A 57671-nucleotide genomic window follows, 5' to 3' on the forward strand; every position below is an offset into this window, starting at 1 on the left:
TTGAAGATAACTGGGAATCGCCTACTTTAGGGGCTTGGGGTCTGGGTTGGGAAGTCTGGCTAAACGGTATGGAAGTGACCCAGTTCACGTATTTCCAGCAAGTCGGTGGACTCGAATGTCGTCCAGTTGCCGGTGAAATCACCTACGGTCTAGAGCGGCTCGCGATGTATATCCAAGGGGTCGAATCGATTTACGATCTGGTTTGGGCCGATGGCCCTCGCGGCACAATTTATTATCGTGATGTGTTCCATCAAAACGAAGTCGAACAGTCGACCTACAACTTTGAATACGCTGATGTGCCCGTACTATTCGAACGTTTTGAAGCCTGTGAACGCGAATGTCAGCGCTTACTCGAAGCAAATCTGCCACTGCCTGCATATGAGCAAGTCATGCGTGCATCGCACGCCTTTAACTTACTCGATGCGCGCCATGCGATTTCAGTGACTGAACGGCAGCGTTATATTCTGCGCGTCAGAACGATGGCAAAAGGCTGTGCAGAAGCCTATTACGCGGCGCGTGAAGCGCTAGGGTTCCCTTTAGTTGAGCAAGGAGCATAACGGTGCGCTACGAAACCTTATTGGTCGAAATCGGAACCGAAGAACTTCCTCCAAAAGCCCTATTAAGCTTAAGCGAAGCCTTTACGGCAGCCATTGAAACTCAGCTTAGTGAGGGTGGCTTTGAGTTTGCTCAAGTTCGCAGTTTTGCCTCGCCACGACGCTTAGCAGTGCAAGTTTCCAAACTGAGTTCTGCCCAGCCTGATAAGATAGTTGAGAAACGTGGACCTGCGGTAAATGTTGCCTTTGACGACCAAGGTCAACCGACCAAAGCGGCACTTGGTTGGGCACGCGGTAACGGCATCGAAATCGAGCAAGCAGAGCGTTTGGTGACCGATAAAGGCGAGTGGTTGCTGTTCAAAGCTGAGCAAAAGGGTCAAACCCTCGCTGAGGTTCTACCTGAGTATGTGGCGCAAGCTTTGAAGCGCCTGCCGATCCCAAAACCTATGCGCTGGGGCAATAGCGACGCCCAATTTATTCGCCCTGTACATACCCTTACCATGCTTTATGGCGCAGAACTTATCGCGGGTTCGGTGCTGGAAGTGGAGTCCGGGAATCACTTGTTGGGCCATCGCTTCCACTCTCCTGAAGGTGTGGAACTAAATCATGCTGACGATTACGAAGCCGCTCTTAACCAAGCTTATGTTATTGCAGACTTCAGTAAACGTCGCGCAGCGATTGTGCAACAAATTGAAGCCTTAGCACATAAACTCGGTGGTGAAGTTCTTGCAGATGATGATTTACTCGATGAAGTCACCGCCCTAGTTGAATGGCCAGTGGCGCTCTTTGCAAGTTTTGATGAAGCCTTCTTGAGCGTGCCAAAGGAGCCTCTGATCGTCACCATGAAAGATGATCAGCGCTACTTCCCGTTGCATAAAGCAGATGGCAGCCTACTGCCGCAGTTTATCTTCATCTCAAATATTGAGAGTAAAGACCCGAGCCAAGTGATCACTGGCAACGAACGGGTGGTACGCCCACGCCTCGCGGATGCGCAGTTCTTCTTTGAAACCGATAAAAAGACCCCCCTCGCAGAACGTGTTGCGGGGCTTGAAAATGTCTTATTCCAAAAAGACCTCGGTTCGATTAAAGCGAAATCTGATCGCATTGCCAGCATGGCAGCGCAAATCGCCACCCTTATCGGTGCCGATGCGAGCGCAGCAGAGCGCGCAGGACTCCTGTGTAAAGCCGACTTGTCGAGCCAAATGGTACTCGAGTTCCCCGAAACACAAGGGGTGATGGGTATGCATTATGCGCGGCATGATGGCGAAGGTGAGGCCGTTGCGACCGCTATTTACGAACATTACCTGCCGCGTTTTGCTGGGGATGACTTACCTCAGTCAACCGAGGGTGCAGCGGTAGCGATTGCAGATAAGCTTGATACCTTGGTCGGGATTTTCGGTATCGGTATGATTCCGAAAGGCGATCGTGACCCATTTGCGTTGCGTCGTGCCGCGATCGGTCTGCTGCGAATCATTATTGATTTGCGTTTACCACTCGATCTGGTTGAGTTGGTGAAGATTGCACAATCAACCTTCGGTTCAGTTCTGACCTCAGCTTCAGTGGCTGACGATGTATTGGACTTCCTGCTCGGCCGATTCCGTGCAACCTATCAAGAACAAGGCATCGCCGTCGATACGATACAAGCGGTACTGGCTCGGCGCCCGACTCGCCCGGTTGATTTTGATCTACGGGTCCGCGCAGTACAAAGTTTCCGCTCGTTGCCAGCTGCCGATGCGCTCGCTGCAGCGAATAAGCGCGTATCAAATATCCTCGCTAAAGTCGAAGGTGATGTCGCTCGTGAGATTGACACTTCGCTACTTACGGATCCGGCAGAGGTCGCACTCCATGATGCACTGCAGGGAGCACAGCAAAAAGCTAAGGCCTCACTCGCTGAAGACGATTATGAAGCAGCACTTAGTTCGCTCGCGGCCCTACAGGAGCCGATTGATAGCTTCTTTGAGAATGTGATGGTGAACGCCGATGATGACGCCGTTCGTCGTAACCGTCAGGCACTACTTGGTCAATTACGAGAGGCCTTTCTTGCTATCGCAGACATCTCGTTATTAAACAATTAAGTTATTGATTGGTAAATAAAAAGGAGCCGTTCGGCTCCTTTTTTGTGGCTTTGAAAAGCACTCCTAACTAGACGTCGAGGTTTGCCACTTTAAGTGCGTTGGTTTCAATAAACGCACGGCGTGGTTCAACATCATCTCCCATTAAGGTGGTAAAGAGCTGATCTGCGGCAATCGCATCCTCAATCGTTACCCGCATCATCCGACGCGTTTCGGGATCCATCGTAGTTTCCCACAGCTGATCTGGGTTCATCTCACCGAGACCTTTGTAACGTTGGATATAGATACCACGCTTCGATTCACTGATGAGCCAATCCACAGCTTCAACAAAATCAGAGACTGGACGTTCCTTCTCGCCGCGGCGAACATAGCCACCCTCTTCGACTAAACCATGAATTTTCTCACCGATAGTGACGATCTGGTCATAGTCACGGCCGTTTAAGAATTCGTAGGTCAATGGATAGTCGGTATCCAAACCATGCTGTCGAACCGTCACCACAGGCAGATACAACTGACGCTCTTCATCGTGCTCAATTCGAAGCGTGTAAGTTGCTGAGTTGACTTCACGCGTGGTTAAGTCATTTTGCAATGTCTCCGCCCAGGCCTGCATCTTGGCTTGGTCTTTAAGCATGGCATCGTTCAAACGAGGAGCGTAGAGCAAGCGCTGTAAGAACACCTCTGGCATACGCCGTGACAGGCGCTGCACGATAGTATTTTGCGCTAACTGATAGTCCGTGACTAAGCTCTCAAGGTGAGCACCTGTAATACCCGGCGCATCTGCATTAACGTGCAGTGATGCATTATCTAGCGCCAAGCTCGTCAGGTACTTGATCAAGCCCGCTTCATCTTTGATGTATTGCTCTTGCTTCCCTTTCTTCGCTTTATAGAGCGGGGGCTGAGCGATATACATATAGCCACGCTCGATTAGCTCAGGCATCTGCCGATAGAAGAAGGTCAACAATAGGGTTCGAATATGCGAACCATCGACGTCAGCATCGGTCATGATAATAATACGATGATAACGGGTCTTATCTGGGTCATATTCATCGCGTCCGATGCCACAGCCTAAGGCGGTGATCAGCGTTGCGACTTCCTGTGATGACAACATCTTATCGAAACGCGCTTTTTCGACATTCAGAATCTTACCTTTAAGAGGCAAGATAGCTTGGAACTTACGGTTACGACCCTGTTTTGCAGAGCCCCCCGCAGAGTCACCCTCCACAATATAGAGTTCAGAGAGCGCGGGGTCTTTCTCTTGGCAGTCAGCGAGTTTGCCAGGCAAGCCTGCCAAATCAAGTGCGCCTTTACGACGGGTCATTTCGCGTGCTTTACGCGCTGCCTCACGAGCCCGCGCAGCATCAACAATTTTGCCAACAATGATTTTTGCGTCACCTGGCTGTTCTAACAAGTAGTCCGCAAGCTTTTCGTTCATCGCCTGCTCGACTGCTGATTTCACCTCAGACGATACGAGTTTATCTTTGGTCTGAGATGAGAACTTAGGATCAGGAACTTTAACCGAGATAACCGCAGTTAAGCCTTCACGCGCATCATCGCCGGTAGCGTTGGTCTTGTGCTTCTTATTCAACCCTTCCTTTTCCATGTAACTATTTAAGGTTCGGGTGAGCGCAGCACGGAAACCAGCTAAGTGCGTCCCGCCATCGCGCTGAGGAATGTTGTTGGTATAACAGAAAATGTTCTCATTGAACGAGTCGTTCCATTGCATCGACACTTCGACTGAAATGCCATCTTCCCGCTCTTGAGTAAAATGGAACACGTTCTGGTGAATAGGCGTCTTCTTGGCGTTCAAGTATTCAATAAAGGCCGCAATACCGCCCTCATATTTGAAGTGGTCACTGCGTTCATCGCGCTCGTCACGAAGAATGATCGAAACACCACTGTTCAAGAATGATAGTTCACGAAGCCGTTTCGCAAGAATGTCGTAGTGGAATTCAACATCACTAAAAATAGTTGGGCTTGGCCAGAAGCGAATTTCGGTACCTGTTTTATCCGACTTGCCAATAGCCTTTAGTGGCTCAACAGGGTCGCCGAGATTATAGAATTGTTCGTAAACTTCACCATGACGTTTAATCGTCAACTGCAATTTATCAGAAAGAGCGTTTACGACTGAAACCCCCACCCCGTGCAGACCACCTGAAACTTTGTAGGAGTTGTCGTCAAACTTACCCCCCGCGTGCAACACAGTCATAATAACTTGAGCAGCGGAGACACCCTCTTCTGGGTGAATATCAACAGGAATACCACGACCATCATCTCGAACTGAGACTGAGCCATCAGTATGAATCGTCACGACAATGTCTTTACAATGTCCGGCTAAGGCTTCATCGATTGAGTTATCGACAACCTCAAAAACCATGTGGTGAAGGCCTGTACCATCGTCCGTATCACCGATGTACATACCGGGGCGTTTACGGACTGCGTCGAGCCCTTTAAGAACCTTAATACTGGACGAATCGTAATTATTTTCTGCCATAACGCGTATCTCTATTGTTCCTTGATGGTTCCATGTTCCACGTGGAACATTTTAGTATCTGCTTGTTGAAGTCGTTCCACAAAACGACCGACCTCAATTGCCGATACAAAAACCTGTGAATTGGATGCAATCAATGCATCACAAAATTTTTCCTGGCTGTCGTCATCAAGCTCAGCGGTTAAATCATCTACCAAGTAGATACATTGTATACCGGTGCGCTCAAATAGATACTCCCCCTGCACTAATTTAAGCGCAGCAACCAGGAGCTTCAGCTGTCCTCGCGACAGTAAATTTTTTACATCATCCCCGTTTGCTTGAACTTTCAGTTCAGCCTTATGGGGACCAACCGTCGTATGTCCGTAACGAACATCTTGGTCTTTATGATGATCAAGCGCCTCTTGTAGCGTCTGGTTCTTATCCCAGCCCTGCCTTAGTTGGACAGTAAACTCATACTGCGGCAAGAAAGCTTCCAACCGACTCTCTAGATAAGGCGCCAAACCTTCAACATATTTGGCACGATGCGTTTGAATACGCTCCCCGTGCTCACTAAACACTTTATCCCAATAACCTCGCTCGGCGTCAAAGCGCCTCGACTTAAGCAGGCTATTGCGTTGTTTCAAGACTTTGGAAAAGTTAACCCAGTCTTGATAAAAGGAATGTTCCACGTGGAACACACCCCAATCTAAAAATTGTCGCCGCACTTTAGGGCCACCAAGAATCAAATCGATACTCTCTGGTGTCATCAGCTGCACTGGGACAAGTCGTGCCAGCGCTGCAAAGCGCTTTTCGTTTTCCTGGTTAATCCTTAATTGGACATCACCGTGCCCATTTCGTTGGTACCCAACTTGGTAGGTTTTATCCTCACCTTGTCGCCCAAGTTTGGCGAACACAACGAAAGCATCTTGCTCGTGCCGTATCAGTTGTTGGTAGCTCCCGGGCCGAAATGAACGACCGAAACCTAAAGTATATATTGCCTCTAGCAGGCTTGTTTTTCCGCTACCGTTTGCCCCCACCAATAAATTAATGTGGGTGCTAGGTGATATTTTTGCTGTCGCAAAATTCCGAAACTGGCTCAGCGCCAGGGACGTAATAAACATATCACCCCAACATCATATATCGCACTAACGCTACAGTCGCATCGGCATAACGACGTAAAGCGCCGAATCATCTGCATTGTCCTCAAGCAGACCACTCGCGTCAGGATTGCTAAGCGTTAATTTCACTTGGTCACCCTGAATCGTATTTAACACTTCAATCAAGTAGCTCACGTTAAAACCGATCTCCAGGCTATCGCCCTGATAATCGACTTCAATGACTTCCTCTGCCGTCTCCTGCTCTGGGTTATTGGCCGTTAACGTCATTTCGCCTGAGCTTAACTGCAGACGAACGCCACGATATTTTTCGTTGGATAGAATCGCTGCCCGCATACATGCTTGCTTCATTAAATCGCGATCGGCAATAACCGTTTTATCGCCGCCAGATGGGAGCACTCGACGGTAATCTGGGAAGCGACCGTCAACCAGTTTACTCGTGAAACTCATCCCGTTGGTCTCGATGCGAATATGGTTTGTGCCAATCGAGACCTTGACTTCATCATCGCTATCGTTCAATAACCGCAGCAACTCCATCACGCCTTTACGAGGAACAATCACTTGCCGTGCAGCAAGCTGTGGCTGACCAATTTCGCACTGACTCATGGCTAAGCGGTGGCCATCCGTTGCGACCGTGCGCAAGGTATTTGCTTCAGTTTCGAAAAGCATACCGTTTAAGTAGTACCGTACGTCTTGATTCGCCATTGAGAAATGCGTGCGATCCATCAAATCCTTGAGTACGGCCTGCGTCGTAATCAATTGGATATCACTATCCCAGTCTTCAATATTTGGATAGTCATCCGCACTCAGCGTCGCCAAAGTAAAGCGACTCCGCCCAGAACGAATCGTTGCCTTGTCACCTTCGGCGCTAAAACTCACCTGCGCGTGCTCTGGCAAACTGCGAATAATATCGACCAGCTTTTTCGCCGGGACCGTCACCTGGCCTTCGCTGCCACCTTCAATCACGCACGACGAAACCAATTCGACTTCGAGATCGGTTCCGGTCAGACGAATCGCCTCTGGACTGACTTGAATCAGTACATTCGATAAAATCGGAATCGTATTGCGTCGCTCAACGGCACCGCTGACGATTTGCAATGGTTTCAAAAATGCATCACGACTTATGGTAAATTTCATCCCCAGCTTCCCCTGTTGTCGAATCCATTCCTGCTCAAGCGACCTCTTTACGCCGACAAGGTTCGGATCAAGTTTCGATAATCTTCTTTTATATCATGTTGCGCGTCTTTCAATTCTTGAATTTTCCGACACGCGTGCAAAACCGTCGTATGGTCGCGCCCACCAAATGCATCACCAATTTCTGGCAAGCTATGGTTGGTCAGCTCTTTTGCTAGCGCCATCGCCAATTGCCGTGGGCGCGCGACAGAACGACTACGCCGCTTAGACAAGAGATCAGACATTTTAATGTTGTAGTATTCTGCGACCGTTTTCTGAATGTTATCAATCGTGACTAACTTCTCTTGCGCAGCAATGAGATCTCGTAACGCTTCACGCACAAAGTCGATAGTAATTTGGCGCCCGGTTAAATTGACATTGGCAGCAAGGCGATTCAATGCACCTTCCAATTCGCGCACGTTTGAACGCAGTCGTTTTCCGATGAAAAACGCCACCTCATGCGGCAAAGTGATCCCGCGTTCTTGTGCTTTGCGAATCAAAATCGCAACCCGTGTTTCCAGCTCGGGCGGCTCAATGGCAATGGTTAAACCCCAACCAAAGCGCGACCGCAACCGGTCTTCTACCCCTTCGATTTCTTTCGGGTAAAGATCGCTGGTCATAATGATTTGTTGATTACCTTCAAGTAACGCATTGAAAGTATGGAAGAATTCTTCCTGAGAGCCTTTTTTGTTGGCGAAAAAATGAATGTCATCAATAAGCAGCGCGTCAACTGAACGATAGTAGCGCTTGAATTCGCTAATCGAACTGTTGCGAATCGCATTGACCATATCTTGAACGAATCGCTCAGCTCGCATATAGAAAACTTTGGCGTCTTTCTTGTGCGCCATAATGCCATTACCGACGGCGTGCAGCAGGTGGGTTTTACCTAATCCGGTGCCACCATAAATAAATAGCGGGTTATACACGCCACCGGGGTTCTCAGCCACCTGTAGAGCCGCCGCTTTTGCCAGTTGGTTTGACTTACCCTCGACAAAATTATCAAAGGTGTACTCTGGATGAATATTGCACTCGAATCGTGGTGCGGCACTATCGTCATCGTCCCATGGCTGCCGACGCCCAGTTGGGCGCGCACTGGAACCACGACGAGGCGGTGGGGTCTGCGCCGTTTCGGCTTTCGCAGACTCGAGCCCGCCAACTTTAAACACCACATTGGGCACCTGCACGGCATGGGTTTTCGCGGCTTCGCCGAGATAATCATTAATTAAGGCAAGATATTTGTCTTTAACCCAATCGATAACAAAGTTGTTGGGCGCATAGAGAGTCAGGGTGTCACCGGACAGATCCGCCTGTAACGGACGAATCCACGTATTAAAGTGTTGTGATATCAATTCACTTTGCAGTCGTTCGACGCAATGTTGCCAAAGCGAATTATTCACACCGGTCTCCCTTTTTTAATTATTATAATAGGTCTCACAATAAGGCTTGAAAACCTTATATCCATTGAATTTGATTGTACTCAAAAGCAGGTTTGATCGCTAGCATTTCTGCTAAATTTCGTGACCGACTGTTGGTGATTTATCCACAGTTTGCCGCAAATCAAAAACATCAATGTGGATAGCTTTTATCGTTGACTTCACCTCTAATAATCGATAGAATTCGCGCTCTAAAATTTTAGGCAAACCGAATACGGAATTAACGTTATGAAAAGAACTTTCCAACCAAGCGTATTAAAGCGCAAGCGCACTCACGGTTTCCGTGCTCGTATGGCAACGAAGAACGGTCGTCAAGTTTTGGCTCGTCGTCGTGCCAAGGGCCGTAAAGTCCTGTCTGCGTAATTGAAACTGTATTCCTATGGGCGGGAGTTGCGCCTGCTAACTCCCGCGCAGTTTCAAAATGTTTTTGAAAACCCTCCGGTAAAAGCCGTTACGGCTGAACTCACCGTTCTCGCAAAACCGAATCATTTAGTCAAACCTCGTGTCGGTGTCACTATTTCGAAAAAACGTGCCAAGCGTGCGGTCGACAGAAATCGAATAAAACGCAAGATCCGCGAGAGTTTTCGCCTAAAACAGCATAAAATACCCCCTTTCGATATGATTGTGATTGCCAAACAAGGCATTACTGAGCTTGACCAAGAGCAATTACAACAACGGCTCGACTATTTATGGCGAACATTAAGCAAGCGTTGCGCGCAATACCTATCGGTCTCATCCGACTCTACCAGCTGATCATCAGTCCGCTGATAGGGCCGCGTTGTCGATTTTCGCCAACTTGTTCGCAGTACGCCATAGAAGCAATTCGAAAGCATGGTATTATTCGGGGCATCTGGCTCGCGAGTAAACGAATCGTAAAATGCCATCCGGGACATCCCGGCGGATACGACCCGGTTCCCGGTACTGAACCGATATCGGATAATAACGAATCAAAGCAAACAAAAGAGACGAAGCACTTATGAATTCGCCACGTTCTATCTTGTTCATTGCATTTTTGGTAGTCACCTTCTTCCTTTATCAAAGTTGGATGATGGAGACTGCTCCGGGGACACAACCTCCTCAACAGCAAACCAATGCAGCGACCAACCCCAACTCTGACGGTATTCCAAGCGCAAGCCCTATGGCAAGCGCGGTCGGGCCGGAGCAAGCGAGCGCCGTTCCTGAAGCAACGGACAGCGCAACACCTGCGCCAACGTCAGTGACCAGCAGCACCCGCGTTCGCGTCATAACCGATGTCCTTGATGTCTTAATCGACACTCAAGGAGGCGATGTGGTCAACGCCCAGTTGCGTGACTTCGCTCAAGAGCAAGATAGCTCAGCGCGCTTTGAACTGTTGCATGCTGATCCGAACCAACTCTATGTTGCTCAATCGGGCTTAGTTGGCGCCAATGGCACAGATTCAGCAAGCGGTCGCCCAATATTCTATGTGGAACAGACCGAATACGAATTAACTGGCCACACCATCGAAGTCCCGCTTAGCTACATCGCCCAAGATGGGACCGAGTACGAAAAAGTTTTCGTATTCAAACGGGGTTCTTATGCGATCGATGTTCGCTATGACATCACCAACCCGACTTCTGAGCACAAGCAAATGCAGTTTTATGCTCAGCTCAAACAAGTCATGACTGACGCTTCAGGCAGCATGATGATGCCAACTTATAAAGGTGGGGCGTACTCATGGGATGAAGATCGTTACGAGAAGTATGCTTTTGATGAGATGCGTGATCAACGCCTCAATCGTGCCACCGATAAAGGCTGGGTTGCGATGCTTGAGCATTACTTTGTGAGTGCGTGGATCCCTCGCTCTGAAGGCACCAAGCAATTATTCTCACGCGTCATTAATGGCGACCAAGCGATAATGGGGGTGTTATACCCTACCACTACCGTCGCTCCGAACAGCCAAGCCACGATTAACTCAACCCTATTTGTTGGTCCTAAAGATCAAGACGCCATGGCTGCCGTTGTCGAAAATCTCGACTTAACCGTTGATTATGGTTTCTTGTGGTGGCTCGCCCAACCGATCTTCAAGCTCCTGCAATTCCTGCAAAGCTTCCTGATTAACTGGGGCTTATCGATTATCGCAGTAACCATTATTATCAAACTGCTGCTTTATCCACTGACCAAAGCACAGTACGTCTCGATGGCGAAGATGCGGATGATTCAGCCGAAACTTACCGCTTTGCGTGAGCGCTACGGTGATGATCGGCAGAAGATGTCACAAGCCATGATGAAGCTCTACAAGGACGAGAAAGTAAACCCGCTCGGCGGCTGTTTACCTATGTTGCTACAGCTACCTATTTTCTTGAGCTTGTACTGGGTGTTGTTGGAAAGCGTCGAATTGCGCCACGCGCCATTGTTCCTCTGGATCGACGACCTGTCCGCAAAAGATCCATACTACATTTTACCGCTGTTAATGGGTGTGTCGATGTGGTTCATGCAGAAGCTGCAACCGTCGCCAGCAACCGACCCAATGCAGCAAAAATTGCTGCAATACATGCCGGTTATCTTTACCGTGTTCTTCCTCTGGTTCCCATCAGGTCTGGTTTTATACTGGCTCAGTAACAACCTGATCACCATTGGCCAAATGCAGTGGATTTACTCAGGCCTTGAGAAAAAAGGCATGATGGAAAAACGTAAGAAGAAATGAGCACCCTAGTGGAACCAACTCTCAGCAATGACACTATTGTTGCCCAAGCCACGCCTCCAGGGCGTGGTGGAGTTGGTATCGTGCGGGTCAGTGGTCCGGCGGCAAAAACTGTCGCTGAAGCCTTACTTGGTCACTGCCCGGCGCCACGCAAAGCCGAATATTTGCCATTCAAAGATGCCCAAGGTGAATTGCTTGATGAAGGCATAGCCTTATTCTTTCAAGGACCCAATTCATTTACCGGCGAAGATGTGCTCGAACTGCAAGGCCACGGTGGCCCAGTTCTGATTGATATGATCATCAAAGCCGTACTTGATTTCCCTGGTATTCGCCCCGCTCGACCGGGTGAATTCAGTGAGCGCGCGTTTTTAAATGAGAAGCTTGATTTAACCCAAGCCGAAGCCATTGCTGATTTAATCGATACCACCTCGGAACAAGCAGCAAAAGCCGCACTGCAGAGCTTACAAGGCTCGTTTAGCTATCAAATTGATCAACTCGTTGATGCCGTAATTCACCTGCGCATGTATGTCGAAGCGGCGATTGATTTCCCTGACGAAGAGATCGATTTTCTTAGTGATGGCAAGGTTGCGGCTGACCTTGAGGATATCATCGATCAGCTCAACCAAGTGATTCGCCAAGCAAAACAAGGCAGTCTGCTCCGCGAAGGCATGAAAATCGTCATTGCTGGGCGTCCTAATGCTGGGAAGTCGAGCTTATTAAATGCGCTTGCCGGGCGCGAATCAGCCATAGTGACCCCCATCGCTGGAACCACTCGGGATGTTCTACGCGAACATATTCAGATTGATGGGATGCCATTACATATTATCGATACCGCGGGCTTACGTGACAGCCCAGATGAAGTGGAGCGAATCGGTATCGAACGGGCCTGGGATGAAATTCGCCAAGCCGATCGCGTCTTGTTTATGGTCGATGCGACCGAAACAGATGCGATTCATCCTGAGGAAATTTGGCCTGAATTTTTTGCCCAATTACCAGACGATTTACCCTACACCGTGATTCGCAATAAAGTCGACCTCAACGCCGAGCCGATTCGAGTCGATTTTATTGATGATATCCCGGTAATTCACCTCTCCGCAAAAACGGGCCAAGGCATCGAGCTCCTCACCGAGCACCTTAAACATAGTGTGGGCTACCTTAGCACCAATGAAGGCACCTTCATGGCAAGGCGGCGCCATCTCGACGCGTTACAGCGTGCCCTTGATAACGTCTTAAGTGGACAAGAGCAACTTGAACAGCATCATGCCGGCGATCTTCTCGCTGAAGAGCTGCGCGTAGCCCAACAACATTTGAATGAGATTACGGGTGAATTTACCTCAGACGACCTGCTTGGTAAAATCTTTGGTAGTTTCTGTATCGGCAAATAACGCGCCAGCGCTTTAAATCATTAATTCCTCCGCAAAACGCTTGCGCATCAGGCGGTGATAGAACTTAGGTGCTACCCGGTAAAGCAGGCTTGAGAAATAAGTAAAACGATCAGGAAATAGCCGTTGTTGGCGCTTCCCTATGGCCCTCACAATCGCCTCTACCAAGTCTTCTGCCTGACTGACTTTGCCCACCACACTGCGCGCATGCTGAGCTCGACCGCCGTCTGCCCCAAGGGCATTTTGTTCAATCTGCGTCGCCACAAAACTTGGATAGACCATCAATACTGCAATACCTTGCGCGGCGACTTCACTGCGCAAGGTTTCGAAATACTGATGTAATGCCGCTTTTGCAGCACAATAGCCTGCTCGGCCAAGCACTGGCATCCAGCCCGCCATAGAACTCATATTCACGATCAAGCCCTGGCTATCGCGCAACAAGGGTAACACCCCCTGAGTAAGTTGTACCGGGGCGAAGTAATCAACTTGCATGACCCTTTGTATGACCGTTAAATCGGTCACCTCAGCGCGACTACGATGGGTTATTCCGGCATTATTAATCAACAGATCAAGGCGCTCGAGTTGCTCAAGCTGGCGAAGCATTCCCGCAATTTGGTCTGGGTCGCTCAAGTCGCTCTGTAAGCTCATAACAATGCGTTCTGAGTCGAGCCCGAGCCGCTCCAGATCAAGCGGATCGCGATCGATGAGCACCAATTGATAGTGTGGCTGCAGCTGTCGCGCCAGCTCAGCCCCCAACCCTGCAGCCGCTCCCGTAATAACGGCAATCATTTAGCTTGCTCCGCAGCATTTTGCTGGTGCTCGTTGTTGTGCTCTAAATAATAAGCAAAAACTTCAGCGGAGGTTTTTTGTGGGGTATACCCAAATTCCTCAATTAAAGCGCGATTACTGAGTACCGGACGATAGCGCAAAAAATCGAGTTGCTCAGGTCCGTAGCGACTTAATTTTAACGTTTTCCCCAACCACAAGGCCAAGCGCAGCAACCAAGCAGGTAGCACCAATAATGGCTTGTGCAGTTGCTTAGCGATCTGTTGAATCGTCAAAGCGCCGCCTCCGGCCAAGTTAAAACAACCCTGTTTAGAATGACGAACCCCGATAATAATGATGGCGATAACGTCTTCGTCCCAAATAAACACAAATGGCGAATCACTGCCGCGCACAGCTAAAACTTTCGGCCGTTGGAACAAGGCCGTAATCGGGTTAGATGTTGTTCTACCCAGCACTGTGCCAGGACGTAACACCAGTTGTTTTAGTTGCGGTGCGCGTTGCCGATAGTGCGCCAATAATTCCTCGATTTCGCGTTTGTGCTCGCTGTAACTAAACTTGGGGTGACCCCGCAAAGGGTCCTGTTCAGTGAGCCAGGCTGGATTATCTTTATGGTATCCATAGGCCGCTCCACTGCTGGTGATGGTCAAATGTTCCACCGCGTGTTGAACACACGCCTCGAGCAAATTTCGAGTGCCATTTACATCAATATCATAATCCCGCTTGGGATCATTCGAGGGCTGCAAAATACTCGCAAGATGAACCACGTGAGTGATCTGATGCGCAGCAATGACCTCAGCCAGCGCCGGTGATCGAATATCCATTTGGTAAAACGGATAAGCCGGCGCAGTCGCCGCCCGAACATCGAGGCCGACCACCTGCTCGACTTGCGCTTCTGCAACAAAGGCGGCCATCAAACGTTGACCGATATAGCCTTCGCTACCCGTGACTAAAATACGAAGACTCATATCAAGGTGACTCCACCGTCGCGCTTTGACGGCGATCGCCGCGGTTCCATAAACCGCACAGCGTCATCCCCGAAATCAAATGCCAAATACCCCAGCCCGCGGCGACAATTGCCATACCACCAAGGTCCGCAAAAAAAGTAAAAATAATACCCAAGCCTAATCCAGAGTTTTGCAGCCCCACTTCAAAGGTCACCGCGCGCCGATCGGCGACATCAAGCCCAACCATCCGGCTTGCACCATAGCCAAGCCCGAGCGCCAACAAGTTATGCGCAATCACCGCCCATATAAAAATCAACGCGCTGGCCTGTAACGCCTGCCAATTTTGCCAAATGGCAATGGCGACAAAGCCATACAAAGCGGCCAGCGAGGCATACCGAAAACCCGGCTCTACTTTGGCTGCCCAATCGCTTTGCCAGCGTCCGACCGCTAACCCAAGTAACAGAGGGAGCGCCAACACCAGCGCGACAATGGCGTAGATTTGCTCAGCGGGCACTGCTATTTCAGCCATTAACGGTGCGGTGACCGGATTTAAACTGCTGTAGAGGATAAAATTAAAGGGCGTGAAAAACGCCGCCAGGCTGCTGGCTAGCGCTGTCATGGTGACCGAGAGCGCAGCATTGCCGCCGGCAAGATAGGTCATAATATTGGAAAAACTTCCACCTGGACAACTGGCGACCAGTAATAATCCAAGCTCAATTTCCGCCGGTAACGGCAAGTAATACGTCGCGATAAAGGTTAACCCGGGTAGGGCAAGAAACTGGGTGATCAGCCCAACCACAACGCCTTTAGGGTAACGCACCACGCGCTGGAAATCGGCCAGTCGCAGATTCAGCGCAATACCGAACATCATCAGTGCCAAGATGATATTCAGAGCATACAGGCTGGCATGACTCATACCGGTAACGCATCCATTTCAGTGCGGAGTGCCTTCAAGTAATCGCCTTTGTGCACATAAAACGACATTCGCTCTAAAGCCAAGTAATTTAGGCCTCCATCGATACGGTCCGCGGCATGGCTGCGCACTTTCTCAAAGAATACTTGCGCGGCTTGAGGCTCGGTCTGTTGGGTTTTAATGACTTTTGCTAACAGCTGGGCTTGGTCATCACGACCTTGCCAACCAAGGCCCGCGGCTTCAACCATCCCCATCATAAATAAATTGTCGTACTGTGGGGTAAAGATATTCAAATACAGTTGCGGCGCATAGCCTTGCCAATTCAAATGCTCTTGCGCAATAAACGGGTAATGTAATTTATAGCCTGTCGCTTCGAGGATTAAATCGTACTCAGCAGAACTTCCGTCTTTAAACTCTGCGCCTTTCTCTAGCAGTCGTTCTAATGCCGGACGAACCTTGATATCACCATGCCCGATATGGTGCAAAAACATGGAGTTCACGACCGGGTGTGATTCATACATCTTATAATCTGGGTCAGGTAAACCAAATTGGCTCGGTTTACCCGAAATCAAACGCACCAACCAGCCATCGACAATTTGCTTGAGCTTGTTCGGCAGTTTGATTTTACCGCCTAAGGTATCTGTTGGCTTGCCCGCAACAAACTTCGGCAAGAAATAGTAACCGCGGCGCACCACCATATCGACTGATTTTGCCCGATGCACCGCATCTACTGCGATGTCACAGCCACTATTCCCGCAGCCAATAATCAAGACCCGCTTATTCGCGAAAATATCGGCGCTACGATAGTCACTCGAATGTAATTGTTCACCCTTAAACTCACCTTGAAATTGCGGTCGCTGCGGCTCATGCAAGGTTCCCGCTGCGATAATCACACCCGCAGCAGCAATTTCATGCGTGGCCCCGGCTTGACGATAGCGCACCCGCCAATCGCCCCCGTCCGGCTCGACGGCTTCAACCCAAGCCTCAAAGCGATAGCGGTCGTATAAGCCAAAATGCCGTGCATAATCTTGAAAGTAGGCTTTCATATCATCATGACGAGGATAAGCTGCAACCTCGTCACGCATAGGAAAGTCGCTAAACTCGGTCATCCGCTTCGACGAGATCAAATGCGCTGAGTCGTACATCGTACTGGTGGGGCTATCGATATCCCACAAGCCACCAACGTCACTATGCGCTTCTAATCCGATAACCTCGATGCCCTGCTCTTGCAGGCGTCGCACCGTGCAAAGCCCTGCTGGACCTGCGCCAATCACTACATAAGGTTTCATATCGTCTGTTTCGCTTTTAAAACAATTCAAGCCGTAATAGTTGGCCATCGGCGCGGTCAGTCAGGGCATATAACGCTCCATCACTACCGCTTGCAACAGCGCGAAAGCGCGCATAATCGACCAACACATCATTGGCCAATTGCCAACTTGGCTCGCTGCTATCCGTCGTCCAAACGAAGCGTTGCAAGCGTTTCCCGGCGAGATGAGCCACCCATAAATCACCATTGTGGAGGGCCATATCTGCCGGTGCGAGACTCGGTGTCCACTGATATAACGGCGCTTGTACGCCGGGTAAAGTCTGAAACGGGGTGACATACGCCCCAGTATAATCAATACCATAGCTGGTCATTGGCCAGCCATAGTTAGCCCCAGCGATGATTTGATTGAGTTCATCCCCCCCTTTCGGGCCGTGTTCATGCTGCCATAGAATGTCGCGCTGCCGATCGTAGACAATCCCCTGCACATTCCGGTGTCCGTAACTGTAGATAAGCGGTGCCTGCTTATGGGTAAAGGGGTTATCCGCCGGAACCGAGCCATCGGCATTCATGCGGACTATTTTGCCTAAATAACTATCCAAATTTTGCGCTTGTTCACGTAAGTCAAAGGCATCGCCGAGGGTTAGAATGAGGGTATCATCAGCCAGCCACGTCATGCGCCCACCGTAATGGGCAGCGCCTGCTTTCGCATAAGCATTGACAAAAATCGGTTCGATTTCGATCAACGCATCGTGACCAGGGTTTAATCGACCGCGCTTCACACAGGTGCTATTAGCGGCTTGCGTACCACAAGCATAACTAAAATAAATCCAACCCGTGCGCTCATAATCTGGCGCTAACACAAGGTCAAACAAGCCTGCCTGGGCATTGGCAAAAAGATCCGGCAACTCCAATTCAACTTGCGTCTTTTCACCATTTTTTACGTAAATCAAGCGCCCCGGACGCTCGCTGATAAGCCACTCACCAGGGCGAACTTCAACCAATGCCCAGGCGCTGTCAAAACCATCTGCAACCACTTCATAGGTCAAAGATTTGCTGTTGGCATTTGCAGTAAGCGTGCTGAAAAGCAGTAAAAATGCACCGAAAAGACCTTTTAACATGGGTTTTGCTCCTGCGCTGCGGGTAACCCGAGGGTCACGAATAACTGCCCAGCTAAGCCACCACATAAACACATCAAAGCCCAACCTAATAGCTCACGATTCACCGCTAATAAGGTTGGCATTGGCGCTAAATAATCGATCAACTGAAACGCTGCCATTAAACCAACGAGCCCAGCGAGAGCAAACCAAGCGCGTTGCAAGCGGCGACGATACAGGGCATAAGCAATGGGTAACGCAACCGCTAAGGTTGCCGCCATCATCATCGCCATGGTTGGGGTAAAGTGCAGCAGATCATGCTGCGTGGCGGCCCAGCGCGTCGCGCCATCGATAGGCACGGCTAAATCAGCCAAAGCCGCTAAATTAAATTGAGTTTGGATAACAGCAGCGGCAGCACTTGCAACAAGTACTGCGACGATAAAGGCAAAAGCGATACGCAACATCGGCTTCCCTCTTAGAATTGAACGCTTTGCCACTCACTTTCAGCAGTAAATGCCAAGCTTTGTAGTGGCCCGTGACCCTCTACATTTAGCAGGTTTTGCTGGCTGCGCCAAATCTCTTGTAGGGCATTATGGCGAAATTCCAAGCCTTTGAGATCAGCAACAATCGGGGTTTCTTGATACACCCAAAACCACGCCCCATCGATTTGATAGCCAACGGTGGTCAGCTCTAACGGCTGTTGCGAGAGATCTCGAATGGCAAAATGCTCGAGCACGTAGTCCGCAAATTGCTGCTGCGTTGCTGCGCTTTTATGCATATCTGCGGTCTTATCAAACAGGACCTGAACGGCATGCTCTGCATCATGCAACGAAAACCGATGCATCACTTCAATATTGCCGGTGCGGTCATTGAATAACACCGTTGTCACCGCAGTTTTGAGCTGATGCGCGGCAGCAGTTGCGCTACTGCCAAGCATCACTATCAGCAATAAAAACCGTACGCTACGCATTAATTTTGCTCCTGCGCCTCGTCCTTAGTTTTAAGCTCTGTTTTGCTATCTTGCATTAAATCGCGGCGAATATGATCCATGCTTCGCTCAAACTTAAATGCCTCGATCCGAGATGGAATAATGCGACGTGGATAGTAGTTATTGGAAATATCCACATCCGCTGTTTCCCAGTTTGGATCGACGCTAAACTGCACCACTTCTTTATCAGTGACGATAAGTTTATTCACCTGCTTCGCATTACGACGCCAAATTTCAGCGGCGATGTACATGTCTTCGCTGGTGCCATCGGCATAGGTCATATGCAACAAGATCGGCATCACCAAACCACCGACGTTTTCAAACTCTAACACGTAGTAATTTTTGTCTTCGGCCACCGCGCGCTCAAATACCCGGCGCTCCCATGGTTCGAGCTTTTCAAGGAAGCTTTGATAAGCGTTACGCTGCTTGTTGGTCACTGTGAAACGATCATTTTCATCGTGGAAGTCACGAATATCAGGGTTTAACTCAACCCAAGTTTTACGCCCTTCTGCTTGATTACGTTGCACGAATAACGAAGTTGGCTTGTTCGCCTCTTCTTCACGACGACGTTGCCAATCAATATCTGGATTCTCGGTATCCATGCGCAACTTGTAGACCCGCTCAAGGCTGATATCAACATGATCCGTTGAATAGAACCAGCCGCGCCAGAACCAATCTAAATCAATCCCTGACGCCTCTTCCATGGTGCGGAAGAAGTCTGCTGGAGTCGGACGTTTGAACATCCAGCGCTGCGCATATTCGCGGAACGCATAATCAAACAACTCACGTCCCATAATTACTTCGCGCAATATATTCAGTGCAACCGCAGGTTTGGTATAAGCATTCGGGCCCAAATTCAAGACACTATCAGATTGCGTCATAATGGGGACCTGATTGGTCGACTTCATATAGTCGATAATGCCACGCGCTTCGACGCCCCATGGAATGTTTGGATCCCACTCACGTCCAGCAACACCGTCTAAGAAGCTATTTAAGCCCTCATCCATCCAAGTCCACTGACGCTCATCTGAGTTCACGATCATCGGGAAATAAATGTGCCCGATTTCATGGATGACGACACCAATCAAAAAGCGCTTTTCCGCCAACGAGTAAGTCCGAGTGCCATCTTCTTGTAGCTCAGTCCGCGGGCCATTGAAGGTAATCATTGGATACTCCATCCCACCGACTGGGCCGTTTACCGACTGTGAGGTTGGGTAGGGGTAGTCAAACGAGAAGCGCGAATAAACTTCCATGGTGTGAATCACCGAGGCAGTCGAGTACTTCTGCCACAAGTCACCGCCTTCTTTGGGGTAGAAAGACATCGCCATAACTTCAGGCTGGATTTCACCACCTTGCTGATAACCTTGCGCATCCCAAATAAACTTACGCGATGATGCCCAAGCAAAGTCGCGGACATTTTCAGCTTCAAAACGCCAGGTTTTTACCTTATTCGTGCCCTCTTTCTCATTTTCGAGAGCTTCTTCTGGGGTAACCACAAAGACCGGACGGTCCGCTTTGCGAGCTTGTTCCAAACGATCACGCTGAGTGCGCGTTAAAACATCACGAGGATTTTGCAAAACGCCCGTTGCAGAAACGATGTGGTCGGCCGGAACGGTGATTTCAACCTCAAAATCACCGAATTCCATGGTGAATTCACCACGTCCTAAGAATTCTTTATTGGTCCAAGCTTCATAATCTGTGTAAGCCGTAACCCGTGGATACCACTGCGCCAACAAGAAAATATCATTGCCGCCTTCGCGTGCATCATCAGGGAAGTGTTCATAACCTGAACGTGCATTGACGGCATCTTCTTCGACGATGTTAAAACCGAAATCGATCCCAAATTCAAGCCGTTCACCCGATTTAAGAGCCTCGGGTAAATCAATTCGCATCTTGGTGCCAACCACCACAAAGTCGAGCTTGCGCCCTTTGCTATCGGTGACTTGCTTAATTTCAAAGCCAAGTTCGTTGTCGCTAATAAATTGCTGACGACGCAATTGATTCAGCGAAATCCGAGCAGGACGATCAATTCCATCTAAATCAATATTGGGTGTTGAAGAAAAGGTCGCGGTGCGCTCTGCCATTGAATCTTGTTTGAAGATGTTTTGATCCAGCTGAACCCAAATAAACTTCAACCGATAAGGCGAGTTATTGTGGTAAACAATGGTTTGCTCAGCATCGAGCCGGCGTTTTTTTTCATCTAAGCGAACCTTAATCTGATAATCCGCACGCTGCTGCCAGTAGCGCTCGCCCGGTTCACCGCCGGCTGTTCGATAGACATTTGGGGTTGGGAGGGTTTCATCTAGCTGACGGAATTTATCCTCAAATGTACCTTTGGTTTGCTGAATTGCACTCGTTGCGTTAGCAGGCGATCCTTGCGCCAATACAAGGATACTGACAATCAGTAACAGGACGAGTTTTTTCATTACGGATCTCACTAGTTAAGACGGTTCTAAAATAATCGGTTGAGCATAACAAGCTGGTGAATGATATGCCATTACATTGGTCAATAAAATCAGACATCTTGTCGCGTAATGATTAGACTGTCGAGTACACTATCAGGGCATCAATTCCGGCAAAGAGAGCATGCGATATGGCAACTTTCGATATTTTAATTGGGACGACCTCGGGTAATACCGAATATTTAGCACTTGAACTCGCCGATTATCTCAAGCAAAAAGGCCATCACTGCGAGATCCATGATGAGCCTGATTTTGACTCATTAGCTGAGCAAGCAGGGACCCACTCAACCTGGATTGCGTGTGTCGCAAGTCACGGCGCCGGCGACTACGCAGACAGTATGCTCGAGTTTGGTGAACAGTTAGCAGCTTTTGAAGGTCACCTGAACCAACAACCTTATCTCGTCATTGCGATCGGCGATAGCTGCTACGATACCTATTGTGCTGCCGGCCGTGATTGTGATGAACGGCTTGAAAAAGCTGGGGCTAAGCGCCTCGCTGAACGGCTTGAAATTGATATGAGCCAAGATGATCCTGAAGAAAAACTATTCACTTGGTTAGAAAACATACAACTATAAATGTGAATAACTTCGGCATAAGATCCATTTAGATCTGTTTAATTCCCAAGGATAACTCTGTGTATAACTAGGGATGTGGATAACACACTAAGTTATCCACCGCTTGATCACCGTTTCGATCGTGATCTGATCACACCTATTGTGATCGCTACGATCCTTATCTGATATGGGCTAGATCGAGTTTTCCACAGCTCAGTGTCGCACTAAGAATAACAATAATAAAAAGATCAAAAAGATCTTCTATTTTTTTCTTTGATCAAAACAAGCTAAAATAGTCAGCCCAATTGAATCGCAACACTAGACAAGGTTTTTTAAGCCATGAGCAGAATCGGATCGCATCACTTTCATGAACACTATGACGTTATCGTCATTGGTGGAGGTCATGCTGGTACTGAAGCAGCACTCGCTTCTGCACGCATGGGCGTTAAAACCCTATTGCTGACGCACAACATCGAAACCTTAGGCCAAATGTCATGTAACCCAGCAATTGGCGGCATTGGCAAAGGTCATTTAGTCAAAGAAATCGATGCACTTGGTGGCGCGATGGCAATCGCAGCAGATCGTGGCGGCATTCAATTTAGACGCCTTAATTCATCTAAAGGCCCAGCGGTTAGAGCAACGCGAGCCCAAGCAGATCGGGTTTTATACAAAGCAGCGATTCGAGAAATGCTTGAGAACCAACCTAATCTGCATTTGTTCCAACAAGCGTGTGATGATTTGATTGTTGAGCAGGATCGCGTCATCGGTGTAGTGACCCAAATGGGGTTAAAATTTGCAGCGAAAACTGTCGTCCTTACAGTTGGAACTTTCTTAGGCGGTCAAATTCATATTGGCTTAGAAAATTACCAAGGCGGGCGCGCAGGCGATCCACCAGCGAATAACCTGGCCAAACGTTTACGCGAACTACCATTACGCGTTGATCGATTAAAAACCGGTACCCCACCAAGAATCGATGCTCGCTCGATTGATTTTAGCGTATTACAGGAACAACCCGGTGACACTCCAACACCTATCTTCTCGTTTATGGGAGACGGCTCGGATCATCCACAACAAATTTCGTGTTGGATCACTCATACGAACGAGCAAACCCATGAAATCATTCAAGGTGGATTAGATCGTTCACCCATGTATTCTGGGGTAATCGAGGGTGTTGGACCACGTTACTGTCCATCGATCGAAGACAAAGTGATGCGCTTTGCAGATAAAAATTCGCATCAAATATTTGTTGAACCAGAAGGTTTAACAACCCATGAAGTGTATCCAAACGGTATTTCAACCAGCCTTCCATTTGATGTGCAAGTGCAATTGGTGCGCTCCATCCGTGGCTTTGAAAATGCCCATATCACCCGTCCGGGTTATGCGATTGAGTATGACTTTTTTGATCCACGTGACTTAAAGCAAAGCCTCGAAACCAAGCACATTGAAGGCTTATTCTTTGCCGGTCAGATCAACGGCACCACAGGCTATGAAGAAGCGGGCGCACAAGGGTTAGTTGCCGGTTTGAATGCAGCATTACAGGTGCAAGGCAAAGAGGCTTGGGCACCGCGTCGTGATCAAGCGTATATGGGCGTGTTAATCGACGATTTATCAACCCTTGGGACCAAAGAGCCTTATCGTATGTTTACCTCACGCGCTGAATATCGTTTATTGTTGCGTGAAGATAACGCCGATATTCGTTTAACTGAGCAAGGCCGTAAACTGGGCTTAGTCGATGATGCTCGCTGGCAGCGTTTTAATGAAAAAATGGAAGCGATTGCCCAAGAACAGCAGCGCTTGCGCTCTACTTGGATCCATAAAGATCATGCCGCCGTTGATGCTGTAAATGAATTGGTGAAAACGCCAATTACGCGTGAAGTCAGTGCCGAAGATTTACTCCGTCGGCCAGAAATTAGCTATGCAGAATTAATGAAAATAGACGCATTAGGGCCTGCATTGAATGACCCACAAGCGGCAGAACAAGTTGAAATTCAAACTAAATACGCAGGTTATATTGCGCGTCAACAAGATGAAATTGCCAAACAACAGCGCCACGAGCAAACCAAACTGCCGATTCCATTTGATTACGCCACTATTAAAGGTCTTTCTAATGAAGTCGTGGCCAAGTTAAATGCTCATCAACCGGAAACGGTTGGGAAAGCAGCGCGGATTTCAGGGATTACTCCAGCTGCTATTTCGATGTTGCTGGTGCATCTCAAAAAGCAAGGTTTATTGCGCAAGAGTGCGTAAGTTAATAGAGAGAAATGCGTTATGACCTTGCACAGCAAGTTAGAGGTTCTGTTAGAACAGGCGAACATCGAAGCAGAACCGGCCCAAATCGAGCAGTGGGTCAAGCTGGTCGAACAGCTCAACAAGTGGAATAAAGCTTATAATCTGACCTCGGTGCGAGATCCACAGCAAATGTTGAGTCGTCATATTATCGATAGCTTAGTTGTGGGACCCTATTTACAAGGCTCGCGCTTTATCGACGTCGGCACGGGTCCAGGATTACCCGGTTTGCCCCTTGCAATTCTTAAACCAGAATGCGAATTTGTACTGCTCGATAGTTTGGGCAAACGGATCCGATTTATTCGCCAAGTCTGTCACGAATTAAAAATTACCAATGTGGTTGCGGTACAAAGCCGGGTTGAAGAATATTTAGACCAAGCAACGCCAGAAACTGACAAGTTTGATGGTGTCATCAGTAGAGCCTTTGCCTCGCTTAGTGATATGCTGACTTGGTGCGCACATTTACCGCGCGAAAATGGGGCTTTTTATGCGTTAAAAGGTCAGTATCCAGATACTGAGCTGGTCGAGTTACCGCCAGAATTTACCCTTGTTGAGAGTCATGCCCTAGCAGTGCCAGGTGTCGACGCAGAACGACATCTCATTATTATAAAAAAACGAGGTTAATTGCCGTGGGACGAATTATTGCCATCGCCAATCAAAAAGGTGGGGTTGGGAAAACCACTACCGCCGTGAATCTTGCTGCATCAATGGCAGCAACGCGGCGCAAAGTGTTGTTGATCGATCTCGACCCTCAAGGCAATGCCACCATGGGCAGTGGGATCGATAAATATGATGTCGATAATACCGCCTATGAGCTTTTAGTTGAGCAAAAACCCGCCACAGAAGTCATTATTACCGACACCAATGGTAAGTATCATTTAATTGCTGCGAACGGCGATACCACCGCAGCTGACGTCAAATTAATGGAAGAATTTGCGCGGGAGCAGCGCTTAGCAAATGCGTTAAAACCAATCCAAGATAAATACGATTTTATTTTTATCGACTGCCCGCCTTCACTCAGCATGTTAACGGTTAACGCGATGGCTGCTGCTGATTCGGTGCTGGTGCCGATGCAGTGCGAGTATTACGCTTTAGAAGGGTTAACCGCATTGATGGATACCATTGAGCGACTCGCGGAAGCAGTCAATCCGCGGCTCTCTATCGAGGGGATTTTGCGGACCATGTATGACCCGCGCAATCGCTTAGCCAATGATGTGTCGGAGCAACTCAAAGCGCATTTCGGCGATAAAGTTTATCGAACTGTGATTCCACGGAACGTGCGTTTAGCTGAGGCGCCAAGTTTTGGTGCTCCAGCCATGTATTATGATAAATCATCAACAGGGGCTCGCGCCTATCTATCACTCGCTGGTGAGCTGATTCGGCGCGCGGGTAAATCTCAAGCAGCTGAACCTGCTCGGCAAGCGGAAGGATAATCAACACCATGTCTGCGAAAAAACGAGGCCTCGGCCGTGGCTTAGATGCGCTTCTTACAACCAGCAAGCATGCGCGTGAGAACACGCCGGAACAGCCACAAAACACCGTACCCGAGACACCTGGAGAATTACATAAACTGCCCATTGAGTGGTTGCAACCGGGTAAGTATCAGCCGCGTAAAGATATGTCGCCAGAAGCGCTGGAAGATCTCGCTGCATCCGTGAAAGCGCAGGGGATTATTCAGCCGATTGTGGTGCGTCCAATTGGTCCTGACCAGTATGAAATTATTGCCGGTGAGCGCCGTTGGCGTGCAGCCCAAATGGCGCGGCTTGATGAAGTCCCTGTCGTGGTCAAAGATGTACCTGACGAAGCCGCTGTGGCGATGGCGCTGATTGAAAACATTCAGCGCGAAGACCTCAATCCGATGGAAGAAGCGCTGGCATTGCAGCGTTTGTTAGAAGAATTCCAACTGACGCATCAAGAAGTTGCGGATGCCGTCGGTAAATCACGCGCGACGGTCACCAATTTATTGCGCTTGAATAATCTTGAAGCTGAAACTAAAACACTGCTCGAACGGGGTGATATCGAACTCGGTCATGCAAAGTTACTGCTTGCGCTAAGTGCCGATGCACAAGTCGATGGAGCGAGATTGATTGCTGCTAAAGGGATGACGGTACGCGAGGCCGAGAAATTAGTCCGGCGCTTGCTTGAACCCGCTCCTGAAAAAGCCAAACCCGCGAAGCCAGATGCTGATATTCAGCGCCTCGAACAGCGCATCAGTGAACGCCTCGGCGCACCGGTGGCCATTAATCATGGGCGCAAAGGGAAAGGGAAAGTTGTAATAAATTACAGTAGTTTGGATGAACTTGATGGAATTTTAGGCAAATTTATTGAGGCTGAATAAGTCCAAATCAGCGATCGATTTCGTACCGAAACCGACCGCATTTTGTTGCAAACTGGTGGTAAATCTTTATACTACCGCCGAATTTGACTGAGGCTTTTAAAGTATGATCAACAAGACCGGCAAAGCGCTGGCCAGTCGTCTAATCAAAGCTCAAGGCGGCGCAATTTTCTTGTTGGCGTGTGTGTTTTCCTTAGTTCAACCAGTAAATGGTTATATCTATTTTTGGGGTGTTGTTGGCGGTGGTTTGGCCGTTTTGATTCCAACAGCACTGTTTGCGTATCGAGCTTTTCGCCATGCTGGCGCCCGCTCTGCGCAAAAAGTGGTCACCAGTTTTTTTCAAGGCGAAGCGCTGAAACTGGTTTTGACCGTGTTGCTTTTAGCAGGATTATTGTGGTTAGGAAACTTACCGATTAGTGCGGTATTAAGTGGTTATATCCTAACCTTGCTGGTCCAGTGGCTGGCACCGATTTTATTTTTAAATTCAACTTAAATTAGGGAAAACAATGGCTGCAGAAGAGTTAACGCTTCAAAGTCATATCCAACACCACTTAACGAACGCCAAAATGTGTGCGGCACCTGATGGTGGCGTCGCGTTTAATAAAGCGTGTAGTGAAGCAGGGTTTTGGGTATTACATATTGATACATTAGCCTGGTCGATTGGCCTCGGTATCCTGTTCCTGATGATTTTCCGCAGTGCTGCGAAAAAAGCGAACACTGGCGTACCTGGGAAATTACAGTGCTTCATCGAGATGATCGTTGAGTTTGTTGGCGATAACGTGCGCGATACCTATCACGGTAAGAGCAAGTTGATTGCCCCACTCGCTTTGACCATCTTCGTCTGGGTATTCTTGATGAACCTAATGGACTTGATTCCGGTTGATTTCCTCCCAGCTTTCGCAGGTTGGGTCGGCGCGACCTTCTTTGGTATGAACTCACATGACGTATACATGAAGATCGTACCTACCACAGATATCAACATGACCGCTGCTCTTGCAGTAGGTGTGTTCTTACTCATGATTGGCTACAGCATCCGCATCAAAGGGGTGATGGGCTTTATCAAAGAGTTAACTTTGCACCCGTTCAGCTCGAACAATATGGTGGTGCAAATCTTACTGATTCCGTTCAACTTCTTGCTTGAGGTGATTGCACTGATTGCGAAGCCGTTCTCATTGGCGTTGCGTTTGTTCGGTAACCTTTATGCAGGTGAATTGATCTTTATCTTGATTGGTGCGATCGGATTAATGCAGTTACCTCTGCATTTCATCTGGGCCGTATTCCATATCTTGGTTATCGTGCTGCAAGCTTTCGTGTTCATGATGTTGACGATTGTTTACTTGAGCATGGCAAGTTCAGATAACCACTAGTACGTGTTTTTTAATTTGTAGTTTTATCTTTAACCTTTGAAATATTGGAGAAAACAATGGAACTAATGTTAGGTCTTAAGTACATCGCAGTTGCTTTGCTGATCGGTTTCGGTGCTATCGGTACTGCTGTAGGCTTCGGTAACATGGGTGGTAAATTCCTTGAAGCTTGTGCTCGTCAGCCAGAACTTGCGCCTTCATTGCAAGTTAAAATGTTCATCCTTGCGGGTCTGATCGACGCCGTTGCGATGATCGGTGTTGGTATCGCAATGGTCCTATTGTTCGTTCTTTAAGACTCGATACACGCTTACGAATCAACGAACGATAGGAGGGTGGGTCTATGAGTCTTACTATGACCCTGATCGGAGAATTAATCGCGTTCATCGTCTTCGTACTGTTTTGTATGAAGTTCGTATGGCCTCCGCTAAATAATGCGATTGAAGCTCGTCAACAAAAAATTGCTGATGGTCTTGCAGCCGGTGAACGTGCTGAAAAAGACCTTGAGCTCGCGCAAGCGAAAATTGCTGATGAGTTAAAAGATGCCAAAGCACAAGCAGCTGAAATCATTGCCCAAGCGAAGAAACGCGCTGAGCAAACGATTGAAGAAAGCAAGCAACGTGGCGAATCTGAGCGGGAAGCTATTATTGCAGCGGGACACGCTGAAGTAGAAGCGGAACGTAATCGGTTACGTGAAGAGTTGCGCAAGCAAGTTGCCGTTCTTGCGGTTGCGGGTGCAAGCAAAATTATCGAGCGTGAAATTGATAAAAACGCTCACAGTGACATTGTTGAAAAACTGGTCGCTGAACTCTAACGATAGGGGTTTAAGCAAATGTCAGAATTGACTACGGTTGCTCGCCCCTATGCAAAAGCAGCTTTTGATTTTGCAGTAGAGCAGAGCGCCATCGAAAAATGGCACGAGATGATCACATTCGCAGCAGCTGTTGCCGCGGATGCGACCATGGCCAGTTTTTTGAGCGGCGCCGAAACGCTAGACAAAAAAGTTGAAGTGTTCGTGGCAGTGTGCGGCGATGAGCTTGATGAAAAAGCTCAGAATTTCGTTCGTATCATGGCTGAAAACGATCGCTTCAAAGCCTTACCTGCGGTCGCCAAACTCTTTGCTGAGTTACGCGCTGAGTATGAGAAGGAAATTGCTGTAGATGTCACGTCAGCTGTTAAGTTGACCAAGAAGCAGCAAACTGAACTAGCGAAGACGTTAGAGAAACGTTTTTCACGCAAAGTTAAGCTGAATTGCACTGTCGATGAGAGCATTGTCAGCGGTTTATATATTAAAGCCGACGATACAGTCATTGACGGTACGGTGCGCGGTAAGCTAAATCGGCTTGCCCATGCGCTGCAATCCTAATTGGGGAATTGAGCATGCAACTGAATTCAAATGAAATCGCAGAACTGATCAAAAAACGAATTGAACAGTTCGAAGTGGTCAGTGAAGCTCGGAACGAAGGGACCATCGTATCGGTCACCGACGGGATCATCCGCATTCACGGTCTAGCCGACTGTATGCAGGGTGAGATGATTGAGCTTCCTGGCAATCGTTACGCTATCGCATTGAACCTTGAGCGCGACTCTGTTGGTGCGGTTGTTATGGGTCCATATGCTGACCTACAAGAAGGCGTAAAAGTTAAGTCAACCGGACGTATCCTTGAAGTTCCAGTCGGCCGCGCATTGCTCGGTCGTGTTGTGAACACCTTGGGTATGCCAATCGACGGTAAAGGTCCAATTGAAGCGGATGGCTATGAGCCAGTCGAGAAAATCGCACCGGGCGTAATCGAGCGTCAATCGGTCGACCAGCCAATTCAAACCGGCTATAAGTCAATCGATGCGATGATTCCAGTTGGTCGTGGTCAGCGTGAGTTGATCATCGGTGACCGTCAGACCGGTAAAACCGCATTAGCCGTTGACGCGATCATCAACCAGAAAAACTCTGGTGTATTCAGCGTTTACGTTGCCATCGGTCAGAAAGCGTCAACCATCGCTTCTGTTGTGCGTAAGCTTGAAGAGCACGGCGCGTTGGAAAACACCATCGTGGTTGCGGCATCTGCTTCTGAATCTGCTGCATTGCAGTACTTGGCAGCTTACGCCGGTTGTACCATGGGTGAATACTTCCGTGACCGCGGTGAAGACGCATTAATCGTATATGATGATTTGTCGAAGCAAGCCGTTGCTTATCGTCAAATTTCATTGCTATTACGTCGTCCGCCAGGCCGTGAAGCTTACCCAGGTGACGTATTCTATCTCCATTCACGTCTACTTGAGCGTGCCGCTCGCGTGAATGCAGACTATGTTGAGAAGTTCACCAACGGTGAAGTGAAAGGCAAAACCGGTTCATTGACTGCGTTGCCGATCATCGAAACCCAAGCGGGTGACGTATCAGCATTCGTACCAACCAACGTGATTTCAATCACTGACGGTCAGATCTTCCTAGAAACTGACTTGTTCAACGCCGGTATCCGCCCTGCTGTAAACGCAGGTATCTCGGTATCGCGGGTTGGTGGTGCAGCACAAACTAAGATCATCAAGAAACTTGGTGGTGGTATTCGTCTTGCGTTGGCACAGTATCGTGAATTGGCGGCATTCGCTCAGTTCGCATCTGACCTCGACGAAGCGACACGTGCCCAGCTTGAGCACGGTCAGCGCGTTACCGAGTTGATGAAACAGAACCAATATGAGCCAATGAGCGTTGCGGATATGGCCGTATCAATCTTCTCAGCCGAAAAAGGCTATTTGAAAGATGTGGCGCAAGACAAGATCCTCGACTTCGAAAGTGCGTTAATTTCGTACATGCGTAGCGAGCACGCTGACCTGATGGCTGATATTGATGGAACTGGCAACTATAACGACGACATCGAAGCGAAGCTGCACGAAGGTCTGAAAGCCTTCAAGAACACGCAGTCTTGGTAAACATGGGTGGCTACTTTCAAGTAGCCACACGTCGTTGAGTTAACAGGAGAATATCATGGCCGGCGGGAAAGAGATAAAAACCAAGATCGGGAGTATTAACAATACTCAGAAGATCACCTCTGCAATGGAAATGGTTGCAGCGTCGAAGATGAAGAAGGCACAAGAACGGATGGCTTCAAGCCGCCCGTATGCCGATAGCATCTACAAGGTGATCGGCCATGTTGCCCATGCCAACCTCGAATATCGTCACCCGTATCTTACGGAACGCGATGTGAAGCGTGTTGGTTATATCGTGATTTCAACCGACCGCGGATTGTGTGGTGGTTTGAACAGCAACGAATTCAAAGCAGTTGTTAAACATGCGAAAGCACAAAAAGACAACGGTGTTGAAGTCGATTTTGCCGCGATTGGTAACAAGGCAACCGGTTTCTTTAAACGCTTTGGTGGCCGTTTACTGGCACAAACTTCTGGCCTTGGTGATAAGCCAAGTGTGAATGATGTGCTCGGGACTGTACAAGTCATGTTGGATGCTTTCGATGAAGGCAAAATCGACCGCTTGTACTTGGTGTATAACAAGTTTGTGAACACCATGAAGCAAGAGCCAACGATAGCCCAGTTGCTACCGTTGCCGAAAGCTGAGTCTCGTGATGAGCTGCAAGCAGGTAGCTGGGACTACTTGTATGAGCCAGATCCAAAACCAATTCTTGAAACATTGATTCGTCGCTTCGTTGAGAGCACGGTGTATCAAGGGGTTGTGGACAACATCGCCAGTGAACAGGCAGCGCGGATGGTAGCCATGAAGGCTGCTACCGACAACGCCGAAGACCTGATTGATCAATTGCAGTTGGTGTACAACAAAGCACGTCAGGCTGCGATTACCCAGGAAATTTCGGAAATTGTATCGGGCGCCGAAGCGGTATAAGGCGAAGCTTGCAAGAATTTTAGAGTTAGAGGAAATGTCATGAGTCAAGGTAAGGTCGTGCAAATTATTGGCGCGGTTGTGGACATCGAATTTCCACAATCAGAAGTGCCAAAGGTATACGACGCGCTGAAGGTGACCGACGGTGACCTCAAGGGTTTGACCTTGGAAGTTCAGCAGCAGTTAGGCGGTGGTATCGTACGCGGAATCGCGCTCGGTACAACTGACGGATTGCGTCGTGGAATTACAGTCGAAAACACCGGTGAGCCAATCATGGTTCCAGTGGGTAAAGAAACCCTCGGACGGATCATGAACGTATTGGGTGACCCAATCGACGAAGCCGGTGATATCGGCGAGCAAGAGCGGATGTCTATTCACCGCGAAGCACCTTCATACGAAGAGCAGTCAAATGCGACTGAACTTCTTGAGACCGGAATCAAAGTGATCGACTTGATCTGCCCATTCGCTAAGGGGGGTAAAGTTGGTCTATTCGGTGGTGCGGGTGTAGGTAAAACCGTAAACATGATGGAGCTTATCCGTAACATCGCAATCGAGCACAGCGGTTACTCAGTATTCGCAGGTGTTGGTGAGCGGACGCGTGAGGGTAACGACTTCTATCACGAGATGAAAGATTCGAACGTACTCGACAAAGTAGCGCTTGTATACGGTCAGATGAACGAACCACCAGGTAACCGTTTGCGGGTTGCTTTGACCGGTTTGACCATGGCGGAAAAATTCCGTGATGAAGGCCGTGACGTTCTGTTCTTCGTTGATAACATTTATCGTTACACCCTAGCCGGTACCGAAGTATCAGCACTTCTTGGGCGGATGCCATCAGCGGTAGGTTATCAGCCTACGCTTGCTGAAGAGATGGGTGTACTGCAAGAGCGTATTACCTCAACCAAGACGGGTTCAATCACTTCAATCCAGGCCGTTTACGTTCCTGCGGATGACTTGACTGACCCATCACCGGCAACGACCTTCGCGCACTTGGATGCGACGGTAGTATTGTCACGTGATATCGCGTCTTTGGGTATCTACCCAGCGGTTGACCCATTGGATTCAACTTCACGTCAGTTGGACCCATTGGTTATCGGTAAAGAGCACTATGATGTTGCACGTGGCGTTCAGTCAGTATTGCAGCGTTACAAAGAGCTGAAAGATATCATCGCTATCTTGGGTATGGACGAATTGTCAGAAGAAGACAAGATGACCGTAGCCCGTGCGCGTAAGATTCAGCGCTTCTTGTCGCAGCCGTTCTTCGTCGCCGAAGTCTTCACTGGTTCACCGGGTAAATACGTCTCGTTGAAAGACACCATTGCAGGCTTTAAAGGTATCTTAAACGGTGACTACGATGACCTTCCAGAGCAAGCGTTCTACATGGTCGGTAGCATCGAAGAAGCGGTTGAGAAAGCCAAGAACATGTAAAAACCGGGAGGTTTAAATGGCAGCTAAAACTGTACAGCTTGACGTGGTCAGCGCCGAAGAACGTTTGTTCTCTGGTGCGGTTGAGACCGTGCAAGTGACCGGTAGCGAAGGTGAGCTGGGGATCTACCCTGGCCACGCCCCGCTTCTGACCACGATCAAACCAGGTATGGTGCGGGTCGTCAAAGAAGATGGCGAAGAAGAGATCATCTACGTTGCTGGGGGTGTGCTAGAAGTGCAGCCGCATAATGTCTCGGTTCTTGCTGATACAGCAATTCGTGGTGAAGAGCTTGATGAACAGAAAGCTCTTGAAGCGATGAAGCAAGCTGAAGCAGCAATTGCAGACCAAAGTTCTGACCTCAGCTATGCAGAAGCTGCAGCAGAATTGGCTCGAGCAATGGCGCAGTTGCAGATTATTCGCAAAATCCGCAAATAATCACAGCAACCCTAAAAAAATTGAAAAGGCCCGTAAGTTCTTGCTTGCGGGCCTTTTTTTACCCTGTTAATTTTCTGTGAACTGGGTAAAATAGAGCCCTATCATTTATACGATATTGTTTCGTTATATTTTTTGGAAAAACGGATTATACCCATGTCATTACAAGTCGTCGTCTTAGCTGCAGGTAAAGGCACACGGATGCGTTCAGCGCTCCCTAAAGTGCTCCACCCGGTTGCGCATAAACCTATGGTGCAACACGTTATTGATACGGCCCAGCAGCTCGAGCCGAGCCAGATCCATGTTATTTACGGACATGGCGGCGACCAATTGCAAGCTGCGCTGGATGCGCAAGGGCTGCAATTTGTCGAACAAGCAGAACAACTTGGTACCGGGCACGCGGTGCAGCAAGTGGTCCCTCATTTAACGCGTAACAGCGATGAGCGAGTGCTGATTTTATATGGCGATGTGCCACTGACGCGCGTTGAAACACTCAAACAATTGCTGCGTGCGGGCGAGCAAGCCGATCTTGCGTTATTAACTGTGAAGCTTGCGAACCCGACCGGTTATGGCCGGATCGTCCGCAACGATCAAGGGCAAGTGGTCGGAATCGTTGAGCAAAAAGACGCATCAGCGGAACAATTGCGGATTCAAGAGGCCAACACCGGGATGATGTTGGTGCAAAGCCAAGCGCTTCAGCGCTGGCTAAAAGCGCTTTCGAATGACAATGCACAAGGCGAGTATTACCTCACGGATATCGTCGCCATGGCCGCCGCCGAAGGTGTCAGTATTGCCACTGCCCACCCCCATGACGAAATTGAAGTCGAAGGCGCGAACAACCGGGTGCAACTTGCTGCATTAGAGCGCGCGTTTCAACAGCGCCAAGCAGAGAAACTAATGCTCGATGGCGCCACTTTAATGGACCCAGCCCGCGTTGATGTGCGCGGTAACGTCTGGATTGAAAATGACGTGGTGATCGATGCGAACGTTATTTTCGAAGGTGATGTCGAGCTTGGTGAAGGCGTGATTATCGAGAGCAACTGTGTGTTGCGCGATTGCAAAATTGGTAAAGGCTCGCGGGTAAAATCACACAGTGTGATTGAAGGCGCGGAATTGGCTGAGAATTGTTCAGTTGGACCCTTTGCCCGACTCCGACCGGGCGCCAAACTTGAACATGGCGCTGCGATTGGTAACTTTGTAGAAATGAAAAACTCAATCATGGGGCCGGGTGCAAAAGCCGGTCACCTCACCTACCTTGGTGATGCGCATGTCGGCGCGAAAGCCAATGTCGGGGCAGGCACGATTACCTGTAACTATGACGGGGCCAATAAATCGAAAACCCATATTGGCGCCGGGGCCTTTATTGGTTCAAATAGCGCTTTGGTTGCACCAGTGCACATTGGCGATAACGCCACCGTGGGTGCCGGTTCAACCATTACTAAAGATGTTGCGGCGGATGAGTTAGCGATTGGCCGTGGCAAACAACGGAATATTTCAGGCTGGCAACGGCCACAGAAAAACAAGGATTAAGCAGTATGTGTGGAATTGTAGGGGCAACTTCAGAACGCCGTATCAGCAGCATCTTGCTCGAAGGTTTAAAGCGCCTTGAGTACCGTGGCTACGATTCAGCAGGGCTTGCGGTGCTCACTGATGACGGCAAAATCGAAAGCATGCGCCGCACGGGTAAAGTGCAAGCCTTAAAAGACGCTGTCGGCGAGCAGCCACTCGCGGGCACCACAGGGATTGCCCATACCCGCTGGGCGACTCATGGTGGCGTCACTGAAGCCAATGCCCACCCACATATTTCCGAAGACTGTATTGCCGTGGTGCATAACGGCATTATTGAGAACCACGATAAGCTTCGCGCTGAACTCAAGGGCTTAGGCTATACCTTTAATTCGGATACCGACACCGAAGTTATTTGTCACTTGGTGCACCATGAACGCAAAACCGAAAGCGACTTATTCCTCGCCGTACAAGCCGCTGTGCGCAAGCTTGAAGGCGCATACGGCACTGTGGTGATGGATTGTCGCGAGCCGGGTCGGTTAGTTGTTGCGCGCTCCGGTAGCCCGCTCGTAATCGGTTTAGGTATCGGCGAGAACTTTATCGCCTCTGATCAGTTGGCCTTGTTACCGGTCACCCACACCTTCATGTACCTCGAAGAAGGTGATATGGCCGATATCACCCGTGAACAGGTCAAGGTTTACGACGTTAACGGTGAGCGTGTTGAGCGTGAAGTACATGAGTCGGATGGCCAATATGATGCCGGCGGTAAAGGCCACTACCGCCACTTTATGCTCAAAGAAACACATGAACAGCCCGTTGCTGTGCGTAATGCCCTAGAAGGACGTTTGATCAATGGTCAATTGGCTGACGACGTATTTGGTAAGGGCGCGCTCGATGTCTTGCAAACGATTGAGCATGTCCAAATTGTTGCCTGTGGTACCAGTTACCACGCGGGTATGGTTGCGCGGTACTGGCTCGAGAGCATGGCCGGCGTATCATGTAACGTCGAAATTGCCTCTGAGTTCCGTTACCGTAAATCAGTCGTCCATCCAAATAGCTTGTTAGTCACCATCTCGCAATCGGGCGAAACGGCAGACACCCTCGCCGCTTTGCGCTTGGCGAAAGAGCTGGGATACACCTCAAGCCTGACGATCTGTAATGTTGCCACCTCGTCGATGGTGCGCGAATCAGACTTTGCCTACATGACGCGCGCGGGGACCGAAATTGGCGTTGCCTCCACCAAAGCTTTCACCACCCAATTGGTTGGCTTTTTAATGTTGGTCCTGGCGATTGGTGACAAGCGAGGGCTTGGTGAAGAATGTCGCCAGGCTATCGTTAATGGCTTACAAGCGCTCCCAAGTAAACTTGAAGAAGCCTTGTTACTCAGTGATGAAATTGAAGCCCTCGCCCCTGAATTTGCCGATAAACATCACAGCTTATTCTTAGGTCGTGGTGCCCAGTATCCGATTGCAATGGAAGGTGCGTTAAAGCTAAAAGAGATTTCATACATCCATGCCGAGGCTTATGCCGCAGGTGAGCTTAAACACGGTCCACTGGCCCTGATTGACGAAGATATGCCAGTGATCGTGGTTGCCCCGAACGATGAGTTACTTGAGAAGTTGAAATCAAACGTCGAAGAAGTACGCGCGCGTGGCGGCATTATGTATGTGTTTGCCGATAAAGACGCACACTTCGCAAGCGACGATACCATGCGCGTGATCAACGTCAGCCACTGTGACGAAGTGATCGCCCCAATCGTCTATACCATCCCATTACAGCTCTTGTCGTACTTCGTCGCCTTAATCAAAGGCACCGACGTTGACCAACCACGTAACTTAGCAAAATCGGTAACGGTGGAATAGATTTCGCCATATAAAAAATGAAGGCGTTGACTATGGTTTTGATATAAAAATCATTACTCAACGCCTAACATTAAAAGACTTACCAAACGATCAGTTGATGAGACTAGAACTCATTGCGCGTTTATACAACCGTGGTTATAACTCTGTTGAAATTTCAAAAAAGTTGAACGATAGCGGAATCAGAACACCAACGGGTTTATGTTACACGCCTAAACTGGTTTGGGTGACTCAAAGCAAGTATCAAAAAAGAAAAGAGCGTGAATTAAAAACTTTAGTGTCTGTCGATCAAGATTATTTTTACATCAGACGTAATTAAATGTTTTTGCCAAAATACCTAAGGTGACTAACTAGATTTTTGCTCTGCGCTCGCTTTAACTCGAGTAACTGTTGATAGTGATCGACCAGTCATAGACGCGACCTTTCTCATTGAGTGACCTTCGGCAAGTAGTTTTAGGATTTCTTCCCTGTTAACAGTTGGTTTTCGCCCTTTAAATTTACCCTTCAATTTTGCTTTTGCTATTCCTTCGCGCTGTCGTTCTAACATCATTGACCGTTCAAACTGGTAAACGGAACCAAGCAAGGACAGTAAAAGTTCCTCGATTGGATTAGTTTTGTCCCCCGTAAACGTCAAGTTTTCTTTTATAAAGTGCAACTTAACCTTCTTTCCTGTGATTTCTCGAACTATTTCTAATAGGTGTTGAAGGTTTCGAGCGCAACGTGAGATATCGTGTATGAAAACTTCATCGCCTTCACGTATGTGTTCTAGTAATAATTCAAGTTGCTTTCGTTCTTTTGTGCTGCCCGATACGTAATCCACGAACTCTTTATCGAAGGTCATACCATCAAGTTGTCGATCAATATTTTGTGAGACAGTACTTACCCGTTTATAAGCAATTTTTTGACCAGTCATAGTTCACCTTGTATTCTTTTAACTCATAGAGTCAATAGTAACGCAGTATTCTTAATGGTCAACCGATTTAAATGACTACGATTTAGTGGGTTGTTGGGTCGTATTCTTTTGACCGTAGTCATAGGGAATAGATGAAGTACCAGAGATTACTATTTTTACTAGAAACGGGCATTACTGCCGGAGGTTCGACAAATCGGCGGTGAGATTCAATAACGAGTCGCAGTAAATTATTAAGACCAGGATGATCGTTGTTGAAAAGGGGTGCTTAACACCCCTTGTACTCTTTCGCAACGCACTCTCGAGCGAGTTTCTGCGCTTCGGCGAGTTGCTCTGGAGTCAGTTTTTTTGCAATTATATCTCTCGCTTCTGTACCATTTGTATTTCCGTTTGCAATAGAGATGTTAATCCACATGTGAGCATAGACGTAGTCCTCTAAAACACCTTTTCCAAGGTAATACATGATTCCGAGGCGAAGTTGAGCACTTTCGTCATTTTGTTCTGCTGCCAGCGTATACCACTTGACTGCTGTTTGATAATCTTGAACGACACCGAGTCCACGGTCATACATCAAACCAAGATTGAATTGAGCAAGAGGATTTCCTTTTTCTGCTGCCAACGTGTACCATTTTACTGCTGCCTTATAATCCTGAGTGACTCCTGCCCCATTTTGAAACATGGACGCAAGATTAACTTGGGCGCGAGGATTACCCTGCTCTGCTGCTAGCGTGTACCACTTCATTGCTTCTTTGTAATCCTGAGCAACCCCTTCCCCTTTGCGATACATCAAACCAAGATTGAATTGAGCAAGAGGGTTTCCTTTTTTTGCTGCTCGTATGAACCATTTAATTGCGGCGTTATAATCTTGAGTGACACCGAATCCTTCGGCATAAAAAACTCCTAGTTCGTATTCAGCATCAGCGTGACCTTGTTCCGCTGCGAGCATGTAATATTCGAACGCTACATTTAAATCTTGAGTAACGCCCATTCCCTCGGCATAAATTGCGCCAAGATAGAAATAAGCATTTTTATCACCGCTGTCTGCTGCCAAGTTGAACCACTTGATTCCTTCTTCATGTTGTCCGGATTTAAACGCTGAAAACCCTTTAACAATATACTCGTTAGCGGTGTCTGCGACTGCAATTGTGGATCCAAGGAACAGCAGCAAAACAACTAAAAACCTTTTCATAAATCACCATAGAACCGAGTCAGATATACTTCTAATATATCTGAATTGATACAAAAATAATACATCTAACCGGTTTTAAGCATTTCTAGAGGATTGCTTCATGCCGCAAGAAAATAGTGCGCAGTTCAAGGAGCAAGATAAACCACCAACTAAGTTAATAGTTTCATCAAAAAGACATTTCACAGCAAAAATAATGAGATCACGACAGACTGAGGTTTTAGGGTTAGTTGGTTTTTTACGAATAATCGTCTGCTTACACCTAACAAAAATAAATGCATTTATTTTTGACCCTTTATCGTCAAAATTTTTGGTTCAACTTTGCCAGGCGATTTGCTCTTCAAACGCAAAACGAGCGCAGTTGATGTAATCGCGTTCTTCGTCCGTCATCAGGTGAAGGTAAATGCTGCAGGAGCACAGTTGCTCGTAAAATTGAGTTGGTTTTTCGAGGTGCTTTTGTGCTTTTAAAGACTTTTCTAAGGCATTTAGTTTGCTTTGAATTTTTTCAGTCGTGCTCAATAGGAAATCCAGTCGAAATTGAATTAAACAACTGTTTTAAATGAGATTATTTTACTTTTTGTGTTTGTTATTATAATATTAAACTGTAGGTCCGGTGATATATAGAGGTCTATATTGCCTAGTAATCCCCTTCAATCATCATTGTTCCCTCAATCAATAACTACCACTTCGATGGTGAAACAACCCACCGACACCCGCCAATCAATCGTTAGGCAATCAACATGAAAAAAATTGAACAAGCAGAACGGGATGAGAGTTTAAAGCGTCTTCACCAGTTTTTAGTCAATCGTCCTTTTGGGGTGATAAAAAGTCAACGAAACACGAAAGTTGAAAGTGAAATTTTGCGTGCAGGATTCGGATGTTTGAGTTTAAAAAGTTTCAGTGAAGCAGAGGAGCACCATGGTTACTTAGTGATAGATTCAGAGGGCAATAAGGATGCGCGGTTGAGAGCGTTTTTGCGGCGACAGGGTGAAGTGTCTGAAACGAGTTTGGAAGAATTTTTATTGAATTGTAAGGGTGCTTGTTACACAGCAAAAGGTTTTTCAGTCGACAAGACAGTTTGTTTTAAGGGTTTGTAAAACGTCAATGTGGTCGAACATCCTTGTCCTAATAATGACGTTTAATAATTGCATTACACAACCTGATGGGTTCAGATTGCCTTCAAAAAGTAACATAAGACCTCAGAAGATTCATAGTGACCCATTTCTGACTTTTTTGTGAGACTTTGCTTACGTTAATCGTTGTTGTAACGTCTTAACGACTAACGATCCACTTCAAGAATCAAAATCGAAAGGTCTTTATTCAACAGTAATTTCTCAAGTGACTTAATGAAATCTTGTTTGTTACCTCGATTTAAATCCCATACTTCAATTTGAGACTTTCTATAACCTTGAAGGTGTTTTATCACTCGTTGTTTAGTTTGTTTTTCGTTGTTAGAAGTCATTAGTTGATCCTTAATTTATTGTTAGACACACTTAAAAACTAAAGCAGCACGACTGCTTTAGTTTGCCTACATCGCTCAGTTCACAAGGGCATTATTACCGACAAGTGGTTTGTTCTAATCGACGGTTTGGTAAGTGGCAATTACTCAGATCAATGGCGTCAAGAACACCATCAGTCTTCGTTCTATTTTTAAGTAAGTATGATATCCAACCAGAGTCGTTTATTGCTCGCACATCAATATTTCTATAACCGAATTGCGTTGACGTCCAATACTCTTGGATTAAAACAGTAAATTCGTCTAGGGATAGGTGCTGTGGTTTTTCAAGTATTAAGTGAGCATGAAAACGAGTGAGTTCATCATGTTCAAATACAGGAACTGAAATTAGTCGATGATTGAATCGTCGAAACCGCTTACCAAGGATACGTTGATTCAATATGTTCAAAAAATGACGTAAATTCTGCTCCGCCTTTTCGCGGTCTAATCTAACGAATGCAGCGCCAGCAGATTCACTGATTTTAATACCTTGTTTGAAGGTTAATGTCACAGCGACTAAGTCTTGTTGATGAGCGGTTAGACTCTCATTTAACCAGTTAAAAACTTCGGTTTTGAGGTTAACCGTATCGATATTCATGATGCATAAATACTCCTTTTTGGTGTTCAGGAGTATTTATAAGACTTAGATCACGAAAATTGCGATGCTATACAACTTTTTGCGTTTTTATATACAACTTTTTCCGGCGCTTTTCCGGTGCATTTCGGCGTCAATACAAAGGTGGAATATTTCACCTATTAGAAGTATGTGAAGGTCGATTTGGTAAAGGGTATATTTGACGTGTTTGTTGACTAGTCAACTCTTCTACCTTCGCCTAACCATTCCCAGAACTCTTCGGGCATCATTTCTTCAACCATCTTTAGACTGCGAGTGTTGACGGTTGAATGACAACCTATTAATGGAACAATTAAAAACTTATCAGGAACAATCCAGTCAACTCTTAGATAACGTTTTCCTGTTCTCCTTGACTCTTCAAGTAATCTTACTTTTCCATGTCCAGATAACATCATGGTTTCGCCAAATTTCTCACGTTTCTTAGTAACGATAATATCCCCCACTTGAATATCATAAAACCGTTTCATTTGAACTGGGTCTGATACCCAGTCAAACTCACAAATACCATCTGCATACCACAATTCATCTTGTCTATTTTCTAATGTTGCACCGGGACAGAATCCCATAAACACGTATTCTTGTTGTAGTGGAGGAACTTCGATTGATTTGTATGCGTAAATTATTCGTTTTGCTCTTTCAACGTCGATATTTTTTTTTAATCTCTTCGTTGCATTGTCATAAACTTGCTTCCTATCTGTTCGACTAAACTCACCCTTCACCATTTTCTGTATTATGGGGTCTGGATCATTAATAAGATCATCATAATCAATCATACAAAACGTCCTCTGAAATCACTTCTGCTTGTCTAAGAACAGTCTCAATAGCATATTTTTGTTGGTCTGGCGGATATTTGTATTTTTTGAGTAGTGTTCTAATGATTATTCTCAACCTTGCTCTAACACTATCCTTTACTGCCCAGTCTACAGTTAAGTTTGCTCTTAATTTTTTCGAGACTTCACGTGCCATCTCGACTAACACTTCTTCGCCCATTAACTCTGATGCTGAATCATTTTGAGCAAGAGCATCGTAAAATGCTTCTTCTTCAACACTCAAGTTATGACGTTCTCGCCTCAATAAATCTTCTTGAAACTGTTTTGCCATCGCAATCAGTTCTTCTATGACTTGTGCTGCTTCGACTGCTCTGTTGGCATATTTGCCAAGTGATTTTTCTAGTAACTCACTAAATTTATGTTGTTTGACAACATTAGTCTTAAACTTGGTTTTCACCTCTTCCTTGATAAGTCGTTGAAGTAGTTCCACCGCAAGGTTCTTATGAGGCATCTTCATAACTTCTCTGAGAAAGTCATCAGAAAGGATAGAGATATCGGGTGACTCTAGACCTGCAAGTTTGAATACGTCCGCCACACCCTCGCCTACGACTGCCTGTGAGACCAATTGACGCAGTTCGTAATCAACATTCTTCTTCGGTCTGTCTGGATTACCACCTTTGATCAGCGGTGCACGAATCGCTTGATGGAAGGCGACTTCCGGAGAGAGTTCAAGTGCTTCGTCTAACGTCCCACAGAGTGCGAATGCCTTGGTCATCTGCAGAACGGTATCGGCATATCTACGCTTACCGTCTTCTTGTTCAAGCACGTGATCTAGACACTCAGGAATTAGTTGCAGTGCTTTCGTTCTAAACTCACTCCAATCCAAGGGATGTAAAAGGTCTCGTGCAACCTGAATCTTCTCCTTGAGTATTCGTAGCGCCTCACTGGAATCGATTGTGGGTCTACCTTTCCCTTGTGCGGCACTGTAGGTAGCAAGTGCTTCCTTGAGTTGCGGTGCGATACCGATGTAATCGACCACCAATCCGCCGGGTTTGTCCTTGAAGACACGATTCACTCTAGCGATTGCTTGAGCAAGGTTTGCGCCCTGCATCGGTTTGTCGATGTACATAGTGGCGAGACAAGGTGCATCGAACCCCGTTAACCACATGTCCCTGACGATGACGATCTTCAACGGGTCTTCTGGATCTTTGAACCGTTTCTCTAGGTCTTTCTTCTGTGCTTTGTTGGTGTGATGGGGTTGGAGATACGCCTTGTCTGATGCTGATGCAGTCATCACCACCTTGATGGCACCTGACATGTGGTCATCTGAGTGCCACTCAGGTCGAATCTCAACAATCTTGTCGTACAGACGAACACAGATGTCCCGTGACATCGTGACGATCATCGCTTTACCCAACTGGGTTTCGTTGCGTTTTTCGTAGTGGGTGATTAGGTCTTCGGCAACCTCTTGAAGACGGGCATCGGTACCGACAATCGCCTCTAGCGCAGACCACTGACTTTTCGCTTTTTCCTTCTCTCGTTCGTCTGCAGTCTCATCATCAAGGATGGTCTCTACTTCCTCATCCACATTGGGAAGAACTGACTGATCTAGGTTTATCTTGGCGAGACGAGACTCGTAATAGATCGGGACAGTCGCACCGTCTTCCACTGCTTGCTGTATGTCATAAACCGAAACGTATTCACCAAAGACTGCTTGTGTGTCCCTGTCGTCCTGAGAGATAGGTGTTCCGGTAAATGCTAGGAAGGTAGCGTTAGGTAGACCATCTCTGAGTGATTTGGCGAGACCGTACTTGATGGTTCCACTCTCACTGTCGATCTTTGCCTTGAACCCGTACTGAGTCCGATGCGCTTCGTCTGCAATTACCACGATGTTGTGGCGATCTGTCAGTACAGGGAACTTGTCCTCGTCTGCATCCAGTCCGAACTTCTGAATGGTGGTGAAGATGATTCCGCCCGAGGGACGGTTCATCAGATGTTCTCTTAACTCAGCACGAGAATTTGCTTGCTTCGGTGTCTCACCTAGAAGATCGCCTGCACCCGCAAAGACGCCAAACAACTGACCATCTAGGTCTTGTCTGTCGGTCACCATTACTAGGGTAGGGTTCTCAAGGCGAGGTTCAGCGATCAGGCGACCTGCCAGACACGCCATTTCGATAGATTTACCTGCCCCTTGCGTGTGCCATACCACCCCGCCTTTCTTCGTGCCTGAGACGCCTGAGGCGTTCACAACACTCTCTACCGCTGCTTGCACTGCATGGAACTGGTGGTAACCCGCAATCTTCTTTATGACGGTCTTATCGTCCTCAAAGATGCAGAAGTAGCGCAGGTAACTGAGGAAGACCTCTTTGTTAAACAGTCCCTTGATCAGTGTCTCCAGTTCACGGTGCTGACCCAATGGGTCTACCTCTACTCCATCAATTGTTCTCCACCGCATGAACCGTTCTTCATTGGCAGACAGCGACCCCAGACGTGCATAGATACCGTCTGAGATGACCAGACAGGTGTTGTAGTTGAAGAGGTCTGGGATGTCGTTCTTGTAGGTCTGTAACTGGTTGTATGCTGCCCAGATGTCTGCGTGTTCATCAGCGGCATTCTTGAGTTCGATCACGGACAACGGAAGACCGTTGAGGAAGACCAACACATCAGGTCTACGGTTCTGTTTTTGACCGTGGATAGTGAACTGATTCACCACCAACCAATCGTTGTTCTCAGGGTTTTCAAAGTCGATGACCACTAGTTGCTTGCCAACGGTCTCGTTACCTTCCTGATAGGTGACCTTTACCCCCTTGGTTAACCACGAATGCACCTGACGATTGCACGACATGAGAGCAGGGATGTTGGGGTTCATCAGTTGAGATAGCGCAGTTTCTATCGCTGACTTAGGAATATCTGGATTCATGCGGGTCAGCGCAGAGAGGAGTCGATCTTTGAGAACTACAGATCGGTAATCCGTGCGCTCCGGTGTCTCACCATCAACCGCAATGTCATATCCACAGACATACTGGTAACCGAGGTCTTTAAACCAATCGATACTTTGTAGTTCGACCTGATCTTCGGTTACCAACGCCATTAGATACCCGCCTCTTCAAGAAACTTCTCTGCGTCAGGGATGCGGAGTTCACCGGAGATGAGTTTGGGCAGGAGTGTGTCTCTCAGTTCAGCGAGGACTTCAATCTCCGCATTTGCAGTGGATTGGCGATTTTTGATCAGGTCAAAAAGTCCTTTGTACTCTTGCAAGAGACTGTCCGAGGGTGCGACCAAATTTAGATTTTTGATGTCCTTGCCGGTCACCAGTGGTTGTGTTGATCCAACATTAAGAGCGGTCAGATCAACTGACTGCAGAACGTAGAAGACCAGCGGTGAGTAGACACCCGCATCGCAAATGAGGATTGAGTTATCTGAAACCCAACAATCGTCTGTTAGATAGAAAACTTTCCCGAGTGTTCCCACCCTGCCAGTGATGATCGCCGGTTTGGTGAAGTTAAGCGGTTCACTACAGAATGCCATCGGTCCGGCACCGCCATAAACGGCATATTGGCATGTCTCACTTTGGACGCTTTCCTTTTCCGGTGGTCTTTTACCACTGGTAACCTTGGCAACATCTTCAATGGTTTTTACTTCCCACCCTTTCGGAATCTCCCCTATCTCTGAATCCACCAACTCATCAGGAAACAGATCACTGATTTCAGGGGGAAGACCTATGGGGCGACCCTTTGCCTTCGCTCGCACAGGGTCAAAATCCACAAACCATGATTTGAAGATTGCCTTGGCGATCTCCTCGAGGGTTTGATTCATCTTTTGGTTGAGTTCGATCTTATCGTCTAGGGTGCCAAGGATGTGGGCGATTGCTTTTTGGTCAGCAAAACTTCGTTCGGGTACCTCAAGGGATTTAAGACTTGTTTGATTGATCAGGGGTTGTCCTGAACCACCTCTCAACGAATGCAAATCCCTCGTCAACAATAAGTAGTAACAGTAGCGAGCATCAGCACCAGTCTTTGCAGTGCCTTTGATTGCATTATCAGTAACCCAACATTGTTCTGGACTGTAATGCACCGAACCACAGTAAGACCCGACACGACCTATGATTATTGTTCCAGCGGGATTATTGAATTCATCGCAGTGACCAATAACTCCGTTGGAACCAAACACATTGAAGGTTCCACCTCCTTCATCGGCAGGGCGCTTCTTCCCGTTTCCAAAGTTAAGGTAAGTGTCAACAGGAACTAAGCGCACTACACATCCTCAAACATAGATAGGTTTGAAACAATCTCTTGGTCTAACTTCGAAGACGCATCCTGCAGAGCATGCAGTGACTCAGATAATTTTTTAATCTTTTGCGTAAACGCCTCTGTGTCCATCGATGTTTCTTCTGCTCCTACATACCTACCGGGCGTCAGAATAAAACTATTCTTTTCAATCTCTTCCAGAGACGCTGACTTACAGAATCCTGCTACGTCCTCGTAATCTTCCCCCGTCTTCCACGATTGCACGGTCTCTTGAATCCTTGCAATGTCCTCATCGGTAAACACCTTGAGAACACGGGTTTCCATGGTTCCCAACTGACGGGCATCAATGAAGAGAGTCTCGCCTCTGCGGTCTCTTCCGTTCATGGTCTTGTCGTTTGTGAGGAACCACAGACACACAGGAATTTGCGTGTTCAAGAACAACTGACCGGGCAGTGCGACCATGACCTCAACTACGTCCCCTCGCACCATTGCTTCTCTTATCTGACCTTCACCACCGGTGTTAGAACTCATCGAACCGTTAGCGAGGACAACCCCTGCCTGACCGCCCGGGCGCAACTTCCACAACATGTGCTGTAACCATGCGTAGTTCGCATTACCTATTGGGGGTCTGCCGAACTGCCAACGAGGGTCACTCTCGTATTTCTCGCCACCCCAGTCAGAGATGTTGAAGGGTGGATTCGCCATGATGTAGTCGAACTTCACATCCGGAAACTGGTCACGGGCAAAGGTATCTGCAGGTTCTTTACCCAAGTCAGCGGCAAAACCACGAATCGCTAGGTTCATCGCCGCTAACCGCCATGTGGTGGGGTTACTTTCTTGTCCATATATAGAAATGTCATCCACACGACCACCGTGCGCTTTTACAAATTCCTCACTTTGAACGAACATTCCGCCTGAACCACAACATGGATCGTACACTCGTCCAGAGTGAGGCGAGAGCACTGCGACTAGAGTTTTTACAACATGGGAAGGCGTGTAGAACTGTCCACCTTTTTTACCTTCGGCAGATGCGAATTGACCCAAGAAGTATTCATAAACTTCACCAAGTAAGTCTGAAGAGTCGTATTTATCAGCAAAACCAATCGTAGAAATGAGGTCGATTAATTCACCCAAAACGCCCTGTCCCAATTGTGCCCGACCAAAACGTTTGTCCAACTTTCCACGTAACGAGGGGTTCTCGTTTTCAATCGCGGTCATGGCACCATCAATTAGAGAACCTATGTCAGGTTGTTTTGCCTTTGACCGCAATGTTTCCCATCGCGCCTGTTGAGGAACCCAGAAAACGTTATCTTGCGTGTAATAATCACGCTCTTCGAGTTCTTCAGCATATTCAGTGGGGTCTTCACTTATAAAGTAGTCGGAGGATGGATCGCTCAGCGTTTTCTCGACTTTATCCTGCTGTTTTACGAACGTGTCTGAAATGTACTTGAGGAAAATCAAACCCAGAACGATGTGCTTGTACTCAGCAGCATCCATTTGTGCCCTGAGTTTATCTGCTGCTTTCCATAGCGTTTGCTTAAAGTCTTTTGACATTACTCATTACTCTATCCAAATGATTTTACAATTTATCAAACTATTTTAGGAATTCCTACTGGGTGTTTGTTGTAGACTGATTTTTATCTGGCGAAATCTATACCATTTAACTTTCTGAGAGTTGCTTTATACTATCCTAATGAAAAATACCCTGCATATTTACACTCGCGTTTCCACAACCTCTCAGGAAGAGGAAGGCACATCATTAGAAACTCAACTGGAGTTCGGAATTAAGTGCGCGCAAAAATTGGGTGTGGACTACAAGGTTTGGAACGAAGGCGCACGTTCATCTTCCAAAGATGATTTGAGTAATAGACCTGTTCTTAGTGAATTGCTACAGCAAGTTGATGAAGGCATTGTTCAGCACCTTTATGTGTGGAATACCGATCGCCTGTCGAGAAACATCAATACTTGGGGAATGATCCGATTTAAGTTGATAGAGAATGAAGTTACTCTTCACACTCCAACCGGCAAGCAGATTTTATCAGACCCACAAACCAATTTGATGCTGGGGATTTTAAGCGAAATCTCTCAGTATGATAACCAGTTGAGAATGGAGCGGTTTCGTCTCGGCAAATTAAAGCGTATTCGTCAAGGGAACTGGATGGGTGGACCGCCCCCTTATGGTTACATGATTGAAAATCACAAACTCATACCGAATGAAGATGAACGCCTATGGGTAAAGTTTATCTATGAAAATTACCGAGATGGAGCATCGATTGACGAGATAAGAACAAAATTACTTCAAAATGGCGTTGAAACGCGTCGGGGTAATGCCGTTTGGTCCCATGGGTCAATCGATAAATTACTGACTAACACGCACTATGAGGGGTATTACAATTACACCGACAAAAAATCTGGTGAGACGATACGAGTTTTATGCCCCAGTCTACTTGAAGCACCATTGGTTAAGGCGGTTCGTGAGTTACGCGAAAAACGTTCTTATGGGAAGTTAGGAAACAAAAGAGCAAAAACAAGTAATCAGAAATATACATACTTACTTTCGGGACTTTTGTATTGCGGTCATTGTGGTGCGCGTTATGGCGGCAACTATAAGACGAAACAGACGTCATATTACTCCTGTCTTCAAAAAACCAATAAATTCAAAACGAAGTTCACAGATCGCCATGTAATTTGCGGTTCAAATAGAAACATTAGAATTGATAGAACTGATGAGGTTGTATGGGAAACTGTCGTATCAGTTCTTTCCAATTCACATCAATTTAAAGAAGACATAAAAACTCAAGTTTTAGGGCAAAGATCGCACAAAAAGTCATCGTTAGAACTGAAAAAAATTGAGGTCAGAAAGAAAAAACTTCAAAAGGAATTGAAAGACGTAGTTGAAGCAATCGTAAATTTTGAAAGTTTAGTTTTGCTCGGCAAAAGGAATAAAACAGAAACCGCAGGAATCATCAAAAGACTAGAACAACACCGTCTTGACCTAGAGGCAGAACTTAAAGAAATCGCCCAATCGTCAATCGAAGAACAAAAACAAAAGCAGTGGGCGGACTGGGTGAAGGAATTTGCCAAACAAATTGATAAATTTAGAGACCCTAATTTCTCGCTAGAAGATCGCAAAAAATTACTAGAGGGAATAGTCAGTAAAATAGTTGTGACTAACAACGACTTACGAGAGCACGAATTACTGATCGAGTTTAGGTTACCATATGTTGATGATAGATTCGTGTATACGGACCCAATGGATAAATCGAAGGGATACACTATAAAAAAAGGTCGAGTAACCAAAAGATTGCGAGCGAACTTATTAAAAAAATCATAGGGTTAAAGCAAAACCAATCCAATTATATAGCGAAATTTACTCCAAAACAGTGGAATAATCTGTAGTGGCAGACTAAACCCGAATGTGAATTAGGAATAAAGTCGATGACTCAGGAATAAAGTCGGTGACTTAGGAATAAAGTTAGTGACTTAGGAATAAAGTCGGTGACCGACTTATTAAGTCGCCGGCTAAACAAGGTTAACTATATTACCGACCTATAAAGGACAACGTAGTGAGAGAAATACATCAGGGCCAAAGCGGCTCTTGTGGTGCATGTTCTGAACACTACTGTTTTTTAGGTTTTCCGTAGAAGCTGAAAATGGACAATTTCTTGACAAAAAAAAACTAAGATCGTATTAATAATATTGTCTGGCATAGAGCAATGCCTGAAATCACCTCTTACTGCTGTAGTCCACACGGCAGTTAAGGGTGAATTTTGGATAGTATGCTCATGGTAGACAAGAATGACTTCAAAACACTCCGCAAATCTTCTCGACAAATACAATCTTTGGTCAGCGCAATCTGAAGCTAGTTATGAACCTTGGTTGAAAGTTCACGATGTGTCATCCAAAGGTGTATCTTCTATTGTTCTTGGTCGAACAACCGGTAGAAATCATCATTTTCTTTCATTGATTGAACTATCAGCGTTCCTCTTACTTGATTGGAATGAGGACGTAATTGATATAAAAGAGCAGTTTGCTCTGGATCCCATACAATCGAATCTTCTTGCTGACGAAACAGGCATCAAGCACCCCGCAGTACGAGGTAAATTGATTGTCATGACAACCGATTTATTGATCAAGTTGCGTAAGCAGAGCATGTTGATCGCTATTCAAATCAAACCGAGTGAACAACTTGACGACCCGCGAGTTATTGAGAAACTCGAACTTGAAAGACGCTATTGGGCGAGAAAAAAAGTTACCTTCCTTATATTAACTGAGAAGGATATTCCCAAGTCTGTTGTTGAAAACGTTCAATGGTTACAACCGATGTTAGCTGAGTCACTAACCACTTCGGAACTTGAACACAAGTTACAGCTATACAGGCATATCGCTACCCAATGCTTGGTAACAATGCCTATAAGAATGCTTTCACAACAAATTGATACTGCATATGACTTGCCTATGGGGGAATCCCTGAAAGATCTTCGGAAGCTCGTTGCACACAGATATATCAGCGTAGATCTTGCACATCCATTCTATGAATTGACGGTAAAAGACATTTTAGATGGCAGTGACACATCGCGAGGACAAGTGTATGCAATTACTCGTTAACGAAGTATTCAGATTTCAAGGCAGATCACTGCGGGTGCTTCATACGGCTGATGGTGTTGCTACCTGCATTGATATAGACCTTGATAAGAAAAGTTTTCCTTTCAGGATTATGTATTCACAAATCGAAGAGGCTTTTTTTGATGAGACTGCAATGAGAATAAAAGACCCTTTTCTTCTGGGGCTGCATGGTATTAAAGAAGAACATATTAAGGTTGCGAGAAACCGATATGAAAATATCGAGCCCTTACTTGGTGAAGAAGGCCTGTTTTACAAAAGTGAACGTTTTAAAATTATTGAACGTTGCTCAGAACAGACAGGCATCCATAAGCATAGTCTGTATAAATGGCTTATATTGTACTGGCAGCGAGGAATGTCTTTGTATGCGTTGCTACCTAATTTTCAACATTGTGGCGGGAAAGGGAAACCCAGAGAAACGAGCGTTAAGAAAGGTAGAACGAGGAAAAATGCTCCTGGACAAGCCCCCGTCGTGACGGATGAAATAAAGCGCATTTTTCGGCGAGTAACTGATAAGTACATACTGACTAACAAGAAATATACACTAGCCTATGCGGCCCGAAGAGTTCAATCAATTTTTCTACAGTTGAACCCCAACACTCCAGAAGAAGAGCTGCCTTGTAATCCCCCCGAAAAATCGGAGCAGTTATAAGTAGAAAATTCCGTTAAACTAAAACGAAGGAGTTTTCTATGCGCAAATCACGATACACAGACAGTCAGATCTTAGCGATTCTGAAACAAAACGAGAACGGTGTACCCGTTCCGGAGCTTTGCCGTGAACACGGCATGAGCTCGGCTCAATTTTATAAATGGCGCGCCAAGTTTGGCGGCATGGACGCATCCATGATGAAACGCCTTAAAGAGCTTGAAGATGAGAATAAACGCCTCAAGAAAATGTATGCCGAAGAGCGACTCAAGGCTGAGATCCGCAAGGAAGCCCTTGAGGGAAAGCTGTAAAGCCATCTCAGCGCAAAGAGATGGCGCAAGCTGCCATTCAACGTCATGGTATTAGCGTTCGTTTTGCCTGTGTTTGTATGGGTATTAGCGAGAGCTGTTACCACTACCAAAGCAAACTCAGCGATGAAAACGCTGTGATTGCTGACTGGTTGCTGCGCTTAACCACCGCGCACAAGCGCTGGGGTTTTGGTTTATGCTTTTTGCACTTGCGTAACGTGAAAGGGTTTCCATGGAACCACAAACGCGTGTATCGCATTTACCGAGAGCTAGAGCTGAACTTACGAATTAAACCTAAGCGTCGCCTGCGACGCGACAAACCGGACGCTTTAAGCGTACCAACAGCAATGAATCAAGTTTGGTCAATGGATTTTATGTCCGACAGCTTGGCTGATGGGCGTCTACTTCGAACATTTAACGTTATTGATGATTACAACCGCGAAGGGTTAACCATTGAAGTTGATTTATCATTGCCAAGTGCTCGCGTTATTCGTGCATTAGAGCAAGTCATTGAATGGCGAGGAAAACCTGCGGCGATTCGCTGCGACAATGGCCCAGAATATTTGTCAAGCGAGCTGATTAACTGGGCTGAAAAACATCAAATTACGATGCTCTACATTCAACCAGGTAAACCGACTCAGAATGCCTATGTTGAACGATTTAATCGAACAGTTCGTCATGAATGGCTCGATTTACACCTGTTCGATAGCGTTGAGCATGCACAAGAACTTGCCACTCAGTGGCTTTGGCTTTATAACAACGAGCGGCCTAACACCGCCATCGGAGGCATTCCGCCCAAACAATTAACGCAAGCGGTTCATTAATTCTACGAATAACTGCTGCTTAAAATGGGGGGATTACACCTGCGTGTATAAAAATACACTATATATTGTTCTGGGGACTTTCAAATGCAGCCCCTTTTTAACTCACTGGAACCTCAAGTTCTCTTCCAGGAAGTGCCTGATGAAGTGTCACTCGGTTTTACGATAACCGGTTGTAAACTGCGTTGTGAACGCTGCCATAGCCAAGATATCTGGGACAGCAATTTGGGAGCGCCGCTTACCAATGAACTGTTTGCTACTTACTTAGATAAATATGAGGGTTTCATAACGTGCGTGCTCTTTTTTGGTGGTGAATGGCATGCAGAGGCGCTAAGAGAAAAACTCCTTATAGCTAGGCAAACCCAGCTGAAGACCTGTCTCTACACCGGACTCCCTAGAGTATCTCCAAAAATCCAAGAGTTATTGTCATTCCTGAAAACCGGTAAGTGGGTATTTTCACTTGGCGGACTCGACTCTCCGTCGACCAATCAAAAACTAATAAACGTCTATACAGGCGAATCACTAAACCACAAATTTTGGGAGAATACGTGTGCTAACACTTGATGATAAACATATAAAACAAAAACTGCAGTTTATCGATAGTTATTTAAATGCTGAAACAGCTGCTGATGGCGCGAAGTTGGACGCTAACGCGAATGTGACAAACAAAAACATTGCCACACTCGAAGCAGAACTAATGAAAGACTATTTTATTCAGGTAAACCGAGCACTGGTGAGTAATAAGATTAAGGAACTGTTTGGTCAAGAACTAGCCCTTGAGTACCAGCGGCAAATCGAGTCACATGAGATCTATGTGCATGATGAAACCAGCCTAAAGCCATATTGCACCTCAATAACAATGTACCCATTTCTCCTAAATGGGTTGACTGAACTTGGTGGTGAATCCAGAGCTCCTCAACACATAGAGTCTTTCTGCGGTAGTTTTGTTAACTTGGTTTTTGCTATCAGCGCGCAATTTGCAGGTGCCATCGCCACTGTCGAGTTCTTGATTTACTTCGATCATTTTGCGCGTCGAGATTATGGTGAAAATTATCTCAGTACACATGCCAAAGAAGTAGCAAACCATCTACAGCATGTAGTTTATGCGCTCAACCAACCTGCGGCTGCGCGCGGCTACCAGAGCGTGTTTTGGAACATATCGCTGTATGACAAATTCTACTTTGACTCGATGTTTGGTGAGTTTGTATTTCCTGACATGAGCAAACCCGAATGGAAGAATATTGAATCGCTTCAGGCTTTTTTTCTGGATTGGTTTAACAATGAACGTAAGCGGGCAGTACTCACGTTCCCTGTGGTGACAGCGGCAATGCTGACAAAGAACGGGGCAGTCAAAGATGTCAATTTCGCAGCGACATGCGCTAAAGCGATGAGTGAAGGTAACTCATTTTTTGTTTACCAATCTGAGAGTGCCGATTCATTAGCCTCTTGTTGCCGATTGCGCAACGAGATCACCGACAATACGTTTTCATATAGCTTAGGTGCAGGCGGCGTATCGACAGGCTCCATTAATGTCATCACCATAAATATGAACCGATTAATTCAGGATGGCAGAGATTTAAGCAGTGAAGTTCAGAAGATACACAAGTATCAAGTCGCTTATCGTCGACTCATCGAGGAGTATAAAGCAGCTGGAGCATTGCCTGTTTATGACGCAGGCTTCATTAGCCTGGATAAGCAATTTTTAACGCTGGGAGTCAACGGACTAGCAGAAGCTGCTGAGTTTTTAGGTATTGAAGTCGGTAATAATCGGAAATACAAAGATTTTGTTAGGGCGCAATTGCAAGTCATTTACGAACAAAACCGGACTGCATCAAAGCATTTCAACTGTCAGTTCAATACTGAATTTGTGCCTGCTGAAAACTTAGGCGTCAAAAACGCCAAATGGGATAAACAAGATGGATACGTTGTTAACAGAGACTGCTACAACAGTTATCTGTATCTTGTAGAGAATACGAGTACCACCCATATTGACAAGTTTATCCTGCATGGCAAGGAACTAAATCAATACCTTGATGGTGGTTCAGCACTTCACCTCAATCTTGAGGAAACATTAACCTATAAAAACGCATTAAATCTTCTAAATATCGCGGCGAAAGCAGGTTGTAACTATTTTTGCGTTAACGTAAAAATTACGATCTGCAATACCTGTGAAACTATTGATAAACGCACTTTACCTGCTTGTCCATCGTGTGGCTCTGAAGATATCGATCATGGAACTCGCGTAATTGGATACTTAAAACGTGTCTCTGCTTTTTCTAAAGGTCGGAGGAATGAGCATGCCCTTCGACACTACCACACTCACACTCGGGGTTAGAAGTAAGCTGGTGTAGTGTTTTTTACCTAATAAGGGGTAGTTCAATACCCCTTGTGCACAATGGTATTGAGGGAAAACGATGTGTACGCTTAAGTTAGCAATTTCTTAGGAACCTTTTGTTATGTCTGGTATGTTTTCCGACCTTCTATCTAAAGCACAAGAGCAAAGCGAAAAGCAGCGTTTGTTATTCTTGTTCGCAAAAACTGACGAGACAAATAAAAGCAAAAAACGAGAGGATAAAAAGGGTTCTATTGAGCCTAAAATGGTAGTTGATAAATTGCCAGATGAGTTATCTGAATTTTCTGCTTTAGTGAAGGAAGCGGACAGCATAAATAAGGATTGGGATTTTGTGTTTATCGCCAGCCTTGGGGGGGATGCAAACACTCCTCCCACTACAGAGGCTGCAGAACCCTATCTAAACAAAATGACTAACGATGTGATGACAGGTAACAATATTTTTCGCTACGTGGTGTTTGACAGGAACGAAAACCCGATAGAAATCACTGCCAATTAGTAAAAGGGAAAACCTAGCTCCTACGAGCTATACTTTTAACTATTCTGACGGCTAAAACCCATGGTCGCTAACGTACGAGAAATTAAAGATGGCTTGTTCCCATTTAATGGTGACGAGCTACATCAGCTCACGTTTTTATTGAATTATGCGATCCTGGCTCCATCTCATTATAACGCCCAACCTTGGCGCTTCCGGCTATCCGACAGCGGATTGGATATTATTCTAGACAAACATAGAGTGTCCCGGTTTGTCGACCCTCATTCTCGCGAGGCAATTATCAGTTGTGGCGCAGCGATAGGCATGATCGAAGTTGCTGCTCACTATTTTGGCTCTTCGGTCAACATAAATTATGAAAATACGACTGACAGAGACTTGCTGGCGCATATCAACCTAACTGGAACCTACGATCCGATTGAAAATGACATTGCATGGTTTCATGCTATCAAACACAGGCAAACGAACCGTAAGTATTTTGATGATACTGAACCACCCAACCAAGCAATCGAAAGTGTTCAGGGCTACGCTAATGCTCTTGATGTACAACTGTCACTAGCAAGAGATATCGGCGCGATTGTCAAGTTTTCAGATTTGGTCGAAAGAGCAGTGAAGCGTCAGTTTGCTAGGCCCTGGTTTCGATTTGAGTTCACTTCTTGGCAGCGGTCTATGCTGAGCTTAAAACCAGATGGATTAACTGGGCATGGTTTTTATCATACTTCATTGCCAAATCTATTGTCTAAACCGATGTTGAACTGGTTCAATTGGGGCAGCAGCATTGGCAAGTACAACGTCGATAAGTGCCGTCACGGAAGTCCGACGTTTGCAGTGATTGCCACCGCCAATGATAATAGAACCGACTGGTTGAATACCGGCCGAATATTAACGATTTTCTTGCTTGAGCTTGCCCATCAAGGCTTGTCCGTGTCTTACATCAATCAAGCGATTCAGGAGAAAGACCTCAGAAAACAGCTTCCACCGATTTTTCAATCAATGCTATATCCACAACTTATACTGAGAGTAGGTAAAGCATCACCAGTGCAGTTTACGCCTCGGCGATCTGTTGAGCAAACACTGCTGTGAGAGTATGGCCTACTTACATTTCCAAAAATAGCGTAAGCAACTGTTCATCAGTTAGTGACCGGTCACATTGAACGTAAAGCACTTGTTCCTCTTTTTCGTTGTGCAGCAGAAGCAGTTCTAACAGGGCATTTTCCAGTGCTTCTGAATGGTCGTCATTTTTTAAGCCTTCACCAATTTCCTCCAGTATTGCTTCAATTTGATCGTGCTCTTGGCGCATCACCATTGTTGGGCCAGCACCTTTTAAACCGTTGGCTTTTTCAAACATGGGAAACAGCAATTCTTCTTCCCAGCGAATGTGTCGTTTTAACCCTTCACTAAACTTATCGAACAGCAAGACAGCCTTGTAGCGCTGGTTTTGTTTGTTTTCCCGGTACATGCGAAACAGAAAATCAAGTCGTTCGTGATCAACACTAAAAAATTGGGTTACCAGATTTTGCATTACTGTCGACTCCATAGCAGTTATCCTGTGGTCGAAAACAAAATGACAACCAGTATCAGCATGGCAACCCAAAAGGCCGACATCATCTGCCAAAAAAGCAAACCTTTGCTGTTATCGATTGCGGGATCATCTTTTAAAAATTCGGGGTTAGGCCGAGTGACATCATCGACAAAGTCTTGTAGACGTTTGTAACGTTTTGGTATGTCAAGCGTCACACCTTTTTCCAATGCACGGTCAAACCATAACGGAATGATGGGGTTGTGGTCAGTGGCGCTAATATACCGAAGCTTGTCAAAGTCATGGCTATTCACGTATTGCTCTATCTTTTCGCCATAGGGCAGTTCGCCGGTAAACAATTCGTAGGTGATAGTGGCTAGCGCATAAATGTCGCCTTGAATGCCTGTATTTCTGCCTTGTAAGTAATAAGGGTCAGAATAGGTAGCCGTACCCAGTGCGCCAAGATGCTCAATGGGGATAAAAATCTCAGCGATACCTGCGACAAAGACAGATCCAAAATCAATCACCTTAATCTTCATTGCATCATCAACAATAATGTTGGCGGGTTTAAGATCCTGGTGAATCGTTTCTGTGTTATGAAAAGCTTTAAGCGCAGCAGCGATTTGTTTGACTAACGTGATAGCCTTCTTGGGAGAGGGTAACGGGTGGTCGATCATCCATTTATCAAGTGAAATACCTGGAACATACTCCATCAGGTAATACAAACAGGTTCTTGGTCGATTCTGGGTTATGATCT

The 57671-nt window shown here is 46.8% G+C and carries 56 protein-coding genes (2 of these 56 cut by a window edge); 34 read left to right on the forward strand and 22 right to left on the reverse strand.

The features are described from left to right. Nucleotides 1-557 carry the 3' portion of a glycine--tRNA ligase subunit alpha gene (gene glyQ / locus CWI83_RS08575; RefSeq protein WP_126828102.1) on the forward strand. Its footprint begins 349 nt before the window's first position, so 557 of the gene's 906 nt are visible here — the last part of the coding sequence; the start codon falls outside the window, past its left edge; the stop codon is at nt 555-557. A 2-nt stretch (nt 558-559) separates the two neighbouring features. Further along, entirely contained in the window at nt 560-2629 is a 2070-nt protein-coding gene (gene glyS, locus CWI83_RS08580) for a glycine--tRNA ligase subunit beta (protein ID WP_126828104.1), read from the forward strand. A 67-nt stretch (nt 2630-2696) separates the two neighbouring features. On the opposite strand, the gene gyrB is transcribed toward glyS, so the two are convergent. The 4 genes from gyrB to dnaA are packed head-to-tail and all read right to left on the reverse strand — an operon-like array spanning nt 2697 to nt 8778. Next, nucleotides 2697-5117: a DNA topoisomerase (ATP-hydrolyzing) subunit B gene (gene gyrB, locus CWI83_RS08585; protein ID WP_126828106.1), complete on the reverse strand. Its 2421-nt coding sequence runs from the start codon at nt 5115-5117 to the stop codon at nt 2697-2699. 11 nt (nt 5118-5128) lie between these two features. After that, nucleotides 5129-6214, reverse strand: coding sequence for a DNA replication/repair protein RecF (gene recF, locus CWI83_RS08590; protein ID WP_126828108.1), 1086 nt, complete (start codon nt 6212-6214; stop codon nt 5129-5131). A gap of 30 nt (nt 6215-6244) precedes the next feature. Further along, complete coding sequence (gene dnaN / locus CWI83_RS08595; protein WP_126828110.1) at nt 6245-7345, reverse strand: DNA polymerase III subunit beta; 1101 nt, start codon at nt 7343-7345, stop codon at nt 6245-6247. Between the two features lie 47 nt (nt 7346-7392). Beyond that, nucleotides 7393-8778, reverse strand: a complete 1386-nt coding sequence (dnaA, locus tag CWI83_RS08600) for a chromosomal replication initiator protein DnaA (RefSeq protein WP_126828112.1) — start codon at nt 8776-8778, stop codon at nt 7393-7395. Between the two features lie 264 nt (nt 8779-9042). On the opposite strand from dnaA, the gene rpmH reads away from it, so the two are divergent. From rpmH to mnmE, 5 genes are read left to right on the forward strand one after another with little or no spacing between them, the layout of a single operon-like run. Next, nucleotides 9043-9177, forward strand: a complete 135-nt coding sequence (gene rpmH / locus CWI83_RS08605) for a 50S ribosomal protein L34 (RefSeq protein WP_055439485.1) — start codon at nt 9043-9045, stop codon at nt 9175-9177. Next, nucleotides 9178-9567 (forward strand): ribonuclease P protein component, encoded by a 390-nt coding sequence (rnpA, locus tag CWI83_RS08610; RefSeq protein WP_126828114.1) that lies wholly within the window; start codon nt 9178-9180, stop codon nt 9565-9567. Next, nucleotides 9504-9794 (forward strand): membrane protein insertion efficiency factor YidD, encoded by a 291-nt coding sequence (yidD, locus tag CWI83_RS08615; protein ID WP_126828116.1) that lies wholly within the window; start codon nt 9504-9506, stop codon nt 9792-9794. The genes rnpA and yidD overlap by 64 nt, the downstream gene beginning before the upstream one ends. Beyond that, nucleotides 9791-11479: a membrane protein insertase YidC gene (yidC, locus tag CWI83_RS08620; protein ID WP_126828118.1), complete on the forward strand. Its 1689-nt coding sequence runs from the start codon at nt 9791-9793 to the stop codon at nt 11477-11479. The genes yidD and yidC overlap by 4 nt, the downstream gene beginning before the upstream one ends. Further along, nucleotides 11476-12861 carry a tRNA uridine-5-carboxymethylaminomethyl(34) synthesis GTPase MnmE gene (gene mnmE, locus CWI83_RS08625; RefSeq protein ID WP_126828120.1) on the forward strand — a complete coding sequence of 462 codons (1386 nt, stop codon included), beginning with the start codon at nt 11476-11478 and terminating at the stop codon, nt 12859-12861. Before yidC ends, mnmE begins: the two co-directional genes overlap by 4 nt. Before the next feature lie 12 nt (nt 12862-12873). Here the strand turns inward: mnmE and CWI83_RS08630 are convergent, their stop codons facing one another. Genes CWI83_RS08630 through CWI83_RS08665 form a run of 8 tightly spaced genes read right to left on the reverse strand, consistent with a single transcriptional unit; the run spans nt 12874 to nt 21276 of the window. Beyond that, nucleotides 12874-13647 carry an SDR family NAD(P)-dependent oxidoreductase gene (locus tag CWI83_RS08630; protein WP_126828122.1) on the reverse strand — a complete coding sequence of 258 codons (774 nt, stop codon included), beginning with the start codon at nt 13645-13647 and terminating at the stop codon, nt 12874-12876. Next, nucleotides 13644-14609: an SDR family oxidoreductase gene (locus tag CWI83_RS08635; protein ID WP_126828124.1), complete on the reverse strand. Its 966-nt coding sequence runs from the start codon at nt 14607-14609 to the stop codon at nt 13644-13646. Before CWI83_RS08635 ends, CWI83_RS08630 begins: the two co-directional genes overlap by 4 nt. A 1-nt stretch (nt 14610) precedes the next feature. Continuing rightward, complete coding sequence (locus CWI83_RS08640; protein ID WP_126828126.1) at nt 14611-15504, reverse strand: bile acid:sodium symporter family protein; 894 nt, start codon at nt 15502-15504, stop codon at nt 14611-14613. After that, a complete protein-coding gene (locus CWI83_RS08645; RefSeq protein WP_126828128.1) occupies nt 15501-16790 on the reverse strand; it encodes a flavin-containing monooxygenase in 1290 nt (429 codons plus the stop codon). Before CWI83_RS08645 ends, CWI83_RS08640 begins: the two co-directional genes overlap by 4 nt. Nucleotides 16791-16806: 16 nt before the next feature. Continuing rightward, nucleotides 16807-17886 (reverse strand): PQQ-dependent sugar dehydrogenase, encoded by a 1080-nt coding sequence (locus CWI83_RS08650; protein ID WP_126828130.1) that lies wholly within the window; start codon nt 17884-17886, stop codon nt 16807-16809. After that, nucleotides 17880-18326: a hypothetical protein gene (locus CWI83_RS08655; protein WP_126828132.1), complete on the reverse strand. Its 447-nt coding sequence runs from the start codon at nt 18324-18326 to the stop codon at nt 17880-17882. Before CWI83_RS08655 ends, CWI83_RS08650 begins: the two co-directional genes overlap by 7 nt. An 11-nt stretch (nt 18327-18337) precedes the next feature. Then, nucleotides 18338-18832: a DUF6702 family protein gene (locus CWI83_RS08660; RefSeq protein ID WP_126828134.1), complete on the reverse strand. Its 495-nt coding sequence runs from the start codon at nt 18830-18832 to the stop codon at nt 18338-18340. After that, nucleotides 18832-21276 carry a M1 family metallopeptidase gene (locus CWI83_RS08665; RefSeq protein WP_126828136.1) on the reverse strand — a complete coding sequence of 815 codons (2445 nt, stop codon included), beginning with the start codon at nt 21274-21276 and terminating at the stop codon, nt 18832-18834. The genes CWI83_RS08660 and CWI83_RS08665 overlap by 1 nt, the downstream gene beginning before the upstream one ends. Before the next feature lie 167 nt (nt 21277-21443). Between CWI83_RS08665 and CWI83_RS08670 the strand changes: the two genes are divergently transcribed. The 17 genes from CWI83_RS08670 to CWI83_RS08750 all read left to right on the forward strand — a co-directional run bounded on the left by CWI83_RS08670 (nt 21444) and on the right by CWI83_RS08750 (nt 37231). Further along, nucleotides 21444-21887, forward strand: coding sequence for a flavodoxin domain-containing protein (locus CWI83_RS08670; protein ID WP_126828137.1), 444 nt, complete (start codon nt 21444-21446; stop codon nt 21885-21887). Nucleotides 21888-22205: 318 nt separating this feature from the next. Beyond that, nucleotides 22206-24113 (forward strand): tRNA uridine-5-carboxymethylaminomethyl(34) synthesis enzyme MnmG, encoded by a 1908-nt coding sequence (gene mnmG / locus CWI83_RS08675; protein ID WP_126828139.1) that lies wholly within the window; start codon nt 22206-22208, stop codon nt 24111-24113. 27 nt (nt 24114-24140) lie between these two features. Next, a complete protein-coding gene (rsmG, locus tag CWI83_RS08680; protein ID WP_198677281.1) occupies nt 24141-24776 on the forward strand; it encodes a 16S rRNA (guanine(527)-N(7))-methyltransferase RsmG in 636 nt (211 codons plus the stop codon). Nucleotides 24777-24781: 5 nt separating this feature from the next. Next, nucleotides 24782-25585 carry a ParA family protein gene (locus CWI83_RS08685; protein WP_126828143.1) on the forward strand — a complete coding sequence of 268 codons (804 nt, stop codon included), beginning with the start codon at nt 24782-24784 and terminating at the stop codon, nt 25583-25585. Between the two features lie 8 nt (nt 25586-25593). Beyond that, nucleotides 25594-26490, forward strand: a complete 897-nt coding sequence (locus CWI83_RS08690; protein WP_126828145.1) for a ParB/RepB/Spo0J family partition protein — start codon at nt 25594-25596, stop codon at nt 26488-26490. Between the two features lie 103 nt (nt 26491-26593). Then, the gene (locus CWI83_RS08695; RefSeq protein ID WP_126828147.1) at nt 26594-26980 is read left to right on the forward strand and encodes an ATP synthase subunit I; all 387 of its coding nucleotides are present in this window, start codon (nt 26594-26596) and stop codon (nt 26978-26980) included. 13 nt (nt 26981-26993) lie between these two features. Beyond that, nucleotides 26994-27854, forward strand: coding sequence for a F0F1 ATP synthase subunit A (atpB, locus tag CWI83_RS08700; protein ID WP_126828149.1), 861 nt, complete (start codon nt 26994-26996; stop codon nt 27852-27854). Between the two features lie 56 nt (nt 27855-27910). Next, on the forward strand, nt 27911-28144 hold the full coding sequence (gene atpE, locus CWI83_RS08705; protein WP_034733567.1) for a F0F1 ATP synthase subunit C: 234 nt from the start codon (nt 27911-27913) through the stop codon (nt 28142-28144). Between the two features lie 47 nt (nt 28145-28191). After that, nucleotides 28192-28662 (forward strand): F0F1 ATP synthase subunit B, encoded by a 471-nt coding sequence (atpF, locus tag CWI83_RS08710; protein ID WP_126828151.1) that lies wholly within the window; start codon nt 28192-28194, stop codon nt 28660-28662. An 18-nt stretch (nt 28663-28680) separates the two neighbouring features. Further along, nucleotides 28681-29214, forward strand: a complete 534-nt coding sequence (gene atpH, locus CWI83_RS08715) for a F0F1 ATP synthase subunit delta (RefSeq protein WP_126828153.1) — start codon at nt 28681-28683, stop codon at nt 29212-29214. 14 nt (nt 29215-29228) lie between these two features. After that, the gene (gene atpA, locus CWI83_RS08720) at nt 29229-30770 is read left to right on the forward strand and encodes a F0F1 ATP synthase subunit alpha (RefSeq protein WP_126828155.1); all 1542 of its coding nucleotides are present in this window, start codon (nt 29229-29231) and stop codon (nt 30768-30770) included. Nucleotides 30771-30825: 55 nt separating this feature from the next. Beyond that, on the forward strand, nt 30826-31692 hold the full coding sequence (gene atpG, locus CWI83_RS08725; protein ID WP_126828157.1) for a F0F1 ATP synthase subunit gamma: 867 nt from the start codon (nt 30826-30828) through the stop codon (nt 31690-31692). 39 nt (nt 31693-31731) lie between these two features. Then, entirely contained in the window at nt 31732-33117 is a 1386-nt protein-coding gene (atpD, locus tag CWI83_RS08730; RefSeq protein WP_126828159.1) for a F0F1 ATP synthase subunit beta, read from the forward strand. A 16-nt stretch (nt 33118-33133) separates the two neighbouring features. Beyond that, entirely contained in the window at nt 33134-33550 is a 417-nt protein-coding gene (locus tag CWI83_RS08735; RefSeq protein WP_126828161.1) for a F0F1 ATP synthase subunit epsilon, read from the forward strand. 153 nt (nt 33551-33703) lie between these two features. Beyond that, nucleotides 33704-35077, forward strand: coding sequence for a bifunctional UDP-N-acetylglucosamine diphosphorylase/glucosamine-1-phosphate N-acetyltransferase GlmU (gene glmU / locus CWI83_RS08740; protein ID WP_126828163.1), 1374 nt, complete (start codon nt 33704-33706; stop codon nt 35075-35077). Between the two features lie 5 nt (nt 35078-35082). After that, complete coding sequence (gene glmS, locus CWI83_RS08745; RefSeq protein ID WP_126828165.1) at nt 35083-36915, forward strand: glutamine--fructose-6-phosphate transaminase (isomerizing); 1833 nt, start codon at nt 35083-35085, stop codon at nt 36913-36915. Between the two features lie 97 nt (nt 36916-37012). Continuing rightward, complete coding sequence (locus tag CWI83_RS08750) at nt 37013-37231, forward strand: hypothetical protein (protein WP_126828167.1); 219 nt, start codon at nt 37013-37015, stop codon at nt 37229-37231. Between the two features lie 27 nt (nt 37232-37258). On the opposite strand, the gene CWI83_RS08755 is transcribed toward CWI83_RS08750, so the two are convergent. Both CWI83_RS08755 and CWI83_RS08760 read right to left on the reverse strand, forming a co-directional pair. Then, on the reverse strand, nt 37259-37825 hold the full coding sequence (locus tag CWI83_RS08755; RefSeq protein ID WP_126828169.1) for a recombinase family protein: 567 nt from the start codon (nt 37823-37825) through the stop codon (nt 37259-37261). Between the two features lie 265 nt (nt 37826-38090). Next, nucleotides 38091-39011 carry a tetratricopeptide repeat protein gene (locus CWI83_RS08760; protein ID WP_126828171.1) on the reverse strand — a complete coding sequence of 307 codons (921 nt, stop codon included), beginning with the start codon at nt 39009-39011 and terminating at the stop codon, nt 38091-38093. 100 nt (nt 39012-39111) lie between these two features. Between CWI83_RS08760 and CWI83_RS08765 the strand changes: the two genes are divergently transcribed. Both CWI83_RS08765 and CWI83_RS08770 read left to right on the forward strand, forming a co-directional pair. Beyond that, on the forward strand, nt 39112-39378 hold the full coding sequence (locus tag CWI83_RS08765) for a hypothetical protein (protein WP_126828173.1): 267 nt from the start codon (nt 39112-39114) through the stop codon (nt 39376-39378). Between the two features lie 370 nt (nt 39379-39748). Beyond that, the gene (locus tag CWI83_RS08770; RefSeq protein ID WP_126828175.1) at nt 39749-40105 is read left to right on the forward strand and encodes a hypothetical protein; all 357 of its coding nucleotides are present in this window, start codon (nt 39749-39751) and stop codon (nt 40103-40105) included. Between the two features lie 182 nt (nt 40106-40287). On the opposite strand, the gene CWI83_RS08775 is transcribed toward CWI83_RS08770, so the two are convergent. The 6 genes from CWI83_RS08775 to CWI83_RS08800 form a co-directional block, all read right to left on the reverse strand. Beyond that, nucleotides 40288-40470, reverse strand: a complete 183-nt coding sequence (locus tag CWI83_RS08775) for a hypothetical protein (RefSeq protein ID WP_126828177.1) — start codon at nt 40468-40470, stop codon at nt 40288-40290. A 94-nt stretch (nt 40471-40564) separates the two neighbouring features. Further along, nucleotides 40565-41101, reverse strand: coding sequence for a hypothetical protein (locus CWI83_RS08780; protein WP_126828179.1), 537 nt, complete (start codon nt 41099-41101; stop codon nt 40565-40567). 212 nt (nt 41102-41313) lie between these two features. Then, a complete protein-coding gene (locus CWI83_RS08785) occupies nt 41314-41910 on the reverse strand; it encodes a hypothetical protein (protein WP_126828181.1) in 597 nt (198 codons plus the stop codon). Next, entirely contained in the window at nt 41903-44998 is a 3096-nt protein-coding gene (locus CWI83_RS08790) for a type I restriction endonuclease subunit R (protein ID WP_126828183.1), read from the reverse strand. The genes CWI83_RS08785 and CWI83_RS08790 overlap by 8 nt, the downstream gene beginning before the upstream one ends. After that, on the reverse strand, nt 44998-46161 hold the full coding sequence (locus CWI83_RS08795; protein ID WP_126828185.1) for a restriction endonuclease subunit S: 1164 nt from the start codon (nt 46159-46161) through the stop codon (nt 44998-45000). The genes CWI83_RS08790 and CWI83_RS08795 overlap by 1 nt, the downstream gene beginning before the upstream one ends. Continuing rightward, entirely contained in the window at nt 46161-47708 is a 1548-nt protein-coding gene (locus tag CWI83_RS08800) for a class I SAM-dependent DNA methyltransferase (RefSeq protein WP_126828187.1), read from the reverse strand. Before CWI83_RS08800 ends, CWI83_RS08795 begins: the two co-directional genes overlap by 1 nt. Before the next feature lie 139 nt (nt 47709-47847). On the opposite strand from CWI83_RS08800, the gene CWI83_RS08805 reads away from it, so the two are divergent. The 8 genes from CWI83_RS08805 (at nt 47848) to CWI83_RS08840 (ending at nt 56478) form a co-directional block, all read left to right on the forward strand. After that, entirely contained in the window at nt 47848-49488 is a 1641-nt protein-coding gene (locus tag CWI83_RS08805) for a recombinase family protein (RefSeq protein ID WP_126828189.1), read from the forward strand. Between the two features lie 464 nt (nt 49489-49952). Next, nucleotides 49953-50762 carry a TnsA endonuclease N-terminal domain-containing protein gene (locus tag CWI83_RS08810; RefSeq protein ID WP_126828191.1) on the forward strand — a complete coding sequence of 270 codons (810 nt, stop codon included), beginning with the start codon at nt 49953-49955 and terminating at the stop codon, nt 50760-50762. Then, nucleotides 50746-51429 (forward strand): hypothetical protein, encoded by a 684-nt coding sequence (locus CWI83_RS08815; protein ID WP_126828193.1) that lies wholly within the window; start codon nt 50746-50748, stop codon nt 51427-51429. The genes CWI83_RS08810 and CWI83_RS08815 overlap by 17 nt, the downstream gene beginning before the upstream one ends. Nucleotides 51430-51467: 38 nt before the next feature. Next, nucleotides 51468-52555 (forward strand): IS3 family transposase gene (locus CWI83_RS08820; protein ID WP_126828195.1). Its coding sequence is split into 2 segments (ribosomal slippage): nt 51468-51729 and nt 51729-52555, totalling 1089 coding nucleotides; the frame shifts between segments, so codons are not numbered across the junction. Nucleotides 52556-52639: 84 nt separating this feature from the next. Next, nucleotides 52640-53116 (forward strand): anaerobic ribonucleoside-triphosphate reductase activating protein, encoded by a 477-nt coding sequence (nrdG, locus tag CWI83_RS08825; protein WP_026375786.1) that lies wholly within the window; start codon nt 52640-52642, stop codon nt 53114-53116. Further along, nucleotides 53103-54887 (forward strand): anaerobic ribonucleoside-triphosphate reductase, encoded by a 1785-nt coding sequence (gene nrdD / locus CWI83_RS08830; protein ID WP_126828197.1) that lies wholly within the window; start codon nt 53103-53105, stop codon nt 54885-54887. Before nrdG ends, nrdD begins: the two co-directional genes overlap by 14 nt. A 121-nt stretch (nt 54888-55008) precedes the next feature. After that, on the forward strand, nt 55009-55401 hold the full coding sequence (locus CWI83_RS08835) for a ribonucleotide reductase subunit alpha (protein WP_126828199.1): 393 nt from the start codon (nt 55009-55011) through the stop codon (nt 55399-55401). A gap of 60 nt (nt 55402-55461) precedes the next feature. After that, nucleotides 55462-56478 carry an Acg family FMN-binding oxidoreductase gene (locus CWI83_RS08840; RefSeq protein WP_126828201.1) on the forward strand — a complete coding sequence of 339 codons (1017 nt, stop codon included), beginning with the start codon at nt 55462-55464 and terminating at the stop codon, nt 56476-56478. A 13-nt stretch (nt 56479-56491) separates the two neighbouring features. On the opposite strand, the gene CWI83_RS08845 is transcribed toward CWI83_RS08840, so the two are convergent. Together CWI83_RS08845 and CWI83_RS08850 are read right to left on the reverse strand one after the other, a co-directional pair. Then, nucleotides 56492-56917, reverse strand: a complete 426-nt coding sequence (locus CWI83_RS08845) for a hemerythrin domain-containing protein (protein ID WP_198677277.1) — start codon at nt 56915-56917, stop codon at nt 56492-56494. Between the two features lie 20 nt (nt 56918-56937). Next, nucleotides 56938-57671, reverse strand: the end of a protein-coding gene (locus CWI83_RS08850; protein WP_126828205.1) for a bifunctional protein-serine/threonine kinase/phosphatase. 1027 nt of this gene lie beyond the right edge of the window; 734 of the gene's 1761 nt are visible here — the last part of the coding sequence; its start codon lies off the right edge, out of view — the gene reads right to left on this strand; the stop codon is at nt 56938-56940.

The sequence above is a fragment of the Pseudidiomarina taiwanensis genome (genome assembly GCF_003987435.1).
Taxonomy (GTDB): domain Bacteria; phylum Pseudomonadota; class Gammaproteobacteria; order Enterobacterales; family Alteromonadaceae; genus Pseudidiomarina; species Pseudidiomarina taiwanensis.

Excerpts from the sequence above, each read along its gene's own strand:
- gyrB (WP_126828106.1), bottom strand. The coding sequence starts at position 5,117 with ATGGCAGAAAATAATTACGATTCGTCCAGTATTAAGGTTCTTAAAGGG.
- recF (WP_126828108.1), bottom strand. The coding sequence starts at position 6,214 with ATGTTTATTACGTCCCTGGCGCTGAGCCAGTTTCGGAATTTTGCGACA.
- dnaN (WP_126828110.1), bottom strand. The coding sequence starts at position 7,345 with ATGAAATTTACCATAAGTCGTGATGCATTTTTGAAACCATTGCAAATC.
- rpmH (WP_055439485.1), top strand. The coding sequence starts at position 9,043 with ATGAAAAGAACTTTCCAACCAAGCGTATTAAAGCGCAAGCGCACTCAC.
- yidD (WP_126828116.1), top strand. The coding sequence starts at position 9,504 with ATGGCGAACATTAAGCAAGCGTTGCGCGCAATACCTATCGGTCTCATC.
- yidC (WP_126828118.1), top strand. The coding sequence starts at position 9,791 with ATGAATTCGCCACGTTCTATCTTGTTCATTGCATTTTTGGTAGTCACC.
- mnmE (WP_126828120.1), top strand. The coding sequence starts at position 11,476 with ATGAGCACCCTAGTGGAACCAACTCTCAGCAATGACACTATTGTTGCC.
- CWI83_RS08630 (WP_126828122.1), bottom strand. The coding sequence starts at position 13,647 with ATGATTGCCGTTATTACGGGAGCGGCTGCAGGGTTGGGGGCTGAGCTG.
- CWI83_RS08635 (WP_126828124.1), bottom strand. The coding sequence starts at position 14,609 with ATGAGTCTTCGTATTTTAGTCACGGGTAGCGAAGGCTATATCGGTCAA.
- CWI83_RS08640 (WP_126828126.1), bottom strand. The coding sequence starts at position 15,504 with ATGAGTCATGCCAGCCTGTATGCTCTGAATATCATCTTGGCACTGATG.
- CWI83_RS08645 (WP_126828128.1), bottom strand. The coding sequence starts at position 16,790 with ATGAAACCTTATGTAGTGATTGGCGCAGGTCCAGCAGGGCTTTGCACG.
- CWI83_RS08650 (WP_126828130.1), bottom strand. The coding sequence starts at position 17,886 with ATGTTAAAAGGTCTTTTCGGTGCATTTTTACTGCTTTTCAGCACGCTT.
- CWI83_RS08655 (WP_126828132.1), bottom strand. The coding sequence starts at position 18,326 with ATGTTGCGTATCGCTTTTGCCTTTATCGTCGCAGTACTTGTTGCAAGT.
- CWI83_RS08660 (WP_126828134.1), bottom strand. The coding sequence starts at position 18,832 with ATGCGTAGCGTACGGTTTTTATTGCTGATAGTGATGCTTGGCAGTAGC.
- CWI83_RS08665 (WP_126828136.1), bottom strand. The coding sequence starts at position 21,276 with ATGAAAAAACTCGTCCTGTTACTGATTGTCAGTATCCTTGTATTGGCG.
- CWI83_RS08670 (WP_126828137.1), top strand. The coding sequence starts at position 21,444 with ATGGCAACTTTCGATATTTTAATTGGGACGACCTCGGGTAATACCGAA.
- mnmG (WP_126828139.1), top strand. The coding sequence starts at position 22,206 with ATGAGCAGAATCGGATCGCATCACTTTCATGAACACTATGACGTTATC.
- CWI83_RS08690 (WP_126828145.1), top strand. The coding sequence starts at position 25,594 with ATGTCTGCGAAAAAACGAGGCCTCGGCCGTGGCTTAGATGCGCTTCTT.
- CWI83_RS08695 (WP_126828147.1), top strand. The coding sequence starts at position 26,594 with ATGATCAACAAGACCGGCAAAGCGCTGGCCAGTCGTCTAATCAAAGCT.
- atpB (WP_126828149.1), top strand. The coding sequence starts at position 26,994 with ATGGCTGCAGAAGAGTTAACGCTTCAAAGTCATATCCAACACCACTTA.
- atpE (WP_034733567.1), top strand. The coding sequence starts at position 27,911 with ATGGAACTAATGTTAGGTCTTAAGTACATCGCAGTTGCTTTGCTGATC.
- atpF (WP_126828151.1), top strand. The coding sequence starts at position 28,192 with ATGAGTCTTACTATGACCCTGATCGGAGAATTAATCGCGTTCATCGTC.
- atpH (WP_126828153.1), top strand. The coding sequence starts at position 28,681 with ATGTCAGAATTGACTACGGTTGCTCGCCCCTATGCAAAAGCAGCTTTT.
- atpA (WP_126828155.1), top strand. The coding sequence starts at position 29,229 with ATGCAACTGAATTCAAATGAAATCGCAGAACTGATCAAAAAACGAATT.
- atpG (WP_126828157.1), top strand. The coding sequence starts at position 30,826 with ATGGCCGGCGGGAAAGAGATAAAAACCAAGATCGGGAGTATTAACAAT.
- atpD (WP_126828159.1), top strand. The coding sequence starts at position 31,732 with ATGAGTCAAGGTAAGGTCGTGCAAATTATTGGCGCGGTTGTGGACATC.
- CWI83_RS08735 (WP_126828161.1), top strand. The coding sequence starts at position 33,134 with ATGGCAGCTAAAACTGTACAGCTTGACGTGGTCAGCGCCGAAGAACGT.
- glmU (WP_126828163.1), top strand. The coding sequence starts at position 33,704 with ATGTCATTACAAGTCGTCGTCTTAGCTGCAGGTAAAGGCACACGGATG.
- glmS (WP_126828165.1), top strand. The coding sequence starts at position 35,083 with ATGTGTGGAATTGTAGGGGCAACTTCAGAACGCCGTATCAGCAGCATC.
- CWI83_RS08750 (WP_126828167.1), top strand. The coding sequence starts at position 37,013 with ATGAGACTAGAACTCATTGCGCGTTTATACAACCGTGGTTATAACTCT.
- CWI83_RS08755 (WP_126828169.1), bottom strand. The coding sequence starts at position 37,825 with ATGACTGGTCAAAAAATTGCTTATAAACGGGTAAGTACTGTCTCACAA.
- CWI83_RS08760 (WP_126828171.1), bottom strand. The coding sequence starts at position 39,011 with ATGAAAAGGTTTTTAGTTGTTTTGCTGCTGTTCCTTGGATCCACAATT.
- CWI83_RS08765 (WP_126828173.1), top strand. The coding sequence starts at position 39,112 with ATGCCGCAAGAAAATAGTGCGCAGTTCAAGGAGCAAGATAAACCACCA.
- CWI83_RS08770 (WP_126828175.1), top strand. The coding sequence starts at position 39,749 with ATGAAAAAAATTGAACAAGCAGAACGGGATGAGAGTTTAAAGCGTCTT.
- CWI83_RS08775 (WP_126828177.1), bottom strand. The coding sequence starts at position 40,470 with ATGACTTCTAACAACGAAAAACAAACTAAACAACGAGTGATAAAACAC.
- CWI83_RS08780 (WP_126828179.1), bottom strand. The coding sequence starts at position 41,101 with ATGAATATCGATACGGTTAACCTCAAAACCGAAGTTTTTAACTGGTTA.
- CWI83_RS08785 (WP_126828181.1), bottom strand. The coding sequence starts at position 41,910 with ATGATTGATTATGATGATCTTATTAATGATCCAGACCCCATAATACAG.
- CWI83_RS08790 (WP_126828183.1), bottom strand. The coding sequence starts at position 44,998 with ATGGCGTTGGTAACCGAAGATCAGGTCGAACTACAAAGTATCGATTGG.
- CWI83_RS08800 (WP_126828187.1), bottom strand. The coding sequence starts at position 47,708 with ATGTCAAAAGACTTTAAGCAAACGCTATGGAAAGCAGCAGATAAACTC.
- CWI83_RS08805 (WP_126828189.1), top strand. The coding sequence starts at position 47,848 with ATGAAAAATACCCTGCATATTTACACTCGCGTTTCCACAACCTCTCAG.
- CWI83_RS08810 (WP_126828191.1), top strand. The coding sequence starts at position 49,953 with ATGACTTCAAAACACTCCGCAAATCTTCTCGACAAATACAATCTTTGG.
- CWI83_RS08815 (WP_126828193.1), top strand. The coding sequence starts at position 50,746 with ATGCAATTACTCGTTAACGAAGTATTCAGATTTCAAGGCAGATCACTG.
- nrdG (WP_026375786.1), top strand. The coding sequence starts at position 52,640 with ATGCAGCCCCTTTTTAACTCACTGGAACCTCAAGTTCTCTTCCAGGAA.
- CWI83_RS08835 (WP_126828199.1), top strand. The coding sequence starts at position 55,009 with ATGTCTGGTATGTTTTCCGACCTTCTATCTAAAGCACAAGAGCAAAGC.
- CWI83_RS08840 (WP_126828201.1), top strand. The coding sequence starts at position 55,462 with ATGGTCGCTAACGTACGAGAAATTAAAGATGGCTTGTTCCCATTTAAT.
- CWI83_RS08845 (WP_198677277.1), bottom strand. The coding sequence starts at position 56,917 with ATGCAAAATCTGGTAACCCAATTTTTTAGTGTTGATCACGAACGACTT.